This window comes from Ensifer sp. MJa1 (assembly GCF_037026475.1).
Lineage (GTDB): Bacteria > Pseudomonadota > Alphaproteobacteria > Rhizobiales > Rhizobiaceae > Ensifer.
Window position 1 is genome coordinate 112,646 of record NZ_JAKUMO010000017.1, and the last position, 44,367, is coordinate 157,012.

The following is a 44,367-nucleotide window of genomic DNA, read 5'->3' on the forward strand; positions in this document are numbered from 1 at the left end:
GCCACGGTCGCGATCGCCGATATCAATATCGAGCGGGCACGGCAGACGGCATCCGAAATCGGCGCCGGCGCCTATGCGGTCGAGATGGATGTGACGAACCAAGCTTCGATCGACGAGGCGATTGCCGCCGTCGTCCGGCAAGCGGGCGGGCTCGACATCCTCGTCAATAATGCAGCACTCTTTGACCTCGCGCCGATCGTCGAGATCAGTCGTGCGAGCTATGACCGGCTGTTTGCGATCAATGTGTCCGGCACGCTGTTCACGATGCAGGCCGCAGCCAGGCAAATGATCGATCAGGGCCGGGGCGGCAAGATCATCAACATGGCAAGCCAGGCGGGCAGGCGCGGCGAGGCGCTCGTCGCCGTCTACTGCGCCACCAAGGCGGCCGTCATCAGCCTCACCCAGTCGGCCGGCCTCAACCTCATCAAGCACGGCATCAACGTCAACGCGATCGCGCCCGGCGTGGTCGACGGCGAACATTGGGACGGCGTCGATGCGCTGTTTGCAAAATACGAGAACCGTCCGCTTGGCGAAAAGAAGAAGCTGGTCGGTGCGGAGGTGCCGCTCGGACGCATGGGAACGGCCGAGGACCTGACGGGAATGGCGATCTTCCTCGCCTCAGCCGACAGCGACTACGTCGTTTCGCAGACCTACAACGTCGACGGCGGCAACTGGATGAGCTGAGCGCGCGCGAGCGGGGAGAGCGCCGTGCGTTCAAGAACGCGCAAAGGACGCTCTAGCACTTTGATTCTAGAGCATCTTTTCCGCTTTCAGTGATCGCACGTGAAAGCGGGATGCTCTAGGCCTCGAAAAGGATACGGGATCATGACGACCAAACTTTCACTTGCCGCCCTCGACACGATCAAGGCGAAAGCCGGCGTGCCGAACTACGATCGGTCGCAACTGACAGCGGGCATCGTGCATTTCGGCGTCGGCAACTTTCATAGGGCACACCAGGCCGTCTATCTCGACGATCTCTTCAATGCCGGCCACGATCGCGACTGGGCGATCATCGGTGCCGGCGTTCTGCCTTCCGATGCCGCGATGCGGGCGAAGCTCGCGGCGCAGGATTTCCTGACCACGGTGGTCGAGCAGGACAACAACCGCACGGGCGCCCACGTCACCGGCGCGATGATCGACTATCTTGAACCCGGTGACATCCAGGCAATCGTCGGCAGGCTTGCCGACCCGGCAATCCGCATCGTCTCGCTGACGATCACCGAAGGCGGCTATTTCATCGACCCGGCCTCCGGCGTCTTCAATCCAGCCCATCTGGCGATTGTCGCCGACGCGGCAAACCCGGCCGCGCCGAAAACCGTGTTCGGTCTGATCGTCGCCGGTCTGAAGGCGCGCAAGGACCAGGGCGTTCCCCCCTTCACGGTAATGTCCTGCGACAACATTCCCGGCAACGGCGAAGTCACCCATGCGGCGGTCGCCGGGCTCGCACGGCTATTCGATCCGGCCTTTGCCGACTGGATCGACGCCAATGTCGCCTTTCCGAACGGCATGGTTGACCGGATCACGCCGGCGACCGGTGCACGCGAGATCGGCATCGTCGCCGACGATTACGGCATCGAGGATGCCTGGCCGGTGTTCTGCGAAGAGTTCAAGCAATGGGTGCTCGAGGACCATTTCCCGCTCGGCCGGCCGGCGCTTGAGAAGGTTGGCGTCCAGTTCGTGCCCGACGTCGCACCCTATGAGCACATGAAGATCCGCATCCTCAATGGCGGCCATGCGGCGATCGCCTATCCGGCGGCCCTTCTCGACATCCATTTCGTGCATGAGGCAATGGAAGAGCCGCTGATCCGCGCCTTTCTCGCAAAGCTGGAGCACGACGAGATCATTCCGGTCATCCCGCCCGTTCCGAACACCAACCTTGGGGACTATTACAAGCTGATCGAGACACGTTTCCTCAACCCGAAGATCGGCGACACGATCCCGCGGCTCGCCCAGGACGGCTCCAACCGCCAGCCGAAATTCATCTTGCCGTCGACCGCCGATCGGTTGGCACGCGGCGAGGATGTCGTCGGCCTCGCGCTCGTTTCGGCGCTGTGGTGCCGCTACTTTGCCGGCACCTCCGACAGCGGCAAGCCGATCGTCTTCAACGACCACAATGCCGACCGCCTGAACAAGGCGGCACTGGCCGCCAAGGACGATCCGATGGCCTTTCTGGCGCTTGGCGACATCTTTGGCGATGTGGCACGATCCGATCTTTTCCGGCGCCGTTTCAGCCATGCGTTGAAAACCCTCTGGGAAAAGGGTACGCGCGATACGCTCCAGCTTTATCTGGACGGAAAGCTAGCGGCATAGTTTCCCAGCGCGGCTGAAATTATGCAGCAGATCAAAGTGTTGCCGCGACCTTGGCGCGCTTCCAGGGCGCTGGGCGCTGCAAGGGGTAGGTGTGATGGCGGATGCTGCGTCCGGATTGGTGATCTTCGACTGTGACGGCGTGCTCGTCGACAGCGAACCGATCTCGCTGGAAGTTCTGGTGGACGTGCTGTCGGCGGCCGGCGTTTCGATGACCACTGAGGAGGCGACGGAGCGTTTCCTCGGTCGCAGCCTGAAGAGCATGTCGGCGATCCTGCACGACGAATACGGGCTCGCCACTGACGATGCCTTTCTCGAAGGCATGCGCCTGCGCCTTTATCAGCGGTTTCGCACCGAGCTCCAGCCGATTGCCGGCATCCGGAGAGCCGTCGAAGGTCTCACGGGTGCCTGCTGTGTCGCCTCTTCCAGCCAACCCGAGCGCATTCGCCTGTCGTTGACGGTCACCGGGCTCATCGATCTTTTCGAGCCCAATATCTTCTCCGCCACCATGGTGAAGCACGGCAAGCCGGCGCCCGATCTCTTCCTGCATGCAAGCCGGGAGATGGGCTTCGAGCCCAGGGATTGCGTCGTGGTCGAAGACAGTCCGGCGGGCATCGAAGCGGCGAAGGCTGCCGGCATGCGGGTTTTCGGCTTTGCCGGCGGCAGCCACGCGCGCACCGACAAACACCGGCAAAGTCTCGCCGATCTCAGTCCGGACGTGTTGTTTGACGACATGGGCGAATTGTTACAGTTTGTCGGCAGATAGCAGGGACGGAGCGAGAGCGGGATGAGGAACGTGCGAGCGGCTTTCCGCCTGCGCCCCGCTCTGACTTAAGACAATCGATTGCGTGGGTGATCATGGGTCTCGCCGGCCCAGATCGCCGTGATCCAGGGGGCGGGACTTTCATTGATGCGGGAATATGTCGTTGCGGTCGATGTCGGTACCGGCAGTGCACGCGCCGGTATCTTTGACGGCAAGGGCACGCTGCTTGCGCGTGCCGACCTGCCGGTTGCCATGAACCGGCCGGAAGAAAACCACGCTGAGCACGATTCCGAAGATATCTGGAAGGCCGTCTGCGGCGCCGTGAAGGCGGCGAAGGCCAAGGCCGGCATCGCTGCGCAAACCGTTGCCGCCATCGGTTTCGACGCCACTTGCTCGCTCGTGGTGCGCGACCGTGATGGCAAGCCCCTTTCGGTCAACCGCAAGGGGGACGCACGCTGGGACACGATCGTCTGGCTCGACCATCGGGCCCTCGTCGAGGCTGATTTCGTCACCTCGACCGGCCATCCGGTGCTCGATTTTTCCGGCCGGGTGATGTCGCCGGAAATGGAAATGCCGAAGCTGATGTGGCTGAAGCGCAATCTGCCGGAACAATGGAAAAAGGCCGGCTTCTTCTTCGACCTCGCCGACTATCTTTCCTGGCGGGCGACGGGCAGTGTCGCGCGCTCGCGCTGCACGCTGACGGCGAAATGGAACTATCTCGCGCATGAGAGGCGCGGCTGGCAGCCTGACTACCTTGAAAAGATCGGGCTCGAGGACCTTATCGAACGGGGTGGACTGCCGGAAGAAACGCTGCCAATCGGTGGTTCGGTTGGCCATCTGAGTGCCGCGGCGGCTGCCGAGCTTGGCCTCGACGCGGGTTGCCAGGTGGCGCCGGGGCTGATCGATGCCTATGCCGGTGCGCTCGGTGTCGTGGGTGGTTTCATCGGCGAGCCGGCGAAGCTTGAGCGGCAGCTTGCCCTGATCGCCGGTACGTCGAGCTGTATCGTCGCGTTCTCCAAGGACATGAAACCGGGCTTCGGCATGTGGGGGCCCTACTTCGAGGCGGTTCTGCCCGGTGCCTGGCTGATAGAGGGCGGGCAATCGGCGACCGGCGCCTTGCTCGATCATATCGTCAGGTTGCACGGCGGCGGTCTAGAGCCGACTGCCGAGACCCATGGCCGGATCGTTGCCCGGGTGCAGGAACTGCGGGCGGAGCAGGGGGCGGCCTTCGCGGACCGTCTGCATGTGCTTCCCGATTTTCACGGCAACCGCTCGCCGCTTGCCGACCCGCACGGGCTCGGTGTCATCAGCGGGTTGCCGCTCGATTCCTCCTTTGACGCGCTTTGCCGCCTCTACTGGCGCACCTGCGTTGCGATCGCGCTTGGCATTCGACATATCCTCGAGATGATGCGGGAGGTCGGCTATCAGCTCGACACGCTGCATGTCACCGGCGGCCATGTTCGCAACGCGCTGCTGATGGAGCTTTATTGCGATGTCACCGGCTGCCGTGTCGTGGCGCCTGAAGCGCCGGATGCGGTGCTGCTCGGAACGGCGATGGCGGCGGCAGTGGCCGGCGGCATTCACGCGGACCTTGCTGCGGCCGGTGCGGAAATGGCCTCGAACGGACACGAGCGCTTGCCGAATACGGGACTTCGCGACGGCTACGATCGCGACTATCGCCGCTTCCTGGCGCTCTACCGCCACCGTCACGAGCTCGACAAGATGCAGTGACGCCTGCGCGATGGAAGTGCAGCCAAGATATGGAACTTTTCACGCCGTCGCGCATTGTCCATGTGACCGGACGGTGGCGCCCATAGCCCCCAATGCGGCGCCGGAGGCAGACCCGCCGGCCTACAACTCACCAATCCCCGAGTGAGTTGCACATACCAGCCAGTGCCATCCCTCGGCACTGGCTGTCGTGTTTCTGGGCCGCGCCAGTCATCACCAGGCAGAAAATGTAGCAAAAGGCGACCGGCAACATGAAAAAGCGCCGGAGAAGCGACCCCGGCGCGGCATCAGGAATGGCTGAACTTAACAGGGTCGGGTCATTTCGCCGCTTCGTCGAAACGACGAAATGACCCGGGCACTTAGGCCGCCGCCCTGGTCGATTCGTTGAAGAACAGCGCCTGGCTGATCAGCGCCTTGACCATGTCGGGGTTGAACGGCTTGGTGACGAGGAACGTCGGTTCCGGGCGCTCGCCGGTCAGGAGTCGTTCCGGGAAGGCGGTAATGAAGATCACCGGAATGGCGCTCGTCTTCAGGATGTCGTTGACCGCGTCGATGCCCGAACTGCCGTCGGCGAGCTGGATATCGGCAAGCACCATGCTCGGTCGCGTGCGCTTATAGAGCGCGACGGCTTCGTCACGCGTACGGGCAATGCCGGTGACCCTGTGACCGAGGCTTTCGACCATCTGCTCGATATCGATGGCGATCAGCGGCTCGTCTTCGATGATCATGATGTCGGTCGCGACCTGGCGCGAGATTTCCTGAGAGGCGCGGTCGAGCAGGCCGCCGACCTTTTCGGTGGAGACGTCGAGAACCTCTGCGGCCTCTTCAGGCCGGAAACCTTCCACCGAGACCAGAAGGAAGGCCTGGCGGGCAAGGGGGGAGACGGTTGCGAGATTGATCGACGCGCGTTGTTCCCAGGCGAAGGGAGAGACAGGTTCCGGCACAAGGACGGTCGAGGAGCCAAAGAGCGACGTGAACAGCCGGAACAGGCCGACACGGTCGTTGCTTGCCTCCGGGAAAATCGACGTATCGGCGATCAACGCTTCGAGAACGGCGGCCACATAAGCGTCGCCTGACGTCTGCGAGCCGGTGAGCGCCCGCGAGTAGCGGCGCAGATACGGCAGGAGCGGTGCGATCCGCGTGGACAATGTCATAGGGGAACTCCCTCGAAAATCGTTTTACGGTGACATTTCGACAACGCCGCGCGCAAAAAAAGGTTCCGTGAGGGAACATTTCAATTTTCAAAGGCGTTATGGCGGCTATGGACACACGAAGGCGACAGTTTCAAAATGAAATATAAAAAAGGGGCAGGGCGGATTACCGGCGCGACCTCATGGACAGAAGACCCGAATGCGCAGATCGCAGCAAAGCTGAGGGCGCTTTATCAGTCCGTGCAGGAAGAGGCGATACCCGCGCGTTTTCTCGATCTTCTGGAAAAACTCGACGCGGCCGAGCAGCAATCGATACTGCAGGGCAGGGAGTGAGCGCCAGAATGTCGTCCGAAAAGAATGATTTCAAGCGAGAGATGCTTGCCGCTTTGCCGAGCTTGCGTGCCTTCGCCATGTCATTGATCGGCCGCCATGACCGGGCCGATGACCTGGTGCAGGACACGATCATGAAGGCCTGGGCGAAGCAGGATCACTTCGAGATGGGCACCAATATGAAAGCCTGGCTCTTCACGATCCTGCGCAACGAGCTCTATAGCCAGATGCGCAAGCGTGGGCGCGAGGTGCAGGATAGCGACGGGCACTTCACCGAGTCGCTCGCCCACCATCCGGAACAATATGGCTCGCTCGACTTGCAGGATTTCCGGCGTGCGCTCGATATGCTGCCACCCGACCAGCGCGAAGCAATCATTCTCGTTGGCGCTTCCGGCTTTTCCTACGAGGAGGCGGCGACCATCTGCGGCTGCGCTCTTGGAACGATCAAGAGCCGCGTCAACCGCGCGCGCCAGCGCCTACAGGATATCCTGCAGGTCAAAGGCGAAAACGACTACGGTCCGGATGAAACCTCCGCTCCGATCACGTCGCGTGCCTTCGTTTCCTGAGAGAAGTTTTCGGCCAGGGTACCGTCGCAAGAACAAGGGTGCCCTGGTTTCACCGGCGGATTGCGGATCGAGAGGCAATGGGCATGATTGCCGTCGCCGACCGGCAGATGTACGGTCACTCCGATTGCGGGGCCAACCACCCTCGAGGGCCGGCGTTCGGGTGGGAGACTGCACGCAGTTTTCCCCGTCCCGTTCAAAGTGGGAAATGAGACCGGATGCATGTGAGGACTGAGAGGAACGATCCGCCCGTCACGCGGTTGCTCGATGCGCCCGAGCGCCTTGCCGTGTTGCATGCGACGGTGCCCGACATGGCGGTTCCGGACCCGGATTTCGACGGCATCGTCGACATTGCCGCCGGCCTTTTCGTCGCGCCGATCGCCCTGGTGACGCTGATCGATCGCGAGTGGCAATGGTTCAAGGCGGCCGTCGGCACCACCGAGACCCGTGCGCCTTCGGATCAATCATTCTGCCTGCATGCGGCCGCCGATGGGGCCGAGACCAGTCTTGTCGTCTTGGATGCCACGGCAGATCCGCGCTTCATGCGCCGGCACCACGTCGTCGGCCCACCGTTCCTGCGCTTTTACGCCGGCGCGCCCATCGTGGTCGAAGGGCAGGTGGTGGGTACCGTGTGCGTTTTTGACGTTCAGCCTCGCGACAACGTGCCTGAGCCTCTGGTCGAGCAGTTGCGCCGGCTCGCCGGTCTTGCCGCCTCGCTGTTCAAGCTCAAGGATGAAGCGCGTCGGCGCGCGCTCAAGGAAGCCGCTCTGTCACGCGAGGAGCAGCGGCACGCCATGGCGCTCGAAGCGGCGAACATCGGCAGCTGGCTCTGGGATATCCGCTCCGGGGCGATCGCCGGCAACAGCGCGATGAAGCGCATGTTCTGCCTACCGGCCGACAGTTCCGTCGGTGCCAAGGAGATCTTCGGCGCCATCAATGTCGATGACCGTGGCGCAACCTTTTCGAAGCTTCGTCAGGCGATGAAAGCCGACGACGAGTATGACGGCATGTTCCGCATCGGCGATACCGGCCGCTGGTTGCTTGGCCGGGGCCGGGTGCACGAACGTGACCCCAAGGGCAATCCGCTCACCTTCATCGGCGTCACCATCGACGTCACCGACCAGCAGGCCTCGGTGCAGCGCACTCGACTTTTGCTCAAGGAATTGAACCACCGGGTGAAGAACACGCTGGCGATGCTGCAGTCGCTCGCGCGCCAGACGCTGCGCCAGACGAGCGACCCGGCGGAATTCATGACCGCCTTTGCCGGCAGGCTTCAGGCGATATCGGAAGCGCATGGACTGCTGTCCGATCACGAGTGGGGCACGATCCGGCTTGCCGACCTGATTGCCAAGCAATTGCTGCCGCATGTCAGTTGCTATGCCGAGCAGATCGAAATCCACAAGGACGAGATATCGCTCGGTCCCGACCAGGCGGTCGGGCTAGGCTTGGTGCTGCACGAACTGGCGACCAATGCGGTCAAGTACGGTTCACTGTCGGTGGCGAAGGGGAAAGTGGTCCTGACTGCCCGCAACGTGGTCGAAGACGGTGACAACGTACTTCACCTCACCTGGACGGAGGTTGGCGGTCCGCCCGTGCGTGAGCCGAAACGGCGTGGCTTCGGCTCGATCCTGATCGAGCGCAGTCTCGACAAGGTGCTCGGGAGCTCGGTCAAGGTGGAGTATCTTGCCGCCGGGGTCACCGCCCTCATCCGCCTGCCGCTGTAGTGGCCCGACCAGGGCTTCGCGCTCTCGGTTCAAAGCCCCTCGGTCATCGACGTCTCAATCATCCTGCTGCCTCCGGCGGCGCTTCTTGCCCGTGCCGAGCAAGGCACCGATGGCAATGGCCGTGGCGACGGCGAGCAGCGGCTGCTTGCGCAGGATGCCGGCGGCGGCCAAAAGCGTCAGATTGGTTTGCATGGCGGTGCGGCGGCGACGCTCTTCCTGAAGCCGACGATCGCGGCTCTGCAAGGCCATGAGGATGCCGATCAGGATCAGTGCCGTGACAACCAGCGAAACCGCAAGAGCTGTGGCAGCGACGACAGGGGAATAGAGCGTGCTGAGAAAAAGGAAGCTGGCCGCCAGCGCGAAAACATAGGCGGTAGCAAGCAGCAGCCCGATGACGACCCACAGGGCTGCGTTGCGCTTCACACGTGAGGCGGTGGCGCCGATATCGGCGGCCAACAGGCTTGCGAGGGCTGCCGTCAATGGTCCCATGCTTGCTCCTGATTGCTGGCGGTGTCGGACGGCAGGTCCGTTGCCTGCCGGTCCGGTTTGATGGTGCAGGCATTTCTATCGGGCGCGCCCATCCGCTGCCCATGCCTGCATGCCCAAGTCAGCGGCGAAGGAGGGCCGCTATCGCCAGGCCGATCAAGGCTGCGGCGCCGAGCGTTGCAAAGGGATGTTCGCGCACGGTCTGGCGGACCTGCTTTTCAGTGCCGGCGTAACGCTCGCGCAGCTCGGCCAGCATTTCCTCGCCGCTTGCCAGCAACTCCTGAATTCCGGCCTCGGCCTGCTCGCGTGCATCATGCGCCTTGCTGCGCGCTTCCTTCGATGCCGCGGAGCCGCGCTCGGCGAGCAGGGCGACGAGCGTCGCCACGTCGTTGCGCAATTCGCTCAGCTGTTCTTCGACAGAAATCTCGGACAGCTTGCCGTTGCTCTTTGCCGAGCGTGCGGACGAACCTGAGAAGAGGCCTGGGGACATGATCGATACTCCCTTTCACCGATGCGCCGACCGCAAAGCGGTCGGCGCTGTTTCGGGCAGCCGACAGGGTACAACCACAATCCCATGTCGGTGCTTGAGGAGAACAACGCACAAGTGCGGAAATTGTTTCGTTAAATCTTGACCTTGGGCCGAAACCCGGGATTTCGGAGAAATGGCGCCGGTTCTTTGACCGTTGCGCGAATTCCTGGTGCTGGCGTCAGAGCGACGCCATTTGCGGCAGGACGAACGGTACGTGCGCCGGCGGCGTGGCGCCGACCTGCATGCGGCAGCCGAAGACGGCTTCCATGATCTCATCGGTCAGGACCTCGCGTGGTGTGCCGCAGGCGCGCACCTTGCCGGCCTTCATCATCACCATCCGATCGGCAAACATCGCCGTCAGGTTGAGATCGTGCATGACGGCGACCACGCCGCCGCCGCGTTCGCAGAACTGACGCGCAAGCTGCATGATCCCGAGCTGATGGCGGATATCGAGGCTGGACACGGGCTCGTCGAGCAGGAGATAGCGCGGCTCGCCGTCGCTGACCGGATCGGTGATCTGGCAAAGGACGCGGGCGAGCTGCACGCGCTGTTGTTCGCCACCGGACAGTTCCTGGTAGAAGCGGCCTGCAAAGCCGGCGAGATCCACGGCCTCCAACGCCTCGGCGCAGATGCGGTCATGCACGGCGGGGTCTGAATTGACGCCGGCTGCAAGGCCGAGCCGGACCACTTCGCGCACGGTGAAGGGGAAGGAGATGACGGTCGATTGCGGCAGCACGCCGCGCAACAGCGCCAGTTCCCAGGGCTTCAGGCCGCGCAGGTCGCGGCCATTGATGCGGATCGTGCCGTTGGACGATGGCAATTCGCCTGAAATCGCCTTCAGTGTTGTCGTCTTACCGGAGCCGTTCGGGCCGACGATCGCCGTCAGGGCGCCGGGCAGTGCTTCGAGCGAAACGCCGTTGATGACCTGTCGCCCCGCAAGACGCACGCAAAGATTGGAAACACTGATCATGGTGATCTCTCAGAACCCCAGGTTTGACCGGCCGCGCAGCAGGATCCAGAGGAAGAAGGGCGCGCCGATAAAGGCGGTGACGATGCCGATTGGCAGTTCCGCCGGGGAGACGATGGTGCGGGCGATCATGTCGGCAAGGATCAGAAGCGTGCCGCCGAGCAGCGCCGAGGCGGGCAGCAGATAGCGATGATCCGGGCCGATGACGAGGCGCAGCAGGTGGGGCACGACGATGCCGACGAAGCCGATGCCGCCGCTGACGGCGACGGACGCACCGGTGGCAGCCGCAACGCTGACGATGGCGACGTTCTTCAACCGCTGTACGGGAATGCCCATGTGGAAGGCCGCAGCCTCGCCAAGCGTGATGGCGTTCAGCCCGCGGGCAAGGAATGGCGTCACCGCGAGCGAAGCCAGGATGATCGGCGCGGCGGCGGCAATCTTCGTCCAGTTGGCTCCAGCCAGCGAACCCAGGCCCCAGAAGGTCAGATCACGCAGCTGCTTGTCGTCTGCCATGAACACCAGCACGCCGGTGACTGCACCGGTGAGTGCGCCGAGCGCGATGCCGGCAAGTAGCAGGGTGGCGACCGACGTCTGGCCGCCGCGGGTGGCGATGCGGTAGAGCAGCAGCGTCGTGGCAAGGCCGCCGGCGAAAGCCGCAACCGGCAGCGCGTAAAAGCCGAAGAGCGCGAAAAGCGGCCCGAAGGTGGCGGTGCCAAGTACGATCAAAAGGACGGCACCGAGGCTTGCGCCAGAGGAGACGCCAACGAGGCCGGGATCAGCCAGCGGGTTGCGGAAGAGGCCCTGCATGACGACGCCGGAAACGGCGAGCGAGGCACCGACCAGCATGCCGAGGACTGCACGTGGCAGGCGAATGTCGAGAATGATGATGCGATCGCGAACACTCAGGGCCTGGTCGGCATCGGCGGCGCCGACCAGCCAGCGCAGCACGTTCGGCAGCGACGCATCGGCAGCACCCGTCATGATCGAGCCGACGAAGATCGCAAGCGCAAACACGACGAGGGCGGCGATGACGAGACGCGCCAGCCGCGAGCGGTTGCCCGCGCGCCACTCTTTGCGGATATCGGCGGCGAAAGCCGGCAGGCGCATGCCGCGGTCCAACGCCTCACTGCGAGGCATTGGCCTTCTTCCCGTAGATGGCGGTGTTCAGGTCGCGCACCGCGCTTGCCGTGCGTGGGCCAAAGCCGAGCAGGTGCAGGCCGTCCATGCGGATCAGCGCCTTGTTCTTGGCTGCAGGCGTGAGGCTCATTGCCGGCAGGGCAAAGAGTTCGTCTGCCTTGGCGGAGTGCTCGCCGCCGCGGTCCATCATCAAGACGACGTCCGGCTTGACTTCGACGATCGCTTCGTCGGTGAGCGCCTTGTAGCCGGGGAAGCTGCCGACGGCGTTGACGGCGCCAGCAAGCTCGATGATGCCGTTGGCGGCCGTTCCGGTTCCCGACGCCATGACCTTGCCGCCCTGGGTGCTCAAGATGAACAGCACGCGTTTGCGCTCGCTTTCGGGACGGGCAGCACCCTCTGCGACGGCCGCATCGAGATCGGCCTCGACAGACTTCGCCAGCGTCTCGGCCTTCTCCTCGACGCCGAGGAAGGCACCGACGGCACGGATCTTGGCGGGGATGCCGGCCTTGTCGAAGGTCTCGGGCACGCTGGCAAAGGCGATATTGGCTTCCTTCAGCACGGCGAGCGCTTCAGGCGGGCCGCTGCCTTCAACCGCGAGGATCGCGCTCGGGTTGACAGCGATGATGCCTTCCGGTGCGAGCTGACGCATGTAGCCGACATCCGGAAGCTTCTTGGCCGCTTCCGGATAGGTGCTGGTCGAATCGCGGCCGACCAGGCGGCCTTCCTCGCCGAGCGCATAGACGATCTCGGTGACCGCTCCGCCGACGGAAACGACGCGTGAAACGTCGGCCTTCTGCATATCCTCGGCCATGGCCGGCCGGATGAAGGACGGCGCGCCGGGCGCGAAGGCAGGCAGCAGGAACGGCGCCGAAAGGGCGAAGGCGGCAAGCGCCAGTTCCCAACGGCGCAGGCGGCGGAAGTCGAGACCGGTGATCATATTGAGTTTCCTCAGGCAGCAACTGTCGTTTCGAGGCGCGGCAGGCCCTCGGCGATCGAGCGCCATTCGGGACGCTCCGCGAGACCTTCCTTCCGCTTGCCGAAGAACTGGATGATCATCTCGCCCTTGGCGTCGAGCGCCTCGATCGAGGTGACATGGCCGTCGGCAGTCGGCTTGCGCACGGCCCAGAGCTCGGCGATGTGGTCGGTGCGCAGGTGCAGGTGGAAGGTCGGGTCCATGACGTTCAGCCAGGGGCCCATCGGTGCGATCTTTTCGATCGGGCCGGAGTGGATCTGGATCATGCCGCGATTGCCGACAAAGCACATGATCGGCAGTTCGACCTCGGCGCTCGCGCGCATCATGGCTTCGACGCTCGACGGATCGAGCTGCCAGGCGAAATCGTCACCGATGTTGGTGAGCGCCTGGCGCCGGCCGATCTTCAACTTGCGCAGCATGCCGTGGAACTGGTGCGTGTCGGTCATCTTCGTCCAGCGGTCGCGCAGTTCGGCGACGTCGACCACGGTTTCCGGCTTGTCGTCGCCAGCCGGAACGCTCGCGTCTGCGGTAAACTCCTGCGACTGGTCCTCGAGGCGGAAATCAGCGACGATCTTGTCATAGGCCTCGACATTCGAGGCGGCGCGCAGGTGCACCTTGTGCACCGCATTGCCCCACTTGTCGAAGAACTGCAGGCTCTTGCGGGCCTCGCCGCTGTCGTCGGTCTTCGTCACGGCAAAGGCGTGGGCCCAGGCGCTCGGGAAGACGCGCAGGTCGATCTGCTCGCCAAGCACGATGCTGGCCATCTCGCCGGTGGTGATCTTTTCGTAGACGCCGATCTTTTCGTGCACGGCGCTTTCGTTGCGGGTCAGCGCCATCACTTCACCGAGGTCTTCGACGCGCGACAGGAACCGGTTGGCATCGGCATCGATGCGCACGGCGGTCAGCCCACATTCTGCCGCAACGAGAGCAGCCTCGGATACGCCCAGCTGGGCTGCGATATCACGCTCGCGCATCTTCGGGTTCTCGGCGCGGTAGGCGCGGATTTCAGAAGGAGTGGGGCGGAGGCTCTCGGTCATTTTCGTCTGCCTATTTGTTCAGGATCAGTTTGCCTTGGCGGGTGATCTTCATGCGGTAGATCGCGCCGTCGTGGGAAATGAGGATCTCGTTTTCGCTGCCGAAGAGTTCGCGGCTTTCGATAATCCGTTGCCCGCGCCCTGCCAGCGTCGGCAGTTCAGATGGGCGGGCGAGATTATTGTCGTTGCTCACTGCGTTTCGGCCGTTTCGAGGGGCAGGCCGCGCTGGATTTCCCCGCATTTCCTGCCGTGCAATTCGTTTACTATCTTGACTTCATTACTCATATTTATTTATGGACGCAATACCGGACTTAAGAACTCAAGTTAGTTGTTGCCGGCTTGTGGACAAGGGGCGTGCGAGCTTCGTTCGATGGTGCGCTCAATCCTTTGGAGTGATGACGATATGAAGCTTTCCAGCCTCCCGATTGTTTCCGTTGCCTTTGCGGCCCTGCTGGCCGCAGGCGCAGTCAAGGCGCAGGAGGCTGCGCCGGCCGGAGGTCTGTCGATCGAGCTCAATGAGGTTGCGCCGTCGCAGAAGGGCTGCAAGCTCACTTTCGTCGCCGGCAATGCTTTTGCCCAATCGCTCAGCAAGGTTTCGTTCGAGTTCGTGATCTTCGATCAGAAGGGGCTGGTCGAACGCATGGCGGTGCTCGACTTCCGTGATCTTCCCGCCGGCAAGACCAAGGTTCGGCAGTTCGATCTGCCTGGTACCAATTGCGATGCGGTAAAGAGCCTGTTGATCAATGATGCCCCGGCCTGTGTCGGCGACGGGGTTCAGCCGGGTGCCTGCATGAGCGGGATCAAGACCGGCTCGAAGTCGGCGGTCGAACTCAAGGGTTGAGGCGGGGCCGCACGATCTGAGCATGGAACATGCGTCGCCAGGGGCGACGAAGGTAAGGCTGCAATGAAGCGTATCGTTTTCTGGACCGGGGCGGCTGTCATTTCGCTCGCAACGCACGGCGTCGTTCTGGCGACGCTGTTCGGCTCCTCGCCGCCACAGGACGAGCCCGACTTGATGATTGGTGGTGTTACGACAGAGGTCGCCATTCTCGGCGACGCGTTCGCGGAAACACTGCAGGCCGGAGACCCCTCGGAAATTGTCGAGCCGACCGAAGATGTGCCCGATGAGGTGAAGCCGGAAGAAATTACGCCGGTCGAGGACGTCACCTCGACTACACCGGAAATCGTCGCCGAACAGCCGCACGATCTGGTTGCCACGGAGGCGGACGTTATTCTGCCGGCCGAGGAAATGCCGGCCTTGCAGGTCGCCGAAGCGGTCGTGACGGCAAGCGTTGCGCCGGTCGAAACGGTGGTGCCGGAAGAGAAGCCGGAGATCGAGGAGCCGAAAAAGGAAAAGGTTGAAAAGCCGGAGCCGAAAAAAGAGCCGGTCAAGAAGAAGAAAGTGACCCGCAAAAAGGCCGGCGACAAGGGTGAGCAGGCGCAGACCCAGGTCAAGGGACAGGCGGACGGCGAAATCAACGGCAACACGACGGCTGCGACCGGCCAAGGGCAAGCGGCAGCGGTCATCGGGAACGCAGGCGTTGAAAACTACAAGGGCAAGGTTCGTTCGAAGGTTCTGCGCGCGTTCAACAGGAAGGCACGCAGTATCCGCAGCGGCGAGGGCGATGCCGCGACCGTGGTGTTTGTCGTGGCGGCCAACGGCGGCTTGGCGAGCGTCAATCTTGTCCGCAGCTCCGGGTCAGATCGCCTCGACAAGGCTGCCATCGATTCGGTTCGTAGTGCCGCACCCTTTGCTGCCTTCCCGGCCGGCTCGGGTAAGAACAGTTGGAGCTTCACCGTTCCCATGTCCGTTAACTGAGGGCAGGACGTGATGCCCCCGCGTGCGGTCGCGATGGGGATTTTTCCTTCCAAAAAATATGATGAAAAAAGTCATGTTTATACTTTACTCCGATTTTCAAGTTTAATAGGTTGCGCTCGTCACGCAGCCGTAGGGTGTGTGTCGAGAGGATTTCCCGATGCGACCGGTTGCCAGTGACAACCCTTGTCGCACGATGAAACGGAGAGGATTGCATGCGCGGCAAGCGTCACCAGAATGCGGCAAAGAATGGCAAGGGTCGCTCGGACTCGGAACCGGCCGAGACTCGCCAGGCAGCCGGAAAGGCGACGCTCGAAGGGCGCAGCTTCCTATATGTCGGCGGCCGTGATTGTCAGGTGGCGCACCTCCGCGAAATCGCCAGCTCCTTCGGTGCCGAACTGCTGCACCATGATGGCGGCCTGCGTGAGGCGGTTTCGCGCATCGACCGGGTGCTTCCCTCCGTCGATTGCGTCTTCTGCCCGATCGACTGCATCAGCCATGACGCGTGTCTTCGCGTGAAGACCGGCTGCAAGAAGTGGGGCAAGGCCTTCGTGCCGCTGCGCAACGGCTCGAAGTCGAGCCTGGAGCGGGCGCTGCAGGACCTCACCACCGGCCGTGACGAACGATAACCCCTCACGTTACTCCCGAGACAGACAGAGTTTGCAAATGAACGAAGAACGTCCTGACCTGTGCATGATGATCGGTCTGCACAAGCTGGCGGCGCAGCAGGGCGATGGCCTGGTGCCCGAACTCTATGAGATCCTGACGCGCCGGGCACGAAAGCTCGACGAGCACACCAATGTCGCTGAGTTCCCGACCTGGCAGGCCCGTCCGCCGGTTCGCGATCCGCTCGGGCTTGCAGAGCCGAAGGAAGGAACTATCCTCGCCTTCCCGCGTGCAGCAAACGACGCTGCCCGCAAGAAAGAAAGCGCCTAGGAGGCCAGCATGTACGTCGCCATGAACCGTTTCCGGATTGCCATCGGCCACGAAGAAGCTTTCGAAGCCGTCTGGAAGGGGCGCGATTCCAGTCTCTCGGAAATGCCGGGCTTCGTTTCCTTCCATCTGTTGCGCGGCGACAGCGTGCCGGAAGAAGGCTACACGCTCTTCGTCTCGAACTCGGTCTGGAAGGACAGGGATTCCTTTTCGGCCTGGACGAAGTCGGAGAATTTTCGCGCGGCTCACAAAAGCGCCGGCGACAACAGGGCGATGTATCTCGGCCCGCCGAAATTCGAAGGATTTTCGGCCGTCGAAGGCGCCTGATCCGATTGCTTTGCGGGACGGAAGTGGTCCTGCGGAAATGACGCAACGGCTCTAGCCGAAAGGTCTTCACCTCCCGGATGGCTGCCTCCGGGAGGTGAATGCGTTTGGGACTAGGCCGTCTTTCTTGGCAGGAAAGCGCCGAGCGAGATGGCGATCCAGCCGGCCATGATAGTCGTGCCGCCAAGTGGCGCCGACATCGGGAACAGGCCCTGGCCGGTCACGTGGCGCATGGCGAGATCTGCCGAGAACAGCGCCGTTCCCAACGCGATCAGCAGGGCCGCAGCCGGCGCGGTGCGAAAGCTCGGCCAAGCGGCATAGAGTGCAACGAGCGCCGGAGCGTGTGCCAGGCACATGGCGGAAATGCCGGCGAGCAGCCGCGGGTCGGTGCCGTGCGAGGCGCCGGCAGCGCTGACAACGCCGGTCAGGCCCATCAGGCCGGCAACAAAAAGCGTCGTTGCACGAAATCCGCTGTGCGACATCGAAGATTATTCCTTGTTCTGCATATGAAAGGCGAGGCGGGTGATCGGCTCGAGGATGATCTCACGGAGCTTTGGGTGGGCGACGGTCTCTTCCAGCGCGCGGCTAAAACACAGCAGCCATTCGTCGCGCTCCCCGGGCCCGATTTCGGCGACGAAATGGCGGCGGCGCAGCATCGGATGGCCGCGTTTCTCGACATAGATGGGCGGGCCACCGAGCCAGCCGGTGAGATACTCGTAAAACTTCTCTTCACTGCCGGAGAGGTCGGGCGGATGCACGGCACGGCAGCGGGCGGCCTCCGGCAGCGTGTCCATCAATTCATAGAAGCGGCGGGTCAGCGCCCGCACCGTCGGGTCGCCGCCAATCGCTTCGTAGAGTGTGGTGGTTTCCGTTTCGGCCATGGTCCATGTCCTTCGTTCCTGCGGTCCTAGCGCGCGGGGCGCGGCCGAACAATGGTTTTTGCACGTGCTGGTTTGCGGCGTTTCATCGCGCTTTGTGCGGTAGGTCTTGACAAACCGTCCAGACGGTATCTTTATACTGGGCATGACAGAAGCTCATCGCCGCAAGAAACAGCCGGAACATGTGCGCCAGCAATTGCTGGAGGTTGCCGCGCGCCTTTCGCACGAGCAGGGGATCTCGGGCGTTACGCTTGATGCCGTGTCGCAGGCCGCGGGCGTGAGCAAGGGCGGGTTGCTGCACCACTTTCCGAACAAGCTCGCGCTTCTCGACGGGCTGTTCGACGATCTGGTGAGCCGTTTCGACCGCGAGATCGAGGCGGCGATGGCGCGCGATCCGGTGGCGAAGGGGCGCTTTACCCGCGCCTATATCGACGTCTGCTTCGCGCTCGACCCCGCGACCGACGTGCCGGGTTGGCGCATGCTGACGATCGCGCTGATCGCCGAGCCGCATCTGAAAGGCCGCTGGCGCGACTGGGTTGCGCGTCGATCAGCGGAGTTTACGGAGACGGACGGCGCTACGGGCTGCGTGCTCGCGCGCTTTGCCTGTGACGGCGTGTGGCTGGCCGACCTGATGCAGAGCCACGACCTCGATGCCGTAGCGCGCGCCGGTCTTGTCGCCAATCTCAAGGCGCTGTCGGCGCAGTAGATCTCTTTGCTTCATCGAAACATCGAGATGACCTAACACTTTGAAACAACGCAATTCCAGAGCTAAGGCCCGTTCATCCTGGAAAAGCGCTTTCGATCGGAATGGAGACCACCCATGAACCCCGCCATGCTCTACACCGTGCTGGTCGCAGCGATCGTCTTCGAGGTGCTCGGCACCTCGGCGATGCAGGCGGCGCAGCATTTTACCCGGCTGGGGCCGACGGTGCTGATGGTGGTCTGCTACGCGATCGCCTTCTTCTTCCTGTCCTACACGCTGCGCTTCATCCCGGTCGGGATCGCCTATGCAGTCTGGAGCGGCCTCGGCATCGTGCTGATCTCGCTGGTCGGCTACTTCGCCTTCGGGCAGAAGCTCGATCTCGCGGCGATCCTGGGGCTGGGGCTGATCATCGCCGGCGTGGTGGTTCTCAACCTCTTCTCCAAGTCGACCTTCCACTGACGCGATCGCATCCGGCCTCAGCCGTTCTGCGGCGGCGGTGCCGTCGATTCACGCAGGATCAGTTCCACCGGCCAGAGCTCGTGCACCTCCTCGGTCGGCCTGCCTGACAGAAGCTGCAGCACCAGATCGGCCGAGCGCGCGCCGGCGGCGCGCATCGAGGAGCGTGTCGCCGAGAGCGACGGCACCATGTTTTCCGCCGTCAGGTAGGGGAACACGTCGTCATGGGCGATGACGGAAACCTCGCGGCCGATCTCAAGACCCATCGACCGGGCGGCCCTGTAGATGCCGAGCGCCGTCATCATCGAGCCGGCGACAAAGGCGGTCGGGCGCGGGGTCTGTTCGAGGAAGGAGCGAGCGAAGCGAAAGCCGAGCTCGTCGGTGAAGTTGCCGTGGGCAACCAGGCGCGGATCGAAGGGGATGCCGCGCGCCTCCAGCGCGTCGCGATAGCCCTTGTCGCGGTGGAGCGAGAAGGTTCGGCCCTGCCGGCCGTTGATCATGGCGATGCGACGATGGCCAAGGTCGATCAAATGCGAGGTCGCGCGGCGGATCGCGCCCTCGTTGTCGATGTCGAGCCAGGCATGCGGCACGTCGATGTCGGAGCGGCCGTGCACGAGGAAGGGCATGCCGAGCTTGTGGAGGAGGGCGATGCGTTCGTCGTTGGGTTCGGGCGAATGCACGATCACGGCATCGACGCGACCGCTGACAGCGAGCCGACTGTAGAGCTGGATTTCGCCCGTCGGGTTCTTGTCATCCATCGGGCTGACGAGGATGTCGATGTCCTCGGCGCCGAGCCGTTCGGCGAGGCCCCCCATGAATTCGGAAAAATGAAATTCGCCCGATCGGCCCATGACGACGCCGATGGCGCCGGCGCGGCCAGTGACGAGCCTGACGGCATTGATGTTCGGACGATAGCCGAGGCGTGCTGCCTCTTCGGCCACCCGCTTGCGTGTCTTTTCGCTGACTTCGGGGTAGCCGCTCAGCGCGCGGCTGACGGTCGTCGGCGAAAGGCCCAGTTGTTGCGCGAACTCCCTCAGCTTCATTCTGTCTGCGTATCCTCAACCCTGGCCCGGTCCCAGAAATATACACCTTCCGTTCCCGTAACAATCGGTTTGTCGAGCGGATCCGGGGTGACGCCCTTTCACGCAAATGTCCCAAACCGTTTTAAATTTTTGAGCAGCCCCTTTGATTTTACGGGTTCTTAGGTTGGGCGCTCACGGAACTCCAGACCGTAGGTGCCTATTGAAATATATAGGATATTTTCTCATTTACACAGCCATTCCTGCTTTCAAGACGAATGGATTGACAGCTTTTCCGTCTTCTGCCAACCTTTGACGTAACCAAACCGTTTTCGAATTTGCGGAGGAGCAAGCGAACGGTTGAGGGGAGAGCAGGAGGAGACGAACCATGAAAACCATGCTGAATGCCTTAAGCTTTTGCGCTGCGATCGTTGCCGCTGATGCGGCTGCCGCTGCCGAGATTTCGCTGGCAGCCAACACGACCGGCAAGAACGTCAATTTCATCCGCGAGCAGCTTGCGATCTTCGAGAAGGAGACGGGGCACAAGGTGAGCCTAGTCACCATGCCGCCGTCGAGCAGCGAGCAGTTCAGCCAGTACCGGCTGTGGCTTGCCGCCGGAAACAAGGACGTCGACGTCTACCAGACCGACGTCGTCTGGGCGCCGCAGTTGGCCGACCAGTTCGTCGATCTGTCGGAGGCGGCAAAGGATGTCGTCGGGCAGCACTTCCCCTCGATCATCGCCTCGCAGACGGTCAACGGCCGCCTCGTGGCATTGCCGGCCTTCACCGACGCGCCGGCGCTCTACTACCGCAAGGACCTGCTCGAAAAATACGGCAAGGTGCCGCCGAAGACCTGGGACGAACTGGCTGAAATCGCCAAGGAAATCCAGGAAAAGGAACGCGCCGCCGGCCAAGCCGATCTCTGGGGCTATGTCTTCCAGGGCAACGCCTATGAAGGGCTGACCTGCAACGCGCTCGAATGGATCAAGTCATCGGGCGGCGGCCAGATCGTCGAGCCCGATGGCACGATCTCGATCAACAACGAGAAGGCGGCCGCTGCCATCGACCGGATCAAGGGTTGGGTTGGCACGATTTCGCCCCAGGGTGTGCTTGCCTATCAGGAAGAGGAATCACGCGGCGTCTGGCAGACAGGCAACTCCGTCTTCATGCGCAACTGGCCCTATGCCTATGCGCTCGGCAATGGCGACGACAGTGCGGTCAAGGGCAAGTTTGCGGTAGCCCCGCTGCCGACCGCGACCGATGGCGACCAGCCGTCCTCGACGCTTGGCGGCTGGAACGTGGCCGTCTCCAAATATTCCGACGATCAGGAAGCGGCAATCGCGCTTGCCAAGTTCCTCTCGTCAGCCGAGGTGCAGAAGCGCCGGGCAATCGAACTCTCGAACCTTCCGACCGTTGCCGCGCTCTATGACGACGCGGAGGTCGCCAAGGCCCAGCCGTTCATGCCGGCCTGGAAGCCGATCTTTGAAAGCGCCGTGCCGCGGCCGTCGGCCGTCACCAAGGTCAAGTACAACGAGGTTTCAGCCAAGTTCTGGGGTGCGGTTCACAATTCGCTCTCCGGCAACGGCACGGCTGCTGAGAACCTCGAACTGCTCGAAATCGAACTCACTGAGATGAAGGGCGACAGCTGGTGATCCTCCCGGGGGCGAGGGGAGTGTCTTCGGGCCTCCCTTCGCTCCACCGAGCCATCGCCATTCCTCTCCGATCAACCGCTCGGCAGTGCGCCGAATGGCAAGGGTGAGTATAGACATGACCGATCTTTCCCTCGCGGAGCCACCCTCCGCACTTGAGAGCGGCGGCAGGATCCGCTCCGACCTCAACGCCGAGCGCGTCCGCTCCGCCTGGATCTTTCTTGCACCGACCCTTCTGGTGCTCGCGCTCGTGGCCGGCTGGCCGCTTGTCCGCACCGTCTATTTCAGTTTCACCAACGCCTCGCTGACCAACCTTGAAGGGGCCGAGTTCGTCGGCTTCAAGAATTACCTTACCTGGATCACGCTGAAGAGCGGACGCACGGTCTTTAATGGGCTGCTTGCCGATCCCGCCTGGTGGAATGCCGTCTGGAACACGCTGAAGTTTTCGGCCGTTTCCGTCACCATCGAGACGGTGCTCGGGCTGATCGTGGCCCTTGTGCTGAACGCCCATTTCCCGGGCCGTGGGCTGGTGCGCGCGGCGATCCTGATCCCCTGGGCGATCCCGACCATTGTTTCTGCCAAGATGTGGGCGTGGATGCTCAACGACCAGTTCGGCATCTTGAACGACCTCATGCTCGGCCTTGGGCTCATCAGCCACAAGATCGCTTGGACGGCCAATCCGGAGACGGCGATGGTCGCGGTTCTGATCGTCGACGTCTGGAAGACGACGCCGTTCATGGCGCTGCTGATCCTTGCGGGGCTGCAGATGGTGCCCTCAGACATCTACGAGGCGGCCAAGATCGACGGGGTTCACCCGCTCAAGGTCTTCTGGCGGCTGACGCTGCCCTTGATCCGGCCGGCCCTGATGGTCGCGGTGATCTTCCGCATGCTCGATGCGCTGCGCATCTTCGATCTCATCTACGTGCTGACGCCCAACAACGCGAAGACCAAGACCATGTCGGTGCTGGCGCGCGAGAACCTCTTCGACTTCGACAAGTTCGCCTATGGCGCCGCTGCCTCGACGATGCTGTTCCTGATCATTGCGGCGATCACGGTGGCCTATATGTGGTTCGGCCGGGTTAATCTTGAGGGAGAGCGCTGATGGTTGCCACCCTTGCCAAGCGCACGGCGTTCTGCGCCCTTGTCGTTGCCATCATCGTCATGGCCGTCTTCCCGTTCTACTACGCGGTGCTGACGAGCTTCAAATCCGGAACGGCATTGTTCCGGGTCGATTACTGGCCGACCGAAATCTCCTTCGACAACTACGCAGGGATCGTCACGAGCAGTGGCTTCCTGCGCAACCTTGCCAACTCGCTGATGGTCGCGACCATCGTCGTCGGCGTGTCGTTGCTGCTTGCGGTCACCGCGGCCTACGCGCTGGCGCGGGTGCGTTTTCGCGGCCGCGGGCTCTTGCTTCTGACGATCCTGTCGGTGTCGATGTTTCCGCAGATCGCCGTGCTTGCGGGCCTGTTCGAGCTGATCCGCGCGGTCGGTATCTTCAATACGCCGCTTGCCCTGATCTTTTCCTACATGATCTTCACGCTGCCTTTCACCGTCTGGGTGCTCACCACCTTCATGCGTGACCTGCCGGTCGAAATCGAGGAAGCGGCGATCGTCGATGGCGCCACGCCCTGGGTCATCATCGTCAGGGTGTTCATGCCACTGATGTGGCCGGCGCTAGTGACGACGGGGCTGCTCGCTTTCATTGCCGCCTGGAACGAGTTCCTGTTCGCGCTGACCTTCACGTCATCCGACAGCCAGCGCACCGTGCCGGTCGCGATCGCGCTGCTTTCCGGCAACAGCGAATACGAAGTCCCGTGGGGCAACATCATGGCCGCATCGATCATCGTCACCGTGCCGCTCGTGGTCCTCGTACTGATCTTTCAGCGACGGATCATCTCCGGGCTCACGGCCGGCGGCGTCAAGGGATAAGGGGAGGAAAAAATGGCAGAACTTCAATTGCGCAACGTGCGCAAATCCTTCGGCGCCTTCGAGGTGATCAAGGGGGTCAGCATGGACATCCGGGCCGGTGAGTTCATGGTCTTCGTCGGGCCGTCCGGCTGCGGCAAGTCCACGCTCCTGCGCCTGATTGCCGGGCTCGAGGAGATCACGTCGGGCACGCTTTCCTTCGACGGGCAGGTGGTCAACCAGCTTACGCCGTCGAAGCGCGGCGTTGCGATGGTGTTCCAGTCCTATGCGCTCTACCCGCACATGACGGTGTTCGAGAACATGTCCTTCGGCATGCAGCTGGCGGGCAAGGACAAGGAGCAATGCAAGAAAAGGGTCGAGGCAGCAGCCGAGATGCTACAGCTCACCCCCTATCTCAAGCGTCTGCCCAAGCAACTCTCGGGCGGCCAGCGCCAGCGCGTGGCGATCGGCCGGGCAATCGTGCGCGATCCCAAAGTCTTTCTCTTCGATGAGCCGCTTTCCAATCTCGACGCGGCGCTACGCGTCGCGACCCGCATCGAGATCGCCAAACTGCATCGCAGCATGCACAAGACAACGATGATCTATGTCACCCACGACCAGGTCGAGGCGATGACACTGGCTGATCGCATTTGCGTGCTACGGGATGGGCTGGTTGAGCAGATCGGCACGCCGCTCGAACTCTACGAGAGCCCGAACTCGGTCTTTGTCGCTGGTTTCATCGGTTCGCCGAAGATGAACTTCCTGACCGGCGCGCTGGCCGCGCCCTATGATGCCCACACGATCGGCATCCGGGCCGAGCATCTGGAGATCAGGCTAAGCGACGGCAGGTGGTCGGGAACGGTGGTGCATTCCGAAATGCTGGGATCCGATAGCTACATCTATCTCGATATCGGAGCCGGCGAACCGGTCATCGTGCGCGAAGGCGGCACTTCACTTCACCGGCCGGGTGAGACGGTCCAGATCTCACCGATCGGCGACAACATCCACCGCTTCGATGCGTCGGGGCTGGCGCTTGGCCGGGCCCCGATGAGAGGGGCAGCCTGACGGCTATCCCCAGATCGAACGGTTTCGAGCTTCGGGGTCGCCAATTCGTGGGCGACCCCATCCATTGTAAGACGACATGCCCGAAAGGGCGAAACACCCAAGGAGAATGACCGTGCCTATCAGAACAGTTGTTTGGGGCGAGAATATCCACGAACAGACCAACGAGTTCGTCCGCAGCATCTACCCGAACGGGATGCACAACACGATCGCCGCGGCGCTGAACACCGAAGCCGACATCGAGGCGACGACGGCGACGCTGCAGGAGCCGGAGCACGGGCTTAGCGTCGAGCGTCTGGCCAATACCGACGTGCTTTTGTGGTGGGGCCACAAGGACCACGGCGCCGTGAGCGACGAGATCGTCGAGCGGGTCGCCAAGCGGGTCTGGGAGGGCATGGGCCTGATCGTGCTGCATTCCGGCCATTTCTCCAAGATCTTCAAGCGCCTGATGGGCACGCCCTGCGCCCTGAAGTGGCGTGAAGCCGGCGAGCGCGAACGCGTCTGGGCCATCAACCCGCGCCATCCGATCGCCGAGGGGATCGACGAGAACTTCGTGCTCGAGAACGAGGAGATGTACGGCGAGCAGTTCTCGGTGCCGGAACCGCTCGAAACCGTGTTCATCTCGTGGTTTGCCGGCGGCGAAGTGTTCCGCTCGGGTCTCACCTGGCGTCGCGGCGCCGGCAACATCTTCTACTTCCGCCCGGGGCATGAGACCTACCCGACCTATCACGATGCCAACGTGCAGAAGGTGCTGCGCAATTCGGTGAAGTGGGCCTACAACGCCGACAACCGCTACACGGCGATCCATGATGCGCCGAATGTGCCGGTCGAAAAGGCGCTGGAGCCGATCGTCGAACGTGGCCCGCGGCTGCACCAGGCCGGCGAAGCAGGATACAGGTGAGCATCATGCGTCTTCTTGTAGTTGGAACCGGCGGCATGGCGAACAGCCATGCCCAGGCCTTTGCCAAGATCGAAGGCGTCGAAATGGTCGGCGCCGTCGATGTGGATCCGAAGCGTGCCCAGGCTTTTGCCGACAAGCACGGGATTGCCAACACCTTCACCTCGCTCGACGAGGCGATCGCCTGGGGCAAGTTCGATGCGGCGACGAACGTGACGCCCGACAAGGCGCATTACCCGACGACGCTGGCGTTGCTTGCCGCCGGCAAGCATGTGCTGTGCGAGAAACCTCTTGCCGAGAACTACGCCAAGGCGGCGGAGATGGCTGAGGCCGCCGAGCGCTCCGGTCTGGTGACCATGGTCAACCTCACCTACCGCAACGTCGCGCCCTTGCAAAAGGCACGGGCGATGGTGCTTACCGGTGAGGTCGGCAAGCTGCGCCATCTCGAGGCGTCCTATCTGCAGAGCTGGCTCGTCTCCAAGGCCTGGGGCGATTGGGCGACGGAATCGCAATGGCTCTGGCGGCTCTCGACCAAACACGGTTCGAACGGCGTGCTTGGCGATGTCGGCATCCATATCCTCGACTTCGCCGGCTATGGTGCCGGTACCGATGCGTCGCGGATTTTCGCGCGGCTGAAGACCTTCGACAAGGCGCCAGGCAACCGCATCGGCGAGTATGATCTCGACGCCAATGACAGCTTCGTCATGACCGCCGAGTTCGGCAATGGCGCCATGGGCGTCGTCCACGCCAGCCGCTGGGCAACCGGGCATCTGAACGAACTGCGGCTCCGTCTGCACGGCGACAAGGGCGCGCTTGAAGTGGTGCACACGCCCGATGGCTCGACGCTGCGCGCCTGCCTCGGTGCCGATGTCGAAACGGCGACCTGGCGTGACGTCGACGCCGGCACCGTGCCGACGAACTATGAGCGCTTCGTTGCAGCCGTCCGCAAGGGCAAGACCGAAGAGCCGGGGTTCCGCCATGCGGCGAACCTGCAGAAGGTCTTGGACCTTGCAATGGTGTCGGAAGCCGAGCGGCGCGAACTGCCGGTCTAGCGCATCCTGCCTTCAGGTGGACTCACTTTAGGACGGAAAGATGCTCTAGAATCAAAGTCCTACTGCATGTTTTCTTAAATCGTATTCGGTTTAACGACAAAAACATGCAGCAATTCAAAGTGCTACAGCGACCTTTGCGCGTCTGATAAGACGCGCGGCGCTGTAGTGCGTCCTTTGTGCGTTCGTATGAACGCACGGCGCTCTAACGAGAATGGCGGTCGGGGGTGTTGCTTTTGGCAGCCCCCCCGCTTTCCGGCGGTATCCAAGGGGTCACCGCAGAGCCGACCGTGTTTTCCATCGATTGGCCGAGACGCCGCACCTGCGCGTCATAGTTCTTGCGGGTGTTCGGATCGAAAATCATGATCGGCGTCGATACCGCCAGGCTCGCGGCACTGCCGACCGTCTGCGTGGCACCCAGCGTGACGGCGCCGAGCCGTTCGCCGAGCCCGACATCGGAATCGGTCACGGTCTGGCCGGCAATCAGCCGGTTGCCGAGCAGGCGCACGACTTCGGGGCTTTCGGCAAACTTGCCATGGTTGAGCTTGTCACCACCCTTCAGCGCCGTCAGATCGATGACGCTGATGCCGGCCTGTTCCAGCTGCGTGCGGTAGGGTTCGGCGGTCGGATCGATCTGCCCGAGCCGGTCGACATTGCCGGAAATGCGCCTGGACAAGGTCAGCGCCCGGTCGTCGCGCGACACGAACAGCGTGAATTTCGGGCGTTTTTCGCCCATGACGCGGAGCTGCTGGCCGAAGACATCGACGTCGAGATCGGGCGAGGCCAGGATGACGTCGGTGATCTTGGGCGCGATGCGTCCGTCGCGGATCGCCATCTGGCGCAGAGCCTCCACCGTCAGCCACGAGCCCATGGAATGGGCCATGACGGTGATTTCACCGACCTCAGGATTGCTCGATGCGCGCCGCAGCAGTTCCTCCAGCGCGTCGCGCGAATAGTTGGTGCTTTCCTTGTCGTAATTGTAGTCGAAGATGCTGGCGCGCGAGGGCCAGGTGAAGATCACCGGGGCAACATCCGTGCCGCTATCGTGCACGATCTGAGCATAGCGGTAGACCGCATCTTCGTAACGATTGTTGAAACCATGGACGAAGATCAGCACGCGCCGGGTCTTGGGAAGGTTACCCTTGAGCCAGCTCTGAACGTCGTTGCCCTGCTTCAACGGCGTTACGCTGACGGTGGAGAAATCACGCTCCGGGTTGGCCGGAAGCTTCTTCGGCCACTGTACCAGACCGACTTCGCGGTTCTTTTCCGGCGGGATCGAAACGACGATTTCCGTGAGCGACAGTTCGGCCGCGCGCTCGCCGCTGAAGAGCACGCCTGGCTCGGCCGACGGGGCGCGTGTGGTCGCGACCATCAGATCGACCTCGGAAGCACCGCTCGTGGTTCCAGACGGCACGAGCACGCCTACAGGGCGGCCGGCACAGGCGGCGAGCGCGGCGGCGAATAGCAACGTCGCGGCGATGCGGCTCCAGTGCCCCTTCGAGCCTGCAATGGAAAACGGACGCGGCAACCAACCCCCCAGTGCCGCATCATGCGGCGCGACAGCCCGATCATTCGGGCCGGGCTATCTCCATGCATTAGAAACGCCAGATTTTCATCCCTCAGCTGGCGTCCTGGCGGCGATTGGCCCGCTTTTGCCAATAGCGATGCGGCAATCATGCAACATTTCGCTACAGGCGGACCTGGGTAAAACCCCCTGATATTCATTGAAAAGGCATTGGCCATTTACTAGCATCGCCGCGACTTCTTCCGGGCGCGTCGAAAGGCGACGCGTCCGATCTCCCTGAAATGACAAAGGAAATTCAGGAATGCAGGCGGTATTCGATGGCCACAACGACGTGCTTCTGCGCCTCTGGCAGAACGCCCGAAAGGGCGCCGACCCGGTGCGCGAATTCGTCGACGGCGTCGACCAGGGTCACATCGATGCGCCGCGTGCCAAGGCGGGCGGTCTCGTCGGCGGCCTCTCGGCAATCTACGTGCCTTCTGGCGATCTGATCCTGCAGCCGCCAGGCGAAAACGGTCACTACCAGACGCCGCTCTCCGCGCCGCTCGAGCACCTGCCGTCGCTCTCAACTGCGATGGAGCTTGCCGACATCGCCGTCCGCCTCGACCGGGCAGGCGCCTGGAAGCTCTGCCGGTCGACCGCCGAAATTCGCAGGGCAATCGAGAAAGGCGTCTTTGCCTCCGTTCTCCATATGGAAGGCTGCGAGGCGATCGGCGCGGACCTTTCGGCGCTCGAAACCTTCTATGCTGCCGGCTTGCGTTCGCTGGGCCCCGTCTGGAGCCGTCACAATGTCTTCGGCCACGGCGTGCCGTTCTCCTATCCGATGTCGCCGGACGCGGCGCCGGGATTGACCGATGCCGGTTTTGAGCTCGTGCGCGCCTGCAATCGCCTCGGCATCCTGATCGATCTTGCCCACATCACCGAGCAAGGTTTCTGGGACGTCGCCAAGACCACGAACCAGCCGCTGGTCGCCAGCCATTCGAACGCGCATGCGCTGACGCCGGTTGCGCGCAACCTGACCGACAGGCAGCTCGACGCCGTCAGGGAAAGCAAGGGGCTCGTCGGGCTGAACTACGCCACGACGATGCTGCGCGCCGATGGCCAGGAGAATGCCGCGACGCCGCTTTCCGACATGGTCCGCCATGTCGACTATCTGGTCGAACGCATGGGCATCGACTGCGTCGCGCTCGGATCGGATTTTGACGGGGCCACGATCCCCGCGGAGATCGCCGATGCGGCGGGCAATCAGGCGCTCATCCTGGCGCTGAGGAGCGCCGGATATGGTGATGCCGAACTGGCAAAGATATGCCGGGAGAACTGGTGGAGAGTTCTGGGGCAGGCTTGGCACGAGGCTGCCTGAACCATGAAGAAGAGCCTCTTAAGGGGCATAAACGAGGGAACTGCAAAATGATGCACAAGCTCAACGGACGTCTTCGTCTTCTGACCGCATCGGCGGCGCTGGCCATGGTCATGGCCGCATCGGCGCCGGCCTTTGCCGAGACACCGAAGGACACGCTGGTCGAAGCTTTCGCGATCGACGACGTCATCACCATGGATCCGGGCGAAGCCTTCGAGCTGACCGCTGCCGAAATCACCGGCAACACCTACAACATGCTGGTGCGCCTCGACATCAACGACACCTCCAAGGTCGTCGGTGATCTCGCCGACAGCTGGACGGTTTCGGAGGATGGCCTGACCTACACCTTCAAGCTCAAGTCCGGCCTCAAGTTCGCTTCCGGTAATCCGATCCGCGCAGAAGACGTCGCCTGGTCGTTCGAGCGTGCCGTCAAGCTCGACAAGAGCCCTGCCTTCATCCTCACCCAATTCGGTCTGACCGGTGACAATGTTGCCGAAAAAGTGAAGGCCACCGACGAAAACACCCTGGTGTTTACGGTCGACCAACCCTATGCGCCGAGCTTCGTGCTCAACTGCCTGACCGCGACAGTTGCCGCCGTGCTCGACAAGCAGCTGGTGCTCGACAACGTCAAGCCGGTCACGCCGACCGACGACTACAAGTACGACAACGACTTCGGCAACGAATGGCTGAAGACCGGCTATGCCGGCTCCGGCCCGTTCAAGCTGCGCGAATGGCGCGCCAACGAAGTCATCGTGCTTGAGCGCAACGACAACTACTATGGCGAACAGGCAAAGCTTGCCCGCGTCATCTATCGCCACATGAAGGAAAGCTCGGGCCAGCGCCTGGCGCTTGAAGCCGGCGATATCGACGTTGCCCGCAACCTCGAGCCCGGCGATCTCGACGCCGTCACGAAGAACGCGGATCTCGCCGCCACCAGCGCGCCCAAGGGCACGGTCTACTACATCAGCCTCAACCAGAAGAACGCGAACCTCGCAAAGCCTGAAGTGCGCGAAGCCTTCAAGTATCTGGTCGACTACGACGCGCTCGGCTCGACGATCATCAAGGGCATCGGCGAGATCCACCAGAGCTTCCTGCCGAAGGGCGTGCTCGGCGCTCTCGACGAGAACCCCTACAAGCTCGACGTCGCCAAGGCGAAGGAACTGCTCGCCAAGGCCGGCCTTGCCGACGGCTTCACCGTCACCATGGACGTGCGCAACGGCCAGCCGGTCACCGGCATTGCCGAATCCTTCCAGCAGACGCTCGGCCAGGCCGGCGTGAAGCTCGAAATCATTCCGGGCGATGGCAAGCAGACGCTGACGAAGTATCGTGCCCGTAACCACGACATGTATATCGGCCAGTGGGGCATGGACTACTTCGATCCGAACTCCAACGCCGAAACCTTCACCAGCAACCCTGACAATTCCGACGAAGGCAAGAACAAGACGCTTGCCTGGCGCAATGCCTGGGACGTTCCGGAGCTGACGAAGAAGACCAAGGAAGCCCTGCTCGAGCGCGACAGCGCCAAGCGCGCCGAGACATACAAGGAGCTGCAGAAGACGGTGCTTGGCGAAAGCCCGTTCGTCATCATCTTCCAGCAGACCGAAGTCGCCGGCTACCGCGGCAACGTCAAGGGCCTGAAGCTCGGTCCGAGCTTCGACACCAACTTCGTCGCCGGCATTACCAAAGAATAAGCCGTCTCGAAGGAATAAACCGAAAGGATCGTTCCCTTGAGCATGAGCGGAACAGGGACCGTGGACGGGCGCAAACGCGCCCGTCCCGGCAAGATCGTGGCGGCAGTGCTGCGTTTTCTCGTGGTCGTGCTGACGACCTATCTCGGCCTTCTGGCCGTCACCTTCTTCATCGGCCGGGTGATCCCGATCGATCCGGTTCTGGCCGTCCTCGGCGACCGGGCGCCGCAGCATGTCGTCGACAGGACGCGCGAGGCGATGGGGCTGAACCTGCCCCTTTACCAACAGTTCTTCATCTATGTCCGCCAGGCGCTGACGGGTGATTTCGGCGTATCCGTGCTGACGACCAATCCGGTCATGACCGACATCCGCCGCGTCTTCCCGGCGACGATGGAGCTTGCGACGCTCGGCACGCTGATCGGCGCCGTCTTCGGCGTGCCGCTCGGGGTGCTTGCCGCCGTCAAGCGCGGCAGCATCGCCGACCAGATCGTGCGCGTCATCGGGCTTGTGGGCTATTCGGTGCCGATCTTCTGGCTGGCGCTCCTGTCGCTGCTGGTCTTCTACGCGCGGCTGAAGTGGGTCGCCTATCCCGGCCGTATCGACATCGTCTTCGAATACACCTTCACGCCGATCACCGGCTTCTACCTGTTCGACGCGCTCTGGCAACGGCAGTGGGATGTGCTCTGGGATGTGTTCCGCCACATCATCCTGCCGGCCTCGCTGCTCGGCTATTTCTCGCTTGCTTATATCAGCCGCATGACGCGCAGCTTCATGCTTAACGAACTGCAGCAGGAATACATCGTCGCGGCACGTGCCAAGGGACTGTCGGAGACGCGGATTATCTGGGGACATGCGCTCAGAAACGCTGCCGTCCCGCTCGTGACGGTGATTGCGCTTTCCTATGCCGGCCTGCTTGAGGGTTCGGTGCTGACGGAAACCGTTTTTGCCTGGCCTGGCCTTGGCCTCTACATCACCAACTCGCTGCAGAATGCCGACATGAATGCCGTGCTTGGTGGCACCATCGTCATCGGCTCGGTCTTCATCGGCATCAATCTCTTGTCCGACCTTCTCTATCGGACGCTCGACCCGAGGACGCGCCAGCGATGAGTACCGTTACCCAGACACGTCCGATGACGCGGCGCGAATGGCTTTTGTCCGATCGTCCGCAGTCGCGCACGCAGGCCCGCCTCGGTCGCGCCTACATGACCTGGCAGCGCTTTGCCGCCAACAAGCTCGCCGTTCTCGGCCTCATCATCCTGTTGGCGCTGGTCTTCGTCGCCGCTTTCGCCGATCTTCTGGCGCCGCATTCGCCCTATATCGGCGATCTCGCCAATGCGCGGCTGTTGCCGCCAGGGACCCCCGGCTATCTGCTCGGCACGGATGATCTCGGCCGCGATATCCTCTCGCGGCTGATCCATGGTTCGCGGCTGACGCTTGCCGTCGTCCTGCTCGTCGCCATCATTGCCGCGCCGATCGGGCTCATCGTCGGCGCTGTCGCCGGCTATGCCGGCGGCTGGGTCGATGCGGTGCTGATGCGCATCACCGACATCTTCCTCGCCTTCCCGAAACTGGTTCTGGCGCTCGCCTTCGTCGCAGCCCTCGGCCCGGGCATCGAGAATGCGGTCATCGCCATCGCGATCACCTCCTGGCCGCCCTATGCGCGCATTGCCCGCGCCGAAACGCTGACGGTGCGCAACTCCGACTATATCGCTGCGGTCCAGCTGATGGGCGCGTCGCCGACCCGCATCGTCTTCCGCCACGTCATGCCGATGTGCATGTCGTCGCTGATCGTGCGCGTGACGCTCGATATGGCCGGCATCATCCTGACCGCCGCGGGCCTCGGCTTCCTCGGCCTTGGCGCCCAGCCGCCGTTGCCGGAATGGGGTGCGATGATCGCGTCGGGCCGCCGCTTCATCCTTGATCAATGGTGGGTGGCGACCATGCCTGGGATCGCGATCCTGATCGTCAGCCTCGGCTTCAACCTGCTCGGTGACGGTCTGCGCGACGCGCTTGACCCGAGGGAGAGCGGCCAATGAGCGCGCTTCTGACAGTCGAAGACCTCAAGGTCTCGTTCCCCACGCGCACCGGCCTCGTAGAGGCCGTGCGCGGTGTCTCCTTCACGCTCGGCCGCGAGCGCCTCGGCATCGTCGGCGAAAGCGGCTCCGGCAAGTCGCAGACGGGCCGGGCGATCATGGGGTTGACGCCTGCCCACGCGCAGGTGACGGCAAAGCAACTGTCCTTCGACGGCATCGACCTGCTTGCGGCCCCGCCGAAAGTTCGCCGGGACCTCCGGGGCAAACGTATTGCCATGATCCTGCAGGATCCGAAGTACTCGCTGAACCCGGTGATGAGCATCGGCCGGCAGATCGTCGAGACGCTCAGGCAGCATGAGAATGTCGGCCGAGGCGAAGCGCGGGAGAGGGCGCTTGAGATGCTCTCGGCGGTGCAGATCCGCGATCCGAAGCGTGTCTTTGATCTCTATCCGCACGAAGTTTCGGGCGGCATGGGCCAGCGCGCGATGATCGCCATGATGCTCGTTGCCGGGCCGGAGCTTCTGATCGCCGACGAGCCGACCTCGGCGCTTGACGTCACGGTGCAGCTCGAAGTGCTTGGCATCCTCGACAAGCTGGTGGCCGAGCGCGGCATGGGCCTGATCTTCGTGTCGCATGATCTCAGGCTGGTCTCGTCCTTCTGCGACCGGGTGATCGTCATGTATGCGGGCAGGATCGTCGAGGAACTGGCAGCCTCGGAGCTTGCCAATGCCAAGCATCCCTATACCCAAGGTTTGCTGAACTGCATGCCGGCGATCGGCTCCGATCGCCATCCGCTGCCTGTTCTCGACCGCAAGCCGGAGTGGGCGCAATGACATCAGCCGTTTCCGTCTCAAACCTCACCGTCACCTATGACGAGTTCAAGGCGCTGAACGATGTCAGCGTCGAGATCGCGCCGGGTGAATCCTTCGGCCTCGTTGGCGAATCCGGATCGGGCAAGTCGACGCTGCTTCGGGCGATTGCCGGCCTGGCGCCGGTGACGTCAGGCAGCATCCGCGTCCATGACCGTGTGCTCAAGGGAGCCAAGCGTGACAAGGCCTTCTATCGCGCGGTGCAGATGGTCTTCCAGGACCCCTACGGCTCCCTGCACCCGCGCCAGACGATCGACCGGCAATTGCTCGAGCCGCTGGCGATCCACGGTGTCGCCGACGGCGAACGCCGTATCCTCAGGGCACTCGACGAGGTCGGCCTCGGTTCCGGTTTCCGCTTCCGCTACCCGCATCAGCTTTCGGGCGGCCAGCGCCAGCGCATCGCCATTGCCCGGGCGCTGATCCTCGAGCCTTCGATCCTGCTGCTCGACGAGCCGACCTCGGCGCTCGACGCTTCGGTGCAGGCCGAAGTACTGAACCTGCTCGAGCAGGTCCGGCGTGACCGCAAGCTCACCTTCATCATGGTCAGCCACGACCTCGGCGTCGTCACGCATATGTGTGACCGGCTGGCGGTGATGCAGGGTGGACGGGTTGTCGAGCGGCTGTCTTCGGCGGATCTTGTCGCTGGCCGCATCGGCGAGGACTATACGCGCAGCCTGATGGTGGCGAGCAAGGGCTTCCAGCGCAAGGGCGCCGCTGCCTGACAGCCTAGAGGATGATGGTGGCGGGGAGTCGATGTTCCCCGCCAGTAGGGGTCAGATCATCCGAATTTCCGGGATGGCGACGACGAAGCGTCCGCCCCATTCGCGGATATAGGCGTTGTCCGCGACGATCTCGTCGGTGATGTTCCACGGCAGGATCACGAGATAATCGGGCTTCGCAGCCTTGATGTGGCTGGGAGCGTGCACCGGGATGTGGGTGCCGGGCAGGAGCTTGCCCTGCTTCAGATCGTTGCGGTCGACCGCGAAGGCGATCTCGCCGGGCTTGACGCCGCAGACATTGAGGAAGGTGTTGCCCTTGGCGGCGGCGCCGTAAGCGGCGACGGTCTTGCCTTCGGCCTTGGCGCGATCGAGAAATGCCCTGAAACCTTGGCAGACGCCGGCGATGCGCTTGTCGAAAGCTTCATAGGTTTCCATGCGCGTGAGACCCGCGGCCGTTTCGCTGGCGCGGACGGCAGCCAGCCTTTCGGTCGCCGCGCGCGTACCGCTCTCCAGTTGCGCAAACACACGCAGCGAGCCGCCATGTGTCGGCAGCTCCTCGACGTCGAATACCTTCAGGCCACAGCTCTTGAAGATACGTTCCACGGCAGCGAGCGACAGGTACGAATAGTGCTCGTGGTAGATCGTGTCGAACTGCATGCCTTCGATCAGTCGCAGCAGGTGCGGGAATTCGAAGGTCGAGACACCCTCCGGCTTCAACAGGATCGCAAAACCGCCGACGAAGTCGGCAATATCCGGCACATGTGCCAGCACATTGTTGGCGGCGGTCAGATCGGCGCGGATGCCGCGCGCGACCAGTTCGGTTGCGGTTTCCTTGCCGAAGAAGGCGACCTCGGTTGGAACGTTGCGCCCTTCGGCAATGCGCGCCGCGTTGGCGGCAGGCTCGATGCCGAGCACAGGCACGTCCTTGGCGACAAAATACTGCAGCAGGTAGCCGTCATTCGAAGCGACTTCGACGACCTGTGAAGTGCTGCCGAGACCGAAGCGCTCGGTCATCGCGTCGGCGTAGCGGCGGACGTGGTCGAGCCAGCTGGTCGAGAAGGACGAGAGGTAGGCATAGCCGTCGGTGAAGATCTCGTCGGCGGGCACCGTCTCGGTCGTCTGCACCAGCAGGCATTCCGAACAGACCATTGCCTTCAGCGGGAAGGCGCGTTCGCGCGCGATGGCTTCCTCGGTCGGTTCGAGGAACGAATTGGACCAGGGGGTCGATCCGAGATCGGCGACGACGGTGTTGAGCGGCGTCGAGCAGAAACGGCAATTGTGGGGCATCGAAGTCTTTAGCCTCTCATGAATGCATCGATTTGGCCGAACGACAGGTCGCGCGCGGCTGTGCCGCGGCGCCAGCCGTCATACCAGCGTGCGGTCCAGTCGATCGCCTGCTCCTGTGTCAGGCGGGCGGTCCAGGACAATGTTCTTTCGGCAAGCGCCGGATCGAGGCCGAGCGTCTGCATCTCGCGCGGCTGGTCCTCGGCAGAAGTGTCGCGCCACTCTGCGGGCAGGCCCATGGCCGTCTGGATCGCGGCGGCGACGTCCCGCACCGGTATCTGCCGCTCGGTGGGGGAAGGGCCGAAATTCAAGGCAGCACGATCGGTCTCGCCACGGTGAAGTGCTTCGGCAAAGACGAAGTAACCGTTGAGGCAGTCGAGCACGTGCTGCCAGGGCCGCGTTGCCATCGGGCTGCGGATGTCGAGTGTCTCGCCGGAGAGCGCCGCACGCACGATATCGGGAACCAGTCGGTCGACAGAGAAGTCGCCGCCGCCGAGCACGTTGCCGCCACGGGCGGTCGCAACCTTGATGCCGCGATCGCGCAGGAAGGAATCGCGCCAGGTCTGGACGACCAGTTCGCAGGCAGCCTTGGAACCAGAATAGGGATCATGACCGCCGAGCGCGGCATCCTCGGGGAAATGCCGGCCGCTTTCGTCGTTGCTATAGACCTTGTCGGTGGTGACAACGACGATCGTCTTCAGGGAGGGTGCCGAGCGGGCCGCCTCGAGCAGCCGCACGGTTCCCATCACGTTGACGTCGAAGGTTTCGACCGGCGTGCGGTAGCTTTCGCGAACCAGCGGCTGGGCCGCCATGTGCAGGATGATTTCGGGATCGCTGTCGCGCATCACCGCCGCGAGCGCGTCGCCGTTGCGGATGTCTTCCAGATGCTCGGAGGTGGTCTCCGCCGCTGCCAGCAAGGTGTGAAGGGAGGGCTCGGCAAGCGGCGGCAGAGCATACCCCGTGACCTCAGCCCCCATATGCGTCAGCCACAGCCGTGCCCAGCTGCCCTTGAAACCGGTGTGACCGGTCAGCAAGACGCGCTTTCCGGCCCAGAAGGCAGGGTTTGCCAGGCGGCTCATGCCCAGACTTTCCACGGTGCCGAGCCGCCCTGCCAGAGCTCTTCGAGCTGGGTCTTGTCGCGCAACGTATCCATCGGCCGCCAGAAGCCGTCATGCGCAAAGGCCATCAGCTGGCCATCCCGGGCGAGGCCTTCGAGCGGACCGGATTCGAAGGCGACATGGTCGCCTTCGATGCGGTCGAGCACCGAGCGATTGAGAACGAAGAAGCCGCCGTTGATGCGGCCGTTGTCGCCGGCCGGCTTTTCGATGAAGCTCTGAACCTTGTGATCGCTGATGGCGAGCGCGCCGTAACGTCCCGGCGGGACGACGCTGGTGACGGTGGCATCGCGGCCGTGGCTGCGGTGAAATTCGGTCAGGGCCTTGATGTCGACATTGGCAACACCGTCGCCATAGGTCAGGCAGAACGTATCGCCGAGATGGTCGGCGACGCGCTTCAGCCGCCCTCCGGTCATGGAATCGGTTCCGGTGTCCACCAGCGTCACGCGCCAGGGTTCCGCCTTGTTCGAATGAAACAGGGTTTCTCCCGTCGCCATGTCATAGGTGACGTCAGACTGGTGCAGGACGTAGTTCGAAAAATATTCCTTGATCATGTAGCCGCGATAGCCGAGGCAGATCACGAAATCATTGAAGCCGTAGTGGCTGTAGATCTTCATGATGTGCCAAAGGATCGGCCGGCCGCCGATCTCGATCATCGGCTTGGGCCGGAGATGGCTTTCTTCGGAAATCCGTGTGCCGTAACCACCGGCAAGAATGACGACTTTCATGCAACTGCCTCATAGCCGCGCGTGCGGTGCGCACCACGCATTTCTCCGCTTGAGATACCCACGCCACCTTGCGCGGGGATGGGCCGCGACACCTCGCAACGCAGGTGATCGGCCCGCGCGCGAACAGCAGACTTCTGGCGCGACGGGCGAGCGGAAACGCCGGCGTTCAATGCACGATTTGACCGCCTAAATCAATTGCCCGATGCCGCCAGATTGATCCCTCTGGCTTGGTCGGCAGGTGCTCGCACATTGCGTTTTGGGCGCGGCAGGTCTAGTCACCAACGGCCTAGAACAAAAATATGGTGCTGACGGCCGATGACGATGGAGCAGGCAGAGCTGGTGGTGGTCTTTCCCGTGTATAACGGCGCGAAGACCCTTTTGAAGAGCTTGGAATGTATCGCGAACCAGGACTTCGCCGCATTTCAGGCAATCATTCTGGAAAACTGTTCAACCGACGACACGCTGTCGATCGCGCAGGAGTTCTGTGACAAGGATAGCCGCTTCTCGGTCGTCCAGAATCCGGCTCATCTCAGCGCACAGGACAACTTCACCAAGGCGTTTGAATTGGGTGCGGCTAGCGGCAAGTTCTTTTGTCTGCGCGCTTGCGACGATTTCTCGTCGCCGGATTTCCTTGGTGCGCTCGTGGGCGCCTTGCGCCAGGACGAAGGCAAGATGGTTGCGGCCGGCTCGACCAAGATCATCGGCAAGGGCGCGCCGAAGATGAAGCATCCCGTATCGTCAGTCCTTGATTTCCGAAGGTCTTATGAGCAGGGGAAGGTTCCGAGAAACCTGACTTTCCCGGCGGAGTGGATCTATGGTGTCTTTCGTTCGGGCGCGCGCGACGTCATCGTCAGACGGTGGGTCGAGCTCAACAATCCCTGGTGCTCCGCTTCCTATGTGCTGGCGGAATTTATCGTTCGCGACCTCGTCGTCTACGTACCCGGCCCGACCTATGATTTCGTGGAAGGCTCAGGATCCGAGCAAAAATATGGAGCGAAGGCGTTCCGCGATCGGCTTCAGCAGCGGCTGAGATATACGTTTGGATGCTACAAGCTGGTTCATACCCTTCCGACCGCAGGCTTGGTGACGAAGCTAAAGTTCTTCCGCATGTGCTGGAACGATGCGCGCCGGAAAACGCGCTACAAACTTTTCTGGATTTTCTAGGCGAACAGAGGCGCTAAAGCAGGGGAAAGGCGCGATCGCGATCCGACATCTGGGTGACCGCCAGCGGCCAGGAAATGGCAAGGCGTGGGTCCAGCGGGTTGAGCCCGCCCTCGGCCTGCGGCGCGTAGGGTTTGTCATGCAGATAGATCAGTTCGCAGTTTTCGGTCAGGGTCTGGAAGCCGTGCGCGAAGCCGCCGGGGATCATCAGGGATCGGGCATTGTCGGCGCTTAAAATTTCGCCGTACCACTGAAGATAGGTCGGAGAATCCTGTCGCATATCAACAGCGACGTCGAAGACGGCGCCGGCAAGGCATGAAACGAATTTTGTTTCGTCATGCGGGGGCCGTTGGAAATGCATTCCCCGTATGGCGCCCTTCATTTGGGTCTTGGTGTGATTGATCTGGGCGATTGCGCCGTTTTCTCCAAACTCGGCAAGTTCCTCGCGGCAAAAGAAGCGCGAAAAGAATCCGCGTTCGTCACCCATCTGCTTTCGTTCGATGAGGGTCAGCCCGGCCAGCGGGGTGGCAATACGATTGAACCGCGTCATGTGTCCGAGCGTCCTTTGTCTGATTTCGTGATGAGAGCGCATGTGTTCATAGCGACGATGCATCCCGGATGAAATGGGGGCGGCCCGAAAGCCCCGAACAAGCTACTTCTCTTACTTGTCCGTCCAAAGCCGATAGAAACCGTTTGCGAAACAGCGAGCACGCGGCTTAGAACGCGCGGGACGGCAGGCGTAGGCGGGAAGGGATGAGAAGCATTGGCAAGTAAGGTCCTTGTGACTGGCGCTACCGGTTTCGTTGGTCGGCACGTCTTGCACCAGCTGGCGGAACGCGGTCTGGGCGTCACCGCCGTCGTGCGGGAAGGGAAGGAGCCGCTGGTGAGCGGGCTTCCAGGCCTCGATCGTATCGTGCCGAGCAGATCCCTCTTCGCGGAACCCGACGAATGGTGGCTGGACGCGCTCAAGGGCATCGATACGGTCATTCATCTCGCCTGGTATGTCGAAGCGGGGAAATACCTTGTGGCTCCGGAAAATCTGGATTGCCTCAGTGGAACGCTCAGGATGGCGAAATGTGCGGCTGCAAGCGGCGTTTGCCGGTTTGTCGGCATCGGCACGTGCTTCGAGTATGACCTCGCCGCGGGTCTCCTTTCGACCGATACGCCCTTGAAGCCAGCGACACCCTATGCCGGTGCGAAGGCCGCAGCATACATGGCGCTGTCGCAGTGGCTGCCGCAGAACAAGGTCGAATTCGCGTGGTGCCGGCTGTTCTATCTCTACGGGGAAGGGGAGGATGAGCGGCGTTTTGTTCCCTATCTCAGAAGCGCGCTCGCCGCCGGGCGTCAGGCGGATCTGACGCAGGGGAACCAGGTTCGCGATTTTCTCGATGTGCGCGAGGCGGCAAAGATGATTGTCGATACCGCGGCCGGCGATCACCAGGGGGCGGTCAATATCTGCTCCGGCGTGCCGGTCACCATCCGCGAGTTTGCGACAAGAATTGCTGATGAGTATGGTAGAAGAGATCTCCTGAATTTTGGTGGGAGGCCCGAAAACCTGGTCGATCCCCCATATCTGGTGGGGGTCAGGTGAGGCATATGGCTAAGGAAGCAGGCATGACTTCGACAGATGCGGTGCGGTTGTTGTACGAGCAGCAAGGGTTGCCGATTTTTCAAAACAGAATGTACGACACGGCGGAAGAAGCCATTGCTTCGCCGCGGGGCGATATGCGGCTCGTCGAGGATCTCAAATCCGGGCTCGTTCGCAACGACGCCTTTCGACCGGAGTTGATGATCTACGATACCAACTATCAGAACGAGCAGGGCGTCAGTCCGCTGTTTCGCAAGCATCTCGATGATGTTGCGGCCATCATTCACGACACGATGGGCGATGAGGAACTGGTGGAAGTCGGCTGCGGCAAGGGGCTCTTCCTGGAGCTGCTGTTGGAGCGGGGCGTCGATATCACCGGTTTCGACCCGGCCTATGAAGGCAGCAATCCGCGGGTTCGCCGCGAGTATTTCCAGCCTGGAAGCGGTATCGAGGCCAAGGGTCTGATCCTCAGGCACGTCCTTGAACACATCCCGAACCCGGTTTCGTTTCTGGAACAGCTGAAACAGGCCAATGGCGGGGGAGGAAAGATCTACATCGAAGTGCCCTGCTTCGACTGGATCTGCAACAATCGCGCCTGGTTCGACATCTTCTACGAACACGTCAATTACTTCCGGCTGTCCGATTTCCGTCGGATGTTCGGCAAGGTCGTGTCCAGCGGGCGGATCTTCGGCGGGCAGTATCTTTTCGTGGTTGCGGAACTCGACTCGCTGCGGCAGCCGATGCTGGAGGAAAATGATCGGGCCCAGTTGCCCGCGGATTTCACGCGCAAGCTCGACGCGATCGGTGGCTCAGAAGTTGAGCCGGCAGTCATCTGGGGCGGCGCGTCGAAGGGCGTCATCTTCTCGCTGCTTCGCATGCGGGCGGGCCTGCCGGTCAAGGCGGTCATCGACATCAATCCGGCAAAGCAGGGAAAGTACCTGCCCCTGACCGGGCTCAAGGTCCTTTCTCCGAGCGAGGCGCTGCCGACGCTGCCGAAGGGATCCAACATCTACGTGATGAACCGCAACTACATCGATGAAATTAGAACCATGTCAGATAACGCATTTGCTTATGTAGAGGTCGACCATGACTGAATTCCAGAACGAGATGGCCGGCCGGATCGCGGCAATCGCCGAGAACCGCGAGCTCAATGAAAGCGCGGCAGATTTTCTTCGCCAATCCATCGGTCCCAAATACTCCTACAACTTCCACTGGATGGGCCGGCCGATCATCCAGTACCCGCAAGACATGGTGGCGATGCAGGAGATCATCTGGGCAACGCGGCCCGACCTGGTGATCGAGACGGGAATTGCTCATGGCGGCTCGCTCATCCTCAGCGCCTCCATGCTCGCGCTGCTCGATATGCAGGATGCGATCGAGACGGGAACGTCGTTCGATCCGCGCCAGTCTTCCAGGAAGGTCCTGGGCATCGATATCGATATCCGCGCGCACAACCGGGCGGCAATCGAAGCGCATCCGATGGCGTCCCGGATCGAGATGATCCAGGGTTCGAGCATTGCGCAGGAGGTCATCGACCAGGTCAAGGCTTTCGCAAAGCCCTACTCGCGCATCCTCGTCTGCCTCGACAGCAACCACACGCATGATCACGTCCTCGCAGAGCTCGAGGCCTATGCTCCGCTGACGAGCGCCGGCAGCTACTGCGTCGTCTTCGATACCGTTGTCGAGGACTTGCCGTCCGAAGCCTATCCCGATCGGCCATGGGGCAAGGGCGACAATCCGAAAACGGCCGTATGGAAATACCTGGAAACGCATCCCGAATTCGAGATCGACCACTCCATCGACCAGAAGCTGATGATCACGGTTGCGCCGGATGGCTTCCTGAAGCGCCGGGCGTAGGTCGCGCGCCCACAGATAGTTTGCCCATCAAGGGCAGGTTGAGCACCCACGGCCTACGTGGGTGTTTTACGTTTGGCGGGTCCGCTGGCGGTTGGTGCCGATGGTGGTGCGCCGGATCGGCCGCAAGGCATCCCACATTGACTTCACCGGGGATGGGAGGAGAATGATCTTTCCGCGCCACCACGGAAGAAGGGGTGTCGACGATGACAATCGCCAGAAAACTTCAGGACTATATCGATGGTGCGGGTGTCGCCTACGACACCGTCGCCCATCATCGCACAGCCACCACGAGCCAGACGGCAAGGGCAGCGCATGTGCCCGGCAGCAGGCTTGCCAAATCCGTGGTCGTGCACCACGAAATGGGCTACGTGCTCGCCGTGGTTCCAAGTACCCATCGTGTCGAGCTTTCCACCTTGCAGGACGTCATGGACCGCCGTCTCGGCCTCGCCTCGGAAGAGGAGGTCTGCACCCTCTTTGCCGATTGCGACATCGGCGCGGTGCCGCCCGTCGGCTCAGCCTATGATGTGCCGGTGCTGCTCGACGAAAGCCTGGGCGAGGTGAACGACGTCTACTTCGAAGGCGGCGATCACAGGACGCTGGTGCATATGAGCGGACAGAACTTCCGTAACCTGATGAAGGATGCACAGGTCGCCCGTTTCAGCCACCGGGCATGACGTTCGGGTATTGAGGCGCTCAAGTGCCGGCGATGCCTCGGCAGCGCTGGTGCGCGAGGCTTGTCTTGTGCGAGTTCGATCGCCAACCAGCGGTCGAATTGCGTCGGCCGGACAGTGCATACGGATCTTGTCAAAGCCGACACTTGGCTGCACCATTGAACGACAGGCAGCCAGTTGCCGGGTTGGAGGATGACGCACATGACGTCCAGGACTTTGACCAGATCTTCAGCGGTACTCGCGGTTGCAGTCGCTGCACAGGCCTTGAGTTCCAACGCTTTGGCACAGGACGGTATTCTCGATCAGTTTCCTCTTGTCGTTACCTGCGAGTACAAGGGCACGCAGCACGTCTTTTATCTCTCCAGGGTAACGGCAGACGGTACGGCAACTTATCTGGCCAACACCGATTTTGCCGGTACGATCACTCTGACCGGAGTGGCGAAGGCCGTTGGCGCCGAACAGGCCGGAAGCTGCCTCGGCAAGACGCTCCAGGATCTGCGGGCGTCAGGTCAGGCGCGGGATGTCAAGTAGGGACCGTCTGCGATGGGTTGCCAGCCAAGGACGCTTGCGGCTGGCGCCTTCACGGACGGCTTGTTCTTGCGGCTGCGCCATAGCGTAGCCCATCTAGCAGCAGTTTCAGCATGCGATCCGTGTAGTCCGGCCCGGCGTCATAGGTGGGGACACAGAGGCTTGCGACGGCGCGAAGCAGGTCGTTCGGCTTGACGTCGTCGCGCACCTCCTGCACCGCGATTGCCGCGTCAAGCAGTCCTTGCAGCGCCGGTCGAAGCCGTGCCTCGAAATAGACTGGAAGTCCCTCGTAGGCGGGATCGCCGGAGTGAAGTGCGGCCGCAAGCCCGCGCTTGGCCGCGATGAATTCGACGTAGCGGTTCATCCAGCCAGCCAGCGCCGCGAAAGGTTCGTTCCTCGCCGCCAGAACGGCGGCGGCATCGGCACAGGCGTCGATCTCGCGCTTGAAGACGGCCTTGACCAGATCCGAGCGTTGCGGGAAGTGGCGATAGAGCGTACCGACACCGACGCCAGCCTCTTTCGCGATCTCGCGCACCGGTGCGTCCACGCCGGAAGCAGCAAATATCCTCATCGCCGCCTTCAGCAGCTCGTCCAGATTGCGGCGCGCATCGGCGCGTACCTGCCTTTTCTCGGGCGATGCATCGCCCTGCGCATGGGGGCCGGATTCTCGATTACTGCGCATACGTTTTCTCTGTTGATAAACGGAACCTTGTTCCGTATAAATGGAACAAGGTTCCGGATACCTCCTTACATCAACAGCGCGCGGTTGACCACAGTTTGATCCAAGGAGGTGGCATGAAAGAGACCGCGTCCGCTGAGAGAACGGATCACTGAGATGCCGGTGATGATTGAGGGACAGCC

At 62.4% G+C, this 44,367-nt stretch carries 49 protein-coding genes (1 of these 49 running past the window's edge); 32 read left to right on the plus strand and 17 right to left on the minus strand.

All coding sequences use genetic code 11. From position 1 onward, the window contains the following. The 4 genes from MKZ91_RS21660 to MKZ91_RS21675 form a co-directional block, all read left to right on the plus strand. Positions 1–684: the 3' portion of an L-iditol 2-dehydrogenase gene (locus MKZ91_RS21660; RefSeq protein ID WP_336173097.1), read on the plus strand. It extends 90 nt beyond the left edge of the window; only the last 684 of its 774 coding nucleotides appear in the window; the start codon falls outside the window, past its left edge; the stop codon is at positions 682–684. Positions 685–825: 141 nt separating this feature from the next. Beyond that, entirely contained in the window at positions 826–2,310 is a 1,485-nt protein-coding gene (locus tag MKZ91_RS21665; protein ID WP_336173098.1) for a mannitol dehydrogenase family protein, read from the plus strand. Positions 2,311–2,404: 94 nt separating this feature from the next. Continuing rightward, on the plus strand, positions 2,405–3,073 hold the full coding sequence (locus MKZ91_RS21670; protein ID WP_336173099.1) for an HAD family hydrolase: 669 nt from the start codon (positions 2,405–2,407) through the stop codon (positions 3,071–3,073). A 144-nt stretch (positions 3,074–3,217) separates the two neighbouring features. Then, positions 3,218–4,801 carry an FGGY-family carbohydrate kinase gene (locus MKZ91_RS21675; RefSeq protein ID WP_336173100.1) on the plus strand — a complete coding sequence of 528 codons (1,584 nt, stop codon included), beginning with the start codon at positions 3,218–3,220 and terminating at the stop codon, positions 4,799–4,801. A 356-nt stretch (positions 4,802–5,157) separates the two neighbouring features. Here MKZ91_RS21675 and MKZ91_RS21680 read toward each other — a convergent pair whose 3' ends face one another. After that, the gene (locus MKZ91_RS21680) at positions 5,158–5,952 is read right to left on the minus strand and encodes a response regulator (RefSeq protein WP_336173101.1); all 795 of its coding nucleotides are present in this window, start codon (positions 5,950–5,952) and stop codon (positions 5,158–5,160) included. Positions 5,953–6,087: 135 nt separating this feature from the next. Here MKZ91_RS21680 and MKZ91_RS21685 point away from each other — a divergent pair, with 135 nt between their 5' ends. The 3 genes from MKZ91_RS21685 to MKZ91_RS21695 all read left to right on the plus strand — a co-directional run bounded on the left by MKZ91_RS21685 (position 6,088) and on the right by MKZ91_RS21695 (position 8,566). Further along, positions 6,088–6,282 carry a NepR family anti-sigma factor gene (locus MKZ91_RS21685; RefSeq protein ID WP_336173102.1) on the plus strand — a complete coding sequence of 65 codons (195 nt, stop codon included), beginning with the start codon at positions 6,088–6,090 and terminating at the stop codon, positions 6,280–6,282. 8 nt (positions 6,283–6,290) lie between these two features. Further along, on the plus strand, positions 6,291–6,845 hold the full coding sequence (locus MKZ91_RS21690) for an RNA polymerase sigma factor (protein WP_336173103.1): 555 nt from the start codon (positions 6,291–6,293) through the stop codon (positions 6,843–6,845). A 215-nt stretch (positions 6,846–7,060) separates the two neighbouring features. After that, positions 7,061–8,566 carry a sensor histidine kinase gene (locus tag MKZ91_RS21695; protein ID WP_336173104.1) on the plus strand — a complete coding sequence of 502 codons (1,506 nt, stop codon included), beginning with the start codon at positions 7,061–7,063 and terminating at the stop codon, positions 8,564–8,566. Positions 8,567–8,620: 54 nt separating this feature from the next. Here MKZ91_RS21695 and MKZ91_RS21700 read toward each other — a convergent pair whose 3' ends face one another. The 7 genes from MKZ91_RS21700 to hemP all read right to left on the minus strand — a co-directional run bounded on the left by MKZ91_RS21700 (position 8,621) and on the right by hemP (position 13,840). Continuing rightward, on the minus strand, positions 8,621–9,055 hold the full coding sequence (locus MKZ91_RS21700) for a hypothetical protein (protein ID WP_336173105.1): 435 nt from the start codon (positions 9,053–9,055) through the stop codon (positions 8,621–8,623). A 118-nt stretch (positions 9,056–9,173) separates the two neighbouring features. Continuing rightward, positions 9,174–9,542 (minus strand): hypothetical protein, encoded by a 369-nt coding sequence (locus tag MKZ91_RS21705; protein ID WP_336173106.1) that lies wholly within the window; start codon positions 9,540–9,542, stop codon positions 9,174–9,176. Positions 9,543–9,759: 217 nt separating this feature from the next. Beyond that, positions 9,760–10,551 carry a heme ABC transporter ATP-binding protein gene (locus tag MKZ91_RS21710; protein ID WP_336173107.1) on the minus strand — a complete coding sequence of 264 codons (792 nt, stop codon included), beginning with the start codon at positions 10,549–10,551 and terminating at the stop codon, positions 9,760–9,762. A 9-nt stretch (positions 10,552–10,560) separates the two neighbouring features. Continuing rightward, the gene (locus MKZ91_RS21715; protein WP_336173108.1) at positions 10,561–11,685 is read right to left on the minus strand and encodes a FecCD family ABC transporter permease; all 1,125 of its coding nucleotides are present in this window, start codon (positions 11,683–11,685) and stop codon (positions 10,561–10,563) included. Beyond that, positions 11,672–12,622, minus strand: a complete 951-nt coding sequence (locus MKZ91_RS21720; protein ID WP_336173109.1) for a heme/hemin ABC transporter substrate-binding protein — start codon at positions 12,620–12,622, stop codon at positions 11,672–11,674. The genes MKZ91_RS21715 and MKZ91_RS21720 overlap by 14 nt, the downstream gene beginning before the upstream one ends. Positions 12,623–12,633: 11 nt before the next feature. After that, positions 12,634–13,695, minus strand: a complete 1,062-nt coding sequence (locus MKZ91_RS21725) for a hemin-degrading factor (protein ID WP_336173110.1) — start codon at positions 13,693–13,695, stop codon at positions 12,634–12,636. Positions 13,696–13,705: 10 nt separating this feature from the next. Further along, the gene (hemP, locus tag MKZ91_RS21730) at positions 13,706–13,840 is read right to left on the minus strand and encodes a hemin uptake protein HemP (protein WP_336173142.1); all 135 of its coding nucleotides are present in this window, start codon (positions 13,838–13,840) and stop codon (positions 13,706–13,708) included. Positions 13,841–14,095: 255 nt separating this feature from the next. On the opposite strand from hemP, the gene MKZ91_RS21735 reads away from it, so the two are divergent. The 5 genes from MKZ91_RS21735 to MKZ91_RS21755 all read left to right on the plus strand — a co-directional run bounded on the left by MKZ91_RS21735 (position 14,096) and on the right by MKZ91_RS21755 (position 16,768). Further along, a complete protein-coding gene (locus MKZ91_RS21735; RefSeq protein WP_336173111.1) occupies positions 14,096–14,533 on the plus strand; it encodes a hypothetical protein in 438 nt (145 codons plus the stop codon). A 63-nt stretch (positions 14,534–14,596) separates the two neighbouring features. Continuing rightward, entirely contained in the window at positions 14,597–15,511 is a 915-nt protein-coding gene (locus tag MKZ91_RS21740; protein WP_336173112.1) for a TonB family protein, read from the plus strand. A 212-nt stretch (positions 15,512–15,723) separates the two neighbouring features. Next, positions 15,724–16,137 carry a DUF2325 domain-containing protein gene (locus tag MKZ91_RS21745; RefSeq protein ID WP_336173113.1) on the plus strand — a complete coding sequence of 138 codons (414 nt, stop codon included), beginning with the start codon at positions 15,724–15,726 and terminating at the stop codon, positions 16,135–16,137. A 37-nt stretch (positions 16,138–16,174) separates the two neighbouring features. Next, positions 16,175–16,444, plus strand: a complete 270-nt coding sequence (locus MKZ91_RS21750) for a hypothetical protein (protein WP_336173114.1) — start codon at positions 16,175–16,177, stop codon at positions 16,442–16,444. Positions 16,445–16,453: 9 nt separating this feature from the next. Beyond that, positions 16,454–16,768 carry an antibiotic biosynthesis monooxygenase family protein gene (locus tag MKZ91_RS21755; protein ID WP_336173115.1) on the plus strand — a complete coding sequence of 105 codons (315 nt, stop codon included), beginning with the start codon at positions 16,454–16,456 and terminating at the stop codon, positions 16,766–16,768. Between the two features lie 110 nt (positions 16,769–16,878). Here MKZ91_RS21755 and MKZ91_RS21760 read toward each other — a convergent pair whose 3' ends face one another. Then, positions 16,879–17,247: a DUF423 domain-containing protein gene (locus MKZ91_RS21760; protein WP_336173116.1), complete on the minus strand. Its 369-nt coding sequence runs from the start codon at positions 17,245–17,247 to the stop codon at positions 16,879–16,881. 6 nt (positions 17,248–17,253) lie between these two features. Next, a complete protein-coding gene (locus MKZ91_RS21765) occupies positions 17,254–17,646 on the minus strand; it encodes a globin domain-containing protein (protein WP_336173117.1) in 393 nt (130 codons plus the stop codon). Between the two features lie 142 nt (positions 17,647–17,788). Between MKZ91_RS21765 and MKZ91_RS21770 the strand changes: the two genes are divergently transcribed. Continuing rightward, the gene (locus MKZ91_RS21770) at positions 17,789–18,349 is read left to right on the plus strand and encodes a TetR/AcrR family transcriptional regulator (RefSeq protein ID WP_336173118.1); all 561 of its coding nucleotides are present in this window, start codon (positions 17,789–17,791) and stop codon (positions 18,347–18,349) included. Between the two features lie 114 nt (positions 18,350–18,463). Then, a complete protein-coding gene (locus MKZ91_RS21775; protein WP_077960058.1) occupies positions 18,464–18,805 on the plus strand; it encodes a DMT family transporter in 342 nt (113 codons plus the stop codon). Positions 18,806–18,822: 17 nt separating this feature from the next. On the opposite strand, the gene MKZ91_RS21780 is transcribed toward MKZ91_RS21775, so the two are convergent. After that, positions 18,823–19,845 (minus strand): substrate-binding domain-containing protein, encoded by a 1,023-nt coding sequence (locus MKZ91_RS21780; RefSeq protein ID WP_336173119.1) that lies wholly within the window; start codon positions 19,843–19,845, stop codon positions 18,823–18,825. A 364-nt stretch (positions 19,846–20,209) separates the two neighbouring features. Here MKZ91_RS21780 and MKZ91_RS21785 point away from each other — a divergent pair, with 364 nt between their 5' ends. The 6 genes from MKZ91_RS21785 (at position 20,210) to MKZ91_RS21810 (ending at position 26,389) form a co-directional block, all read left to right on the plus strand. Further along, entirely contained in the window at positions 20,210–21,472 is a 1,263-nt protein-coding gene (locus MKZ91_RS21785) for an ABC transporter substrate-binding protein (RefSeq protein ID WP_442892325.1), read from the plus strand. 115 nt (positions 21,473–21,587) lie between these two features. After that, positions 21,588–22,571 (plus strand): carbohydrate ABC transporter permease, encoded by a 984-nt coding sequence (locus MKZ91_RS21790; RefSeq protein ID WP_336173120.1) that lies wholly within the window; start codon positions 21,588–21,590, stop codon positions 22,569–22,571. After that, positions 22,571–23,401 carry a carbohydrate ABC transporter permease gene (locus MKZ91_RS21795; protein ID WP_336173121.1) on the plus strand — a complete coding sequence of 277 codons (831 nt, stop codon included), beginning with the start codon at positions 22,571–22,573 and terminating at the stop codon, positions 23,399–23,401. Before MKZ91_RS21790 ends, MKZ91_RS21795 begins: the two co-directional genes overlap by 1 nt. Before the next feature lie 12 nt (positions 23,402–23,413). After that, positions 23,414–24,442 (plus strand): ABC transporter ATP-binding protein, encoded by a 1,029-nt coding sequence (locus tag MKZ91_RS21800; RefSeq protein ID WP_336173122.1) that lies wholly within the window; start codon positions 23,414–23,416, stop codon positions 24,440–24,442. A gap of 106 nt (positions 24,443–24,548) precedes the next feature. Next, positions 24,549–25,340, plus strand: coding sequence for a ThuA domain-containing protein (locus MKZ91_RS21805; protein ID WP_442892326.1), 792 nt, complete (start codon positions 24,549–24,551; stop codon positions 25,338–25,340). A gap of 5 nt (positions 25,341–25,345) precedes the next feature. Next, entirely contained in the window at positions 25,346–26,389 is a 1,044-nt protein-coding gene (locus tag MKZ91_RS21810) for a Gfo/Idh/MocA family protein (protein ID WP_336173124.1), read from the plus strand. A gap of 202 nt (positions 26,390–26,591) precedes the next feature. Here the strand turns inward: MKZ91_RS21810 and MKZ91_RS21815 are convergent, their stop codons facing one another. Further along, positions 26,592–27,896, minus strand: a complete 1,305-nt coding sequence (locus tag MKZ91_RS21815; protein ID WP_336173144.1) for an alpha/beta hydrolase — start codon at positions 27,894–27,896, stop codon at positions 26,592–26,594. A gap of 316 nt (positions 27,897–28,212) precedes the next feature. Between MKZ91_RS21815 and MKZ91_RS21820 the strand changes: the two genes are divergently transcribed. Genes MKZ91_RS21820 through MKZ91_RS21845 form a run of 6 tightly spaced genes read left to right on the plus strand, consistent with a single transcriptional unit; the run spans position 28,213 to position 34,577 of the window. Beyond that, the gene (locus MKZ91_RS21820) at positions 28,213–29,268 is read left to right on the plus strand and encodes a dipeptidase (protein WP_336173125.1); all 1,056 of its coding nucleotides are present in this window, start codon (positions 28,213–28,215) and stop codon (positions 29,266–29,268) included. A 47-nt stretch (positions 29,269–29,315) separates the two neighbouring features. Next, positions 29,316–30,956: an ABC transporter substrate-binding protein gene (locus MKZ91_RS21825; protein ID WP_336173126.1), complete on the plus strand. Its 1,641-nt coding sequence runs from the start codon at positions 29,316–29,318 to the stop codon at positions 30,954–30,956. Positions 30,957–30,998: 42 nt separating this feature from the next. Then, on the plus strand, positions 30,999–32,060 hold the full coding sequence (locus MKZ91_RS21830) for an ABC transporter permease (RefSeq protein WP_336173127.1): 1,062 nt from the start codon (positions 30,999–31,001) through the stop codon (positions 32,058–32,060). Then, a complete protein-coding gene (nikC, locus tag MKZ91_RS21835; protein WP_336173128.1) occupies positions 32,057–32,989 on the plus strand; it encodes a nickel transporter permease in 933 nt (310 codons plus the stop codon). Before MKZ91_RS21830 ends, nikC begins: the two co-directional genes overlap by 4 nt. Beyond that, complete coding sequence (locus MKZ91_RS21840) at positions 32,986–33,819, plus strand: ABC transporter ATP-binding protein (protein ID WP_336173129.1); 834 nt, start codon at positions 32,986–32,988, stop codon at positions 33,817–33,819. The genes nikC and MKZ91_RS21840 overlap by 4 nt, the downstream gene beginning before the upstream one ends. After that, positions 33,816–34,577, plus strand: coding sequence for an ABC transporter ATP-binding protein (locus MKZ91_RS21845; protein WP_336173130.1), 762 nt, complete (start codon positions 33,816–33,818; stop codon positions 34,575–34,577). Before MKZ91_RS21840 ends, MKZ91_RS21845 begins: the two co-directional genes overlap by 4 nt. 51 nt (positions 34,578–34,628) lie before the next feature. Here MKZ91_RS21845 and MKZ91_RS21850 read toward each other — a convergent pair whose 3' ends face one another. Genes MKZ91_RS21850 through rfbF form a run of 3 tightly spaced genes read right to left on the minus strand, consistent with a single transcriptional unit; the run spans position 34,629 to position 37,701 of the window. Continuing rightward, positions 34,629–35,861, minus strand: a complete 1,233-nt coding sequence (locus MKZ91_RS21850; RefSeq protein WP_336173131.1) for a class I SAM-dependent methyltransferase — start codon at positions 35,859–35,861, stop codon at positions 34,629–34,631. Between the two features lie 8 nt (positions 35,862–35,869). After that, positions 35,870–36,937, minus strand: a complete 1,068-nt coding sequence (rfbG, locus tag MKZ91_RS21855) for a CDP-glucose 4,6-dehydratase (RefSeq protein WP_336173132.1) — start codon at positions 36,935–36,937, stop codon at positions 35,870–35,872. Beyond that, a complete protein-coding gene (gene rfbF, locus MKZ91_RS21860; RefSeq protein WP_336173133.1) occupies positions 36,934–37,701 on the minus strand; it encodes a glucose-1-phosphate cytidylyltransferase in 768 nt (255 codons plus the stop codon). The genes rfbG and rfbF overlap by 4 nt, the downstream gene beginning before the upstream one ends. 321 nt (positions 37,702–38,022) lie before the next feature. Here rfbF and MKZ91_RS21865 point away from each other — a divergent pair, with 321 nt between their 5' ends. Continuing rightward, on the plus strand, positions 38,023–38,865 hold the full coding sequence (locus MKZ91_RS21865; RefSeq protein WP_336173145.1) for a glycosyltransferase family 2 protein: 843 nt from the start codon (positions 38,023–38,025) through the stop codon (positions 38,863–38,865). 13 nt (positions 38,866–38,878) lie between these two features. Here MKZ91_RS21865 and rfbC read toward each other — a convergent pair whose 3' ends face one another. Continuing rightward, positions 38,879–39,412, minus strand: a complete 534-nt coding sequence (gene rfbC, locus MKZ91_RS21870) for a dTDP-4-dehydrorhamnose 3,5-epimerase (RefSeq protein ID WP_336173134.1) — start codon at positions 39,410–39,412, stop codon at positions 38,879–38,881. A 231-nt stretch (positions 39,413–39,643) separates the two neighbouring features. On the opposite strand from rfbC, the gene MKZ91_RS21875 reads away from it, so the two are divergent. From MKZ91_RS21875 to MKZ91_RS21895, 5 genes are all read left to right on the plus strand, one after another. Continuing rightward, entirely contained in the window at positions 39,644–40,453 is an 810-nt protein-coding gene (locus MKZ91_RS21875) for an NAD-dependent epimerase/dehydratase family protein (RefSeq protein ID WP_336173146.1), read from the plus strand. Positions 40,454–40,476: 23 nt separating this feature from the next. Beyond that, on the plus strand, positions 40,477–41,544 hold the full coding sequence (locus MKZ91_RS21880; protein WP_336173135.1) for a class I SAM-dependent methyltransferase: 1,068 nt from the start codon (positions 40,477–40,479) through the stop codon (positions 41,542–41,544). Then, positions 41,537–42,307: a cephalosporin hydroxylase family protein gene (locus MKZ91_RS21885; protein WP_336173136.1), complete on the plus strand. Its 771-nt coding sequence runs from the start codon at positions 41,537–41,539 to the stop codon at positions 42,305–42,307. Before MKZ91_RS21880 ends, MKZ91_RS21885 begins: the two co-directional genes overlap by 8 nt. Positions 42,308–42,510: 203 nt before the next feature. Then, complete coding sequence (locus MKZ91_RS21890; protein ID WP_336173147.1) at positions 42,511–42,981, plus strand: aminoacyl-tRNA deacylase; 471 nt, start codon at positions 42,511–42,513, stop codon at positions 42,979–42,981. Positions 42,982–43,170: 189 nt separating this feature from the next. Further along, positions 43,171–43,509, plus strand: coding sequence for a hypothetical protein (locus MKZ91_RS21895; protein ID WP_336173137.1), 339 nt, complete (start codon positions 43,171–43,173; stop codon positions 43,507–43,509). Positions 43,510–43,558: 49 nt separating this feature from the next. Here MKZ91_RS21895 and MKZ91_RS21900 read toward each other — a convergent pair whose 3' ends face one another. Further along, a complete protein-coding gene (locus MKZ91_RS21900) occupies positions 43,559–44,188 on the minus strand; it encodes a TetR/AcrR family transcriptional regulator (RefSeq protein WP_336173138.1) in 630 nt (209 codons plus the stop codon). Between the last annotated feature and the right edge of the window lie 179 nt (positions 44,189–44,367).

Excerpts from the sequence above, each read along its gene's own strand:
- MKZ91_RS21665 (WP_336173098.1), top strand. The coding sequence starts at position 826 with ATGACGACCAAACTTTCACTTGCCGCCCTCGACACGATCAAGGCGAAA.
- MKZ91_RS21670 (WP_336173099.1), top strand. The coding sequence starts at position 2,405 with ATGGCGGATGCTGCGTCCGGATTGGTGATCTTCGACTGTGACGGCGTG.
- MKZ91_RS21675 (WP_336173100.1), top strand. The coding sequence starts at position 3,218 with ATGCGGGAATATGTCGTTGCGGTCGATGTCGGTACCGGCAGTGCACGC.
- MKZ91_RS21680 (WP_336173101.1), bottom strand. The coding sequence starts at position 5,952 with ATGACATTGTCCACGCGGATCGCACCGCTCCTGCCGTATCTGCGCCGC.
- MKZ91_RS21685 (WP_336173102.1), top strand. The coding sequence starts at position 6,088 with ATGAAATATAAAAAAGGGGCAGGGCGGATTACCGGCGCGACCTCATGG.
- MKZ91_RS21690 (WP_336173103.1), top strand. The coding sequence starts at position 6,291 with ATGTCGTCCGAAAAGAATGATTTCAAGCGAGAGATGCTTGCCGCTTTG.
- MKZ91_RS21695 (WP_336173104.1), top strand. The coding sequence starts at position 7,061 with ATGCATGTGAGGACTGAGAGGAACGATCCGCCCGTCACGCGGTTGCTC.
- MKZ91_RS21700 (WP_336173105.1), bottom strand. The coding sequence starts at position 9,055 with ATGGGACCATTGACGGCAGCCCTCGCAAGCCTGTTGGCCGCCGATATC.
- MKZ91_RS21705 (WP_336173106.1), bottom strand. The coding sequence starts at position 9,542 with ATGTCCCCAGGCCTCTTCTCAGGTTCGTCCGCACGCTCGGCAAAGAGC.
- MKZ91_RS21710 (WP_336173107.1), bottom strand. The coding sequence starts at position 10,551 with ATGATCAGTGTTTCCAATCTTTGCGTGCGTCTTGCGGGGCGACAGGTC.
- MKZ91_RS21715 (WP_336173108.1), bottom strand. The coding sequence starts at position 11,685 with ATGCCTCGCAGTGAGGCGTTGGACCGCGGCATGCGCCTGCCGGCTTTC.
- MKZ91_RS21720 (WP_336173109.1), bottom strand. The coding sequence starts at position 12,622 with ATGATCACCGGTCTCGACTTCCGCCGCCTGCGCCGTTGGGAACTGGCG.
- MKZ91_RS21725 (WP_336173110.1), bottom strand. The coding sequence starts at position 13,695 with ATGACCGAGAGCCTCCGCCCCACTCCTTCTGAAATCCGCGCCTACCGC.
- MKZ91_RS21735 (WP_336173111.1), top strand. The coding sequence starts at position 14,096 with ATGAAGCTTTCCAGCCTCCCGATTGTTTCCGTTGCCTTTGCGGCCCTG.
- MKZ91_RS21740 (WP_336173112.1), top strand. The coding sequence starts at position 14,597 with ATGAAGCGTATCGTTTTCTGGACCGGGGCGGCTGTCATTTCGCTCGCA.
- MKZ91_RS21745 (WP_336173113.1), top strand. The coding sequence starts at position 15,724 with ATGCGCGGCAAGCGTCACCAGAATGCGGCAAAGAATGGCAAGGGTCGC.
- MKZ91_RS21750 (WP_336173114.1), top strand. The coding sequence starts at position 16,175 with ATGAACGAAGAACGTCCTGACCTGTGCATGATGATCGGTCTGCACAAG.
- MKZ91_RS21755 (WP_336173115.1), top strand. The coding sequence starts at position 16,454 with ATGTACGTCGCCATGAACCGTTTCCGGATTGCCATCGGCCACGAAGAA.
- MKZ91_RS21760 (WP_336173116.1), bottom strand. The coding sequence starts at position 17,247 with ATGTCGCACAGCGGATTTCGTGCAACGACGCTTTTTGTTGCCGGCCTG.
- MKZ91_RS21765 (WP_336173117.1), bottom strand. The coding sequence starts at position 17,646 with ATGGCCGAAACGGAAACCACCACACTCTACGAAGCGATTGGCGGCGAC.
- MKZ91_RS21770 (WP_336173118.1), top strand. The coding sequence starts at position 17,789 with ATGACAGAAGCTCATCGCCGCAAGAAACAGCCGGAACATGTGCGCCAG.
- MKZ91_RS21775 (WP_077960058.1), top strand. The coding sequence starts at position 18,464 with ATGAACCCCGCCATGCTCTACACCGTGCTGGTCGCAGCGATCGTCTTC.
- MKZ91_RS21780 (WP_336173119.1), bottom strand. The coding sequence starts at position 19,845 with ATGAAGCTGAGGGAGTTCGCGCAACAACTGGGCCTTTCGCCGACGACC.
- MKZ91_RS21785 (WP_442892325.1), top strand. The coding sequence starts at position 20,210 with ATGAAAACCATGCTGAATGCCTTAAGCTTTTGCGCTGCGATCGTTGCC.
- MKZ91_RS21790 (WP_336173120.1), top strand. The coding sequence starts at position 21,588 with ATGACCGATCTTTCCCTCGCGGAGCCACCCTCCGCACTTGAGAGCGGC.
- MKZ91_RS21795 (WP_336173121.1), top strand. The coding sequence starts at position 22,571 with ATGGTTGCCACCCTTGCCAAGCGCACGGCGTTCTGCGCCCTTGTCGTT.
- MKZ91_RS21800 (WP_336173122.1), top strand. The coding sequence starts at position 23,414 with ATGGCAGAACTTCAATTGCGCAACGTGCGCAAATCCTTCGGCGCCTTC.
- MKZ91_RS21805 (WP_442892326.1), top strand. The coding sequence starts at position 24,549 with ATGACCGTGCCTATCAGAACAGTTGTTTGGGGCGAGAATATCCACGAA.
- MKZ91_RS21810 (WP_336173124.1), top strand. The coding sequence starts at position 25,346 with ATGCGTCTTCTTGTAGTTGGAACCGGCGGCATGGCGAACAGCCATGCC.
- MKZ91_RS21820 (WP_336173125.1), top strand. The coding sequence starts at position 28,213 with ATGCAGGCGGTATTCGATGGCCACAACGACGTGCTTCTGCGCCTCTGG.
- MKZ91_RS21825 (WP_336173126.1), top strand. The coding sequence starts at position 29,316 with ATGATGCACAAGCTCAACGGACGTCTTCGTCTTCTGACCGCATCGGCG.
- MKZ91_RS21830 (WP_336173127.1), top strand. The coding sequence starts at position 30,999 with ATGAGCGGAACAGGGACCGTGGACGGGCGCAAACGCGCCCGTCCCGGC.
- nikC (WP_336173128.1), top strand. The coding sequence starts at position 32,057 with ATGAGTACCGTTACCCAGACACGTCCGATGACGCGGCGCGAATGGCTT.
- MKZ91_RS21840 (WP_336173129.1), top strand. The coding sequence starts at position 32,986 with ATGAGCGCGCTTCTGACAGTCGAAGACCTCAAGGTCTCGTTCCCCACG.
- MKZ91_RS21845 (WP_336173130.1), top strand. The coding sequence starts at position 33,816 with ATGACATCAGCCGTTTCCGTCTCAAACCTCACCGTCACCTATGACGAG.
- MKZ91_RS21850 (WP_336173131.1), bottom strand. The coding sequence starts at position 35,861 with ATGCCCCACAATTGCCGTTTCTGCTCGACGCCGCTCAACACCGTCGTC.
- rfbG (WP_336173132.1), bottom strand. The coding sequence starts at position 36,937 with ATGAGCCGCCTGGCAAACCCTGCCTTCTGGGCCGGAAAGCGCGTCTTG.
- rfbF (WP_336173133.1), bottom strand. The coding sequence starts at position 37,701 with ATGAAAGTCGTCATTCTTGCCGGTGGTTACGGCACACGGATTTCCGAA.
- MKZ91_RS21865 (WP_336173145.1), top strand. The coding sequence starts at position 38,023 with ATGGAGCAGGCAGAGCTGGTGGTGGTCTTTCCCGTGTATAACGGCGCG.
- rfbC (WP_336173134.1), bottom strand. The coding sequence starts at position 39,412 with ATGACGCGGTTCAATCGTATTGCCACCCCGCTGGCCGGGCTGACCCTC.
- MKZ91_RS21880 (WP_336173135.1), top strand. The coding sequence starts at position 40,477 with ATGACTTCGACAGATGCGGTGCGGTTGTTGTACGAGCAGCAAGGGTTG.
- MKZ91_RS21885 (WP_336173136.1), top strand. The coding sequence starts at position 41,537 with ATGACTGAATTCCAGAACGAGATGGCCGGCCGGATCGCGGCAATCGCC.
- MKZ91_RS21890 (WP_336173147.1), top strand. The coding sequence starts at position 42,511 with ATGACAATCGCCAGAAAACTTCAGGACTATATCGATGGTGCGGGTGTC.
- MKZ91_RS21895 (WP_336173137.1), top strand. The coding sequence starts at position 43,171 with ATGACGCACATGACGTCCAGGACTTTGACCAGATCTTCAGCGGTACTC.
- MKZ91_RS21900 (WP_336173138.1), bottom strand. The coding sequence starts at position 44,188 with ATGCGCAGTAATCGAGAATCCGGCCCCCATGCGCAGGGCGATGCATCG.